The sequence below is a fragment of the Ruegeria jejuensis genome, from assembly GCF_041537905.1.
Taxonomy (GTDB): Bacteria; Pseudomonadota; Alphaproteobacteria; order Rhodobacterales; family Rhodobacteraceae; genus Ruegeria_C.
In genome coordinates this window covers 228,966-286,636 of sequence record NZ_JBGRUO010000005.1, presented here as the reverse complement: position 1 = coordinate 286,636, position 57,671 = coordinate 228,966, and the positions used below count along the sequence as shown (strand labels likewise).

The window sequence follows — 57,671 nt, the reverse complement described above, 5'->3', positions numbered from 1 at the left end:
CGGCCAAGCTGATGACCTATGTGGCCTCGGGCAAGGCGTCCAAGGAACTGGTGATTCACATGTGCCGGGCCGGTGATACCGAGAAGAAAGGCATGGAGCCCTATCTGATCTGGACCCTGCGCCACGCCATCATCGACAGCTATTCGGTGTCGGGCGGCGAAGAACAGATCCCGGAAGAAAGCTGGACGATCGCTTATCGCGGCATCGAGATCAAATACAAGATTGCCGATTTCGACACTGGCGCGCTCAGCGACTGCAACTCGTTCCTGTGGAACCTGGAGACCGGCGACGTCAGCTAATCCTGAACAGCTATCGGCCCTGGCAGTGCGAACTGCCCGGGCCTTTTTCGATTCTGTATTCGGGCCTGAGCGGACGAGGACTATATGACGCCGGAAGAACATCTTAAATCAGGCGACCTGACCGCCGCTCTGACCAGCCTTCAGGACAAGATCCGGGCCAATCCCGCAGACCCCGCTCTGCGGATTTTCCTGTTTCAGCTTCTGTGTGTGCTGGGGGACTGGAAACGTGCCATCACGCAGCTGAAACTCAGCGCGGAAATGGACGAACTGGCCACGATGATGGCCAAGACCTATCGCGAGGCGATCATCTGCGAGGTCTATCGCGAGAAGGTTTTTGCCGGCGAAAAGACCCCGCTGATTTTTGGCGAGCCAGAAGAATGGCTGGCGCATCTGATTGAGTCGCAGAAACTATTTGCAGGTGGCCATACCGCCGAGGCAGCCGAATTGCGCGCCAAGGCGTTCGAGGCCGCTCCGGCCACCTCTGGAACCGTCAATGGCGAGGCATTCGAATGGATCGCTGATGCGGACATGCGGCTGGGCCCGGTGCTGGAAGTCATTGTAAACGGGCGCTATTTCTGGCTACCCTTCTCACAGATCGTGAAGCTGAGCTGCGAGGAACCCAGCGATCTGCGCGATGCGGTCTGGACTGCAGGAACGCTGACCGTTGCCAGTGGCGGTGAGGTCGCGGCATTGATTCCGACTCGTTATCCCGATACTATCGCGCAAGGTGACGATGCGGCGAAACTGGCCCGCGCCACGCAATGGATTGATGGCGGGGCGGAGACCTTTGTGGGCGTCGGCCAGCGACTGCTCGCCACCGATCAGTCGGATGTTGCGCTGCTGGATCTGCGCGAACTTGTGCTGGATGTCAGCCCGGCTGAAGAACAGGTCTCAGATGGCTGAACGGACACTGGCAGAGCGGCTTCAGCCGTCGCTGCTCGACCGGCTGACCGATGATGCGCCAGAAACGCAGAAAGAAGGACGCGACGCGCGGGTCATTGATGTGAGCCGCCTGCGCGAGATCATCCAGCGCGACCTGTCCATGTTACTGAACACCACCGATCATTCCGACCTGATCGATGCCAAGACCTATCCGCACGCAGCCAAGTCGGTGGTGAATTTCGGCATCCGCGAAACTTCGGGTGCGTTTTCGACCATGGAACGCGCGCGGCTGATTCAGCGTTCGATCGCGGATTCGGTCGCGGTGTTCGAGCCGCGCATCGTTGATGGCTCGGTGATGGTCGAACTGCGCTCCGAGGAACGCTCGGGCGAGATGCAGATTGATTTCGACATTCGCGCGGTGATGTGGGCGCAGCCGATGCCGCTGGAACTGTATCTGCGCAGCCGGGTCGACGTGACCACCGGCGAAGTCTCCATCGAGCGGAGCTGAGGATGGACACACGGCTTCTCAAACATTACGAAACCGAACTGGCCTTCCTGCGCGAGATGGGCGCCGAGTTCGCGCAGGCCTATCCCAAGATCGCTGCCCGGCTGGGCATGGAGGGGATCGAGGTCATCGACCCCTATGTCGAACGGCTGCTGGAAGGCAGCGCCTTTCTGGCGGCGCGGGTGCAGCTGGAACTGGACATGCAGTTCCCGGCCTTCACCTCGAACCTGCTGGAGATTGTCTATCCGCATTACCTCGCGCCCACCCCGTCGATGATGATTGCCGAGCTGCAGCCGGACCCGGGCAATTCCGCGCTGGCCGAAGGATTTACAATCCCACGCGGATCGACGCTGCAATCGCGCCTGATGGAGGGCGAACAGACGCCGTGCGAGTTCCGTACCGGTGCCGATGTGACCATGTGGCCGATCGAAATCAGCGAGGCGGAATATATCGACGGGCGCGGCGAACTGGTGGCCGCCGGGCTGGCTCGCGATGTTGATGCCCGTGCCGGTATTCGCCTGCGCCTGAAACGTTCCGATGGCGGACCTCTGGCCGAACTGCCAATGGACCGCCTTGTCCTGCATATGGACACGCAAAGCGGCAAGGCCTGGGACATTCACGAACTGCTCTGCACCCAGTGCCAGGGCCTGACCGGGCGCTCGACTGACCGGCGCGCCGACTGGACGCAGGTGCTGGCGGGCAGTGGAACCGAGGCAAAGGGATTTAGCCGGGACGAGGCGCTACTGCCCACCCCGCCGCAAAGCTTTGATGGCTATCGCCTGCTGCAGGAATATTTTGCCATGCCGCAGCGGTTCCTCTTTGTGGAGCTTTTCGGCCTGAACCCCGCGCTCAAACGCGCCAAGGGCGATGAGGTGGACATATATATCCTTCTGCGCGAGGGCGCAAAGGATGTGGCCCCGGCTGTCACGCCAACGGCTTTCACGCTGAACGCGGTGCCTGCGATCAACCTGTTCCATCGCCGCTGCGACCGGGTGCATGTCACGACCAAGGATACCGAGCACCATATCGTGCCCAGCCGGACCGCCGGGCTGGATTACGAGATATTCTCGATTGAGAAGGTGCGCGGCATCCGCAGCGACGAAGAGGGTGATATCGCGTTCCGCCCGTTTTATTCCGACACCGATCTGACCTCGGCGGGGGACAACCATCAGGCCTATTACACGATCGGGCGCCGGATGCGTCAGCGCAACGAAAAGGAGCGGCTGCGTGGGGTGCGCACCTCTTATCTGGGCTCCGAGTTATTCCTGACGTTGGTGGACCGGGCTCAGGCGCCATACTCGTCCGCGCTCAACCAGTTGGCGGTCGAGGCGCTCTGCTCCAATCGTGACCTGCCGCTGCTGCTATCGACGGGCGGCGACAACGTGTTCTTCCTGGCTGAAAGCGGCCCGGTCAAGGCGATCCGCACCCCGGTCCCGCCGACGCGCCCGCATTCCAAGCTGGCGCAGGGGGATGCGGCGTGGAAACTGATCAGCCATCTCAGCCTGAATTATCTGTCCATTGATGGTGACGGTCACAATGGCGGCTCGGCGGCACTGCGTGAATTGCTGGGCATTTATGCTCCGCTGGGCGACCGGGTGATCGAGAAACAACTAGAAGGCATCACCGCCGTATCCAGCCGCCCCATTGTGCGCCGGATGAGCGACGAGGTGCTCAGCACCGCCGTGCGCGGGCTGGAGATTACCATCGCCTTTGACGAGAGCTTTTATGAGGGCACCAGCGTCTATGTTCTGGGCGCGGTGCTTGAGCGGTTCTTCCGCAAATACACAACAATTAACAGTTTCACCGAAACGGTGCTGACAACCGACAGACGAGGAGAAATAGCCAGATGGAGACCGGCGACCGGCCTCGGCCGGATCATCTGAGCTTGCTGGCAGAGCTTGCGAAACACCCTGAAAAACATCATGTTTTTCAGGCGCTTCGCATATTGGAGGCACATTATCACGATGCGCCGCGCTTGGGCGAGTCGCGCCGTCCACGCGAGGACAAAGTGCGCCTGACCCAGGATGTCAGCCTGGCCTTCCCGCCCTCGACCATCACCGGGTACACGCCTGCGACGGGATCAAAACCCGCCAAGCTCAGCAATCACTGGTTCGGCTTTTTCGGCCCTCAAGGTCCGCTGCCGCTGCATCTGAGCGAGTTTGCCCGCGACCGGCTGCGCAACCATCGCGACCCCACTTTCGTGGCCTTCGCCGACATGCTCACGCACCGGCTGATGGGATTGCTCTATCGCGCCTGGGCCGCGGCCCGACCCGCGCCCAGTTTTGATCGCGGTGACGACCCGTTCGAACAGCGCGTCGCGGCGCTGGCCGGGTTCAAGGGCAAGGGCAATGCAGACCGCGATGCGATGCCCGATATGGCGCGGCGCTTCTTTGCCGGGCATCTGTCATCTGGACCAAAGACCGCCGAGGGTCTGGTGGCGATGCTGTCGCAATTCTTCCATGTCCCGGTCACCCTGCAGGACTTCGTGGGGTCTTGGTTGGAACTGGAACCGGATGACACATGGCAATTGGGCGGTATGGTGGGGTTGGGACAGTCCACCAGCATCGGCAACCGGGTCTGGTCGCGTTCGGCCAAGTTCCGCATCCGCATCGGGCCGCTCTCGCTGGAGGATTACGAACGCCTGCTGCCGGGTGGTGCCTCGCAGGAGCGGCTGGAAAGCCTAGTGCGGACCCATGTGGGCGACGCGCTGGATTGGGAGGTCAACCTGGTGCTGGCCGGAGACGAGGTGCCCCGCGCCTCGCTGGGCGGGACAACGCGTTTAGGGCACACAAGTTGGGTGCGTACACGGGACGAGGGCGATGCAGACAGGCCGGATGCCGAGGATCTGATCCTCTACCCGGCCTATTCCGCTGCCTGAGAGAGACAAGATTTGAGATAGGTTTTGAAAGACAAGCCGACAGGGACGAAAGGATATCAAAATGACTGAGATCAGCCGCGTGGCGCTGTTCGGCAAGCTGAACAAACTGGGTTATCAGGCCATCGAAGGGGCGACCGTCTTCTGCAAGATGCGGGGCAACCCCTATGTGGAGGTTCAGCACTGGCTGCACCAGATCCTGAACGGGCAGGACAGCGACATTCACCGCATCATCCAGCATTACGATCTGGATCCCGGCAAGATCGCCTCCGAATTGACCCGCTCGCTGGACATGTTGCCGCGCGGGGCCTCGACCATCTCGGACCTTTCCGATCATCTGATGGATTCCATGGAACGCGGCTGGGTCTGGGGCTCGCTGCTCTATTCCGACAGCAAGGTGCGGACTGGTTATCTGATTTTGGGGATGCTCAAGACGCCTGCCTTGCGCAACATCCTGCAGACCATGTCGCCCGAGCTGGGCTCCATCGGTGCCGATGATCTGGCCGACAATTTCAACGTGGCCACCGATGGCTCACCCGAGGAAACACTGGGCGCGCAGGATGGCTCTCAGGTCGGCGGCGGGGCCGAACCCGGCGAGGCCAGCGGTTCGATGGCGCCCGGTGCAATGGGCAAGGGCGAGGCGTTGGAGCAGTTTTGCACCGACCTCACCGAACAGGCCCGCAATGGCGAGATCGACCCGATCGTGGGCCGCGACGAAGAAATCCGCCAGATCGTCGACGTGCTGATGCGGCGGCGCCAGAACAACCCGATCCTGACCGGCGAGGCGGGCGTTGGAAAAACGGCGGTGGTCGAAGGCTTTGCCCTGCGCATCGCGCGCGGCGATGTGCCGCCTGCGCTGAAGGATGTGCGTCTGTTGGTGCTGGATGTGGGCCTGTTGCAGGCGGGCGCCAGCATGAAGGGCGAGTTCGAAAACCGGCTGCGGCAGGTGATCGACGAGGTGCAGGCCAGCCCAACCCCCATCGTGATGTTTGTCGATGAAACCCATACGCTTGTGGGGGCAGGCGGTGCGGCAGGCACAGGCGACGCCGCCAACCTGCTGAAACCCGCGCTGGCGCGTGGCACATTGCGCACCATCGGCGCGACCACATGGGCAGAATACAAGAAATACATTGAAAAAGACCCCGCCCTGACCCGCCGTTTCCAGGTTGTGCAGGTGGACGAGCCCGACATTCCGAAAGCGGTGCTGATGATGCGCGGTATTGCGTCCATGCTGGAAGGGCATCACCGGGTGCAGGTGCTGGATGAAGGGATCGAGGCGGCGGTAACGCTCTCGGCCCGTTACATCCCGGCGCGGCAATTGCCGGATAAATCGGTCAGCCTGCTCGACACTGCCTGCGCCCGTGTTGCCGTCAGCCAGCACGCGGTTCCGGCCGAGGTCGATGACAGCCGCCGTCGGATCGAGGCGCTGACCACGGAACTCGAAATCATCGGGCGCGACGAAACCGCAGGCTATGATGTGGCCGACCGGCGGGAGGCGGTGACTGCCGCAAAAGAGGCCGAAGAGGAGCGCCTGACCGGTCTGACCGCACGCTGGGACGCGGAAAAGGCGGTGGTGGAATCCATCCTCGACCTGCGTGCCAAGCTACGCGAGGGCGGCCATGAAGTAGAAGGCACCGGCACCCCCGAAGGCGAGGCCGCCACCGAAGAAGCTGCTGCGGAGAAGGTGCCGGATATTGATGGCGAGTCCCAACAGATCGACCGCGAGGCGCTGATGGCCGAACTCAAGGCCAAGAATGCCGAGTTGGAAGAGGTGCAGGGCGACAACCCGCTGATCCTGCCCATCGTCGACCATCAGGCGGTGGCCAGCGTGGTGGGCGACTGGACCGGCATCCCGGTGGGTCGCATGGTAAAGGACGAGATCGAGACCATCCTGACCCTCGAAGAGCATCTGTCCAAACGCGTGATCGGACAGGATCACGCCATGAAGATGATCGCCAAGCGCATCCAGACCAGCCGCGCCGGGCTGGACAATCCCTCCAAACCCATCGGGGTGTTCATGCTGGCCGGGACATCGGGCGTCGGTAAGACCGAAACCGCGCTGGCGCTGGCCGAGGTGCTTTATGGTGGCGAACAGAACGTCATCACCATCAACATGTCCGAATACCAGGAGGCGCATACCGTCAGCAGCCTGAAAGGTGCGCCTCCGGGCTATGTCGGCTATGGCGAAGGCGGCGTGCTGACCGAAGCGGTGCGGCGCAAGCCCTACTCGGTCGTGCTGCTCGATGAGGTCGAAAAGGCCCACCCGGATGTGCATGAGATCTTCTTCCAGGTCTTCGACAAAGGGGTGATGGAGGATGGCGAGGGCCGCGTGATCGACTTCAAGAACACGCTGATCCTGCTGACCTCGAATGTGGGCACCGAGATGATCATGGACATGTGCGCCGATCCCGACCTTATGCCCGACCCCGAAGGGCTGGCGAAATCCTTACGTGACCCGATGCTCAAGGTCTTCCCGCCAGCGCTTTTGGGCCGTCTGGTGACGATCCCGTACTATCCGCTCAGCCCGCATATGATCGCCGAGATCACCAAGCTGCAGCTGGGCCGGATCAAGAAACGTGTGCAAGAGGCCCATGGCGTGCCGTTCGAATACTCCGATGCGGTGGTCGAGGAAATCGTCAACCGCTGCCAGGAGCTCGACAGCGGCGGGCGCATGATCGACGCCATCGTAACCAACACGATGCTGCCCGATATTTCAGCCGAATTCCTCAAGCGAATGATGGAAGGGCATGATATATCTAAGGTTGTGATCGATGTCACAGACGGGGAGTTCACCTACGGGTTTGACTAGAGCTTGCGCACCCTGTGCAACTTTTCAGCAAATAGGAGGAAATCATGAAAGCGAATATGACGCCGGAACTTGACCAGAAGTGGTGGTCAAAGAACAAACCCAAGTTGATAAAAAAGACCGGTTTGGGTGACGCTTTGAAGGATTTTCAGGTTGCCGAAGACCAGATGGATTGGGACAAATCTCTGAAAGCCATTTCAAACCTGAAGCGTAAGGTGGCGGACGCTGTTAAGATTTGTGGATCATCGCACAAGGACACTGTCACAGTTCTCAAGAAGTATCCCAAGATCATCGACAAGAAAGAAAAAGAGATCGAGGCCAAGCAGAAGGCCGAGAGCGAGCGCGCCAAAAGCGCATCGACCGCTGCCCCGAAACAGAAAGTCGGCAAGGGTGTCGTCATCTGGAAGAAGGATCTGGGCGCCGAGATTACCAAGAAGTACAAACCCGATTGGCTGAAAGAGCTGAAGGGTTACAAATTCCAGCTGAAGCTGAACGAAGACCTGCTGGACGTGCTTGAAAACGAAGGTGACTATGTCACGCCGCAGCAGATGGTCGATGACGCGAATGCGCTGTCAGACAAGCTGGTGGCTAGTCTTGCCAAAGAGCTGATGTCGACCGACGCGGCGATCAAAAAGGAAACCGACCAGAAGAAGGTCGACGGGCTGGTCAAGAACTTCGACGTCAAGCTCAAGACTCTGATGGGCGGCACGAAAAAGCACTTCGAAGCGATCCCGCTGAACCGGTGGAAAGGCTTCGTGAAGCGCAAGCAGCAATACAAGGACTACAAGGTCAAGACGGGCTTTGATATCACTCTGGGTGTTCTTGGCGTTGTCGGCGGTGCCGTAGGCGTAGCCGGGTCGGCCGCGACCGGTGGCGCGTCGCTGGTGCTTGGTATCATATCGCTGGTGCGGGGTGTCGCGTCCCTTGCGGACAAGATCAAGGATACCGCTCGCGAGGCGGAAAAGGTCGAAAGCGTCCTGAAAAGCGATCTGGACACATTGCTCAAGCGCTATCGCGACGCGTCGGGCGAGGCCAAGAAGAAGACCCAGGGCGGGGCCGAAGTTGGTGCGACCGTGCTGAAGGGTATTCTGGGAACGGACGCGCCGTTCCTTGCGACACTTCCGAAATGCGACAAAAACTACGGCCTTTGGCAGAACAAGGTCGCCGGGCTCGAAGTTGGTGGGCGCAAGCTCTCGCAGGCCATCATGAAGGGTCTGCAGGAATGCGATAAGCTTGAAAAGGCAATGAAGAAATCCACCAACAAAGAGGCGCGCAAATATCTCGACAAGCTCAAGAAGGCGCGTGCGGTCCTGAACAAGGCGCTTGAATCCTGCTCGAAGATGATGGGCCGGGTCTCGGCAGCAGACAAAAATGCGCCCAAGCTGAAGACCATGCTGGATGCGTTAAGCGGGTCGAACCCCAAATATGCGGATATCTTCGAAAAGGTCTTTCCCAGTGTTGTGAACCTCACGCTGGCCGGCGCGAATGCCGGTGACGGCTTCAAAGGGGCGTCCGACACACTGGACACACTGAATACCGCGCTGGGACTATTCAACGATATCGCGTCGGAAGGAAAAGATCAGCTTGAGGCCGCCATTGGCTGATCTGCTGTTCTGACTGGTCGGGCATAGTAAGAGCGGCGCAGTCCGCTCTTACGCCCCGAATTCGACCCTTTAGGCTATCAACAACCGACGGCCTGATGACTAAAATATGCGAGGACCGACCACAACAAGAGAAAGGAGGTCCTTGCCACCAAACCGGCGCATCCGTGTTCCAAACACTCAAAGTTCGGATGCACCACACGCACTTTGTTCCATGTAAATGTGACCTTGGTAAATTTCTCGACCATTCTGGAAACAAATTCACAGATGAGGTTCACAACTGTGTGTTTGATACGTTCATCACCGCAGTCGCAATGGGGATAAGGCAATGATCGGACATGTTACAAAAGACGCGAAGAACCTCGTGCTAAGCTCTTCGGCTTGCGCGCGGTTCGCGCGGCCAGTTGTGACTTTCGACGTTTGGAATGGCCTGACCAGCGGTGAAACCCAAGCCGGAATGGATGCGATGCGCCATTGAACGGGCATCTTTCCTGACAACACTCATCGAATAGCGAGGATAACCTCATGGCCAAGACAAACACAGTTAAGCACAAGTTCGGCGTCGTCGATTTGGTTCGCAAGAAACCTAAGCTGCAATTCATCGAACTGCCCAAATACAAGGTCGACGTCGTGTTCGAAGTCACGACGACCGGCAAACTGAAAAAGCCCGATCCCTGTCCGTCAACGGCGCTGAAGCGTCTCGAAGCGGCCGGGATGAAAGAGCTTGAGCGCTATGAAAAGGTCATCACCGAAGAAGCGGTCAAGCTTGACGCCAAGGTCGGCGAAATCCTCAAGAAAACGCCGGGCGCAACAGGCCAGGCCGAAGCCGAAAAGCTGATCCAGGGCACCAACCAGTCGATCAAGAACGCCATGGCCTCGGCCGAAGCTGCGGCACAGGTTGCGATCCAGAAGCGGCTCAAGGAAGAGGCCAACAAGGACAAGCTGCTGGTCGAGGCGCGTGCCAAGACCACGCTCAAGGTGACGATGGGCGTGATCAAGATCGGCACCGCCGTCACCCGGCTGGTGGCCTCTTCGGGGGGCGATGTTCTGGCATACAAGACGATCGCCAAGCAGATGTACAAGCTGGGCAAGGAAATTCAGCAGCAATGCAAGGGCGAAGAAAAGCTGCGCAAGGATCTCGAAAGTGCGATCCAGAAATACATCACCCTGCGCGGCACCACGATCATGCAGGCCGCCAAGCGTCACGGGCTGACCGACACCTCGGGTCTCGACATCAAGAAGCCATTGGATTCCATCAATAAAATGGCCGACAAGATCGTTGATGCCGGGCTGGAAGTGGCCAAGGGCAAGGATGCCAAACAGCTGCGCAAAGAGATTCTGGATTTCACCATCAAGGGCATCAACTCCTACAACAAGGACGCTGACAGCAAGCGCCAGAAATACCGCGAGAACGCCACCAAGGCCCGCCAGGAGGTCGACAAATACGGCGCCAAGGCGGATGAACTGATGAAGGTTGCTCGCGCGCAGTCCGCGCCCAAAGGCAAGGTCAACGCGATGGGCATCAAGCTGGGCGCCGAGGCGATGGCCTCGAAACGGTATGCCAGCTCGTTGGCGGCCGTTCTGGAGGAACGTGAGAAGTTCCTCAAGGAGATGCAGTCGCTGATGGAAGCCAACGGTTTGAAAGTCGATGACACCACGATTTACAATAAACTGAAAGCGCTCGACAAAAAAACCGCCCTAAAGGAAACCGCAGCCATGGTGACAAGCGTTGCGGGCATCTACAAACTGGTGGATGAGATCAGCGATCTTGCCGCCTGACGGCACATGACCCTATCACCGGGCACGGCGTTGAGGCCGTGCCCGGCGCATTCAAGACCTGCAAAGGAACGATCCGATGGACAGCAGCGCAGAAGGTGCCATGACATTGCAGGAGCGCGCGCGCGAGTTCATCGAGCGGCGGGGCGTCCAGAATGCCATTCTTGGCGTCATCATTGTCAACGCGATCACGCTGGGTCTGTCTACTTCTGCGGCGGTGCAGGCCCAGGTTGGCGATCTGCTGGCTGTCTTCGACAGGGTGGTGCTGGGCATCTTCGTGATCGAGCTTCTGATCAAGTTCTATGCCTACCGGTTGCGCTTCTTCACCAACGCCTGGAATGTGTTTGACCTGATCGTTGTCGGCCTTGGCCTGCTGCCGGATCGCGATGGTCTGTCCGCTCTGCGGGGGCTGCGGGTCATCCGGGCAATGCGACTGCTGTCAGTCATCCCGCAGATGCGCGCGGTTGTGCAGGCGCTGCTGGATGCGCTGCCCGGCATGGGCGCGGTGATCATCATGATCTCGATCGTGTTCTACGTCTTTGCCGTTATGGCCACGCTGATGTATGGTCCGGCCTTCGATGTATGGTTCGGCACGCTGGGACGATCGCTTTATTCGCTGTTCCAGATCATGACGCTGGAAAGCTGGTCGATGGGGATCGTCCGCCCGGTGATGGAGGAATATCCAACCGCCTGGGCCTTCTTTGTGCCCTTCATCGTCATCACCGCCTTTTCGGTCCTGAACCTCTTTATCGGTCTGCTGGTCAACACGATGCAATCGGCGGTGGAGGATGAATCCGAGCTTGAGTTCGAAAAACTGCGCGAGCTGGTGCGATCCGAGACCGATGTGGTGGATGAACACGTTCTGGCCCTGCATGAGGAACTGCGTGCCCTGCGCAAGGAAGTGGCTGAGTTGAAAGGCGCGCGCGATGGCTGACAGCTCGCAGAAATTCATCGCCCGCAACCGCGCGCCCCGGGTTCAGATCGAATATGATGTGGAGCTTTACGGCGCCGAGAAGAAGGTGCAATTGCCCTTCGTGATGGGGGTGATGAGCGATCTGGCGGGCAAGTCCGAGGTGGCGCAGCCCTCGATTGAGGATCGCAAATTTCTTGAGATCGACGTCGACAATTTCGACGAGCGGATGAAGGCAATGGCCCCGCGGGTCGAGTTCACCGTGCCTAATACAGTGACAGGCGAGGGGAACCTGCCGGTCGATCTGACCTTCGAAAAGATGAGCGATTTCAACCCTGCCGCCATCGCCGCCAAGATCGAACCGCTGCGCGCCCTGCTTGAGGCGCGCACCCAGCTCGACAATCTGATGGCCTATATGGATGGCAAGACCGGGGCCGAGACGCTAATCGAGAAGATCCTTGCCGATCCGTCCTTGCTGTCGGCCGTGGCCGCCTCCGAGCCCTCGGGTGACACCCAGTCTGCGCTCGAGTCCTTACGCGATGCGGAGATTCCCGAAACGCCCGAGGATGACGGGGGCGACGTTCTGGACGCCCTGCGCGCCGCCGCCCCCGAAGATGCGCCCGAGGATACCTCGGTCACAGACGCGCTCGCCTCGATCCCAGAAACTGAAACGCCGGTTGAGGAAGACACATCTGCAGATGTCCTGTCCGGGCTTGCCGCGAGCGCCCCGGAGGCGGAGGCAGAGGACAACTCGCTCACCGATGCGCTGGCCTCGCTGCCCGAAACCGAACAGGCGGTCGAGGAAGATGCCTCCGACGACGTTCTGAGCGGGCTTGCCGCCACCGCGCCCGAGGAAGCACCAGAAGATACTTCCGTCATCGACGCCCTAGCCTCCATCCCGGAGGCTGAAGCAGCGGCGGAAGCGGATGGGGCTGCTGACGTGCTGAACGATCTGGCTGCGCACCAACCCGATGAGGTCGAAGAAGATACCAGCGTCACGGATGCTCTCGCTTCGCTGCCCGAAGTTGAACAGGCGGTCGAGGAAGACATGTCTGGTGAAGTTCTGAGCGGGCTGGCTGCCGCCGCCCCCGAGGACGCGCCGGAAGACAACGCTGTCGACGACGCGCTGGCGTCGATCCCGGAGGTCGAGGCAGAGGTCGACCCCGATAGCTCTGAGGACGTGCTGAGTGATCTGGCTACGAGTGCGCCGGAGGCGGTCGCCGAGGATACCGGCATCAGTGATGCGCTGGCCTCATTGCCAGAAGCCGAACAAGCGGTTGAGGAGGATACATCCGCTGACGTCCTCAGCGGGCTCGCGGAAAGCGCGCCGGAGGAGGTCGGGGAAGACAGCTCCGTCGCCGATGCGCTCGCCTCGATCCCCGATACAGAACAGGCGGTAGAAGAGGACAGTTCGAGCGATATTCTGGACGGACTCGCCGCCACCGCGCCAGAGGAGGAGGCCGAGGACTCGCAGGTTGCGGATGCGCTCGCGTCGCTCCCCGAGGCAGAGACCGCCCCGGACGAGGATGACAGCGCCGATGTGCTGAGCGAGCTGGCCACGGATGTTCCCGATGAACCAGTGGAGGAGAACGCGGTTTCCGATGCTTTGGCCTCGATCCCCGAAGCCGAAGCGCCTCAGGACACCGACCCAACCCCGGACGTGCTGGGGGAGCTGGCGGCGGCTGCGCCCGGCGATCTGGTCGGGATTGATACGAGCGTTAGCGACGCGCTCGCGTCGGTGCCTGACACCGAGCTTGCAGAGGAAGAGGACACCGCCTCGGACATTCTCGACGAATTGGCCGAGACTGCGCCAACCGACGACACCTCAGAGGATGATCTGGACGATCTGCTTGCCGATCTCTCCGAAGGTGCTCCGGAGGACAAGGAAGATACCGCGCTTGACGATGCGCTCTCATCCTTGCCGGACACACCCGACGAGGAGTCCGATGAGGGTGATGCAGGTGTTCTGGATGATCTGGCGGCCTCCGCCCCCGAGGAGGACCCCGAAAGCGACGATCTGGACGACCTGCTTGCCGATCTCTCCGACGCCACCCCGGAGGACGAGGAAGATACCGCTGTTGATGAAGCGCTCTCATCCCTGCCGGATACGCCCGACGAGGTGGTCGAAGAGGGTGCCGCAGATATTCTGAGCGATCTCGCAGAAACGGCCGCTGTCGAGGATGAAGAAAACGACGACCTCGACGCGCTGCTTGCCGATTTGGTCGATGATGAGCCCGAGGAAGCGGAAGACGACCCGTTGGAGGGAGCCTTGTCCTCCTTGCCCGAGACAGAAGACAGCGACGAAGATGATGGCGCCGATGACGTTCTGAGCGACCTTGCCACGGACACCCCGGAAGAAGCTCCGGAAGAGGATGACCTCGACGCGCTGTTGGCCGACATAGCTGAAGACTTGCCTGACGAGGAAGAAGACACCGGCGTTGAGGACGCGCTGGAGGGATTGTCCGACCTGGAGGTCGCAGAAGAAGATAGCGATGATGGTGATCTGGATGCATTGCTGGCCGATCTTGGCGGGGATGAACCCGAAAGCGAGGGCGAAGCGGAAGACGATCTTGATGCGCTGTTGTCAGATATGTCCGACAAGGCGGACACTGACGCAGCAACAGAGAGTGACGAGGACGACCTCGATGCGCTGTTGTCGGACCTGACCGATGAGGATGATGATCAAGCTGAGGCAGACAGCGATGATCTGGACGCCTCGGATGTCGGGGCGGGTGATGATCTGGACGCGCTGCTTGCCGATCTGGGGGATGATGAAGAGGCCCAGATTCCCGAGGTTGAGGAGGAGACCGGGGATGATGATCTCGATGCGCTGCTGAATGATCTGTCGGATATGGGCGATGCGGTGGCCGAGGCCGGAGAGGAAGAGGACGACACCGATCTGGATGCGCTGTTGGCTGATCTGGACGACGACGAGGGTGACGAACTGGACGCTTTGATGGCCGGTCTGGACGCCGAAGAGGACGAGGATGAGGGGGATGGACTCGACGATCTGGATGCCCTGCTGGCCGATCTTGACGGCGACGACACACCCGCCGAGGCTGAAGAAGCGGATGACGCCGATGATGGCGACCTCGATGCCTTGCTCGCCGATCTTGAAAGTGATGAACCCGCCGATCTGGACGCTTTGTTGAGTGATGATGATGCGGAAGGTGGTGACGATGATCTGGATGCGCTGCTGGCCGGACTTGATGACGACACGGAAAGCGCGGACACCGAAACCCAAACCGAGGCCGAAACTGAGATGAGCGATGATCCCGAACTGGCCTTTGGCACGATCAGCGCCGACCGGCCCGAGCCGCAGAAGCTGGAGCGCAAGCGGTTCCGGATCGCGATGTTCGGCGACTTCTCGGGCCGCTCGGCGCGCGGGCTGGTTGAAACCGGCGATGATCTGGCCAGCCGCAAGGCTACGCTGCTGGATCCCGATACGGTTGAAGAGATCATTGAGGGTTTCGCGACGAAACTTGTCCTGCCCATCGGCAAGGACGGGGCCGGGATCGAGGTGGAACTGAAAGAACTCGACGATCTGCATCCCGATGAGCTTTATGAGAAGGTTGACCTGTTCGAAGGGCTCGCTGGTCTGAAAAGCCAGCTGAGCGCGGGGGCGACGGCCGAAAATGCCGCAAAACAGCTGGTCGGCTGGGGCGAGGAATTTGGTCAGGCGGTGGTGCCTCCACGCCGGACATCCTCGGGCAATACCGTGCGCGCCGATCTGAAGCTGAGCGATTTCCAGAAGCTGATTGGCGATACGGGTGGCGAACTGGCGCAGGCCTCGCCACTGGACGACCTGCTCAAACGTATCGTTGGCCCGCATATCCGCAAGCTGCCCGACGCTGACACTGCCGCCATGCAAAAGGCTGTGGATGAGGCATTGAGCGCGGCGATGCGGATGGTGCTGCACCACCCGGAGTTCCAGTCGATCGAGGCGCAATGGCGCAGTCTGGACCTGATCGCGCGCAGCGTTGAGACCGACGATACGCTGGAAATCATGCTCTATGATGTCAGCGCCGAGGAAATCGCCGCCGATCTGGCCGCCGAAGAGGATCTGGCAAAGACCGGTCTGGTGCGGCTGCTGACCGAAGAGCCGCTGGACGAGGAAAACGGGCGCGGCGGCTATTCCGCTCTGATCGGCATGTACACCTTCGAGGAAACGCCGCCCCATGCCGAGATTCTGGGCCGCATCGCCCGGGTGGCGGCACATGTGGATGCGCCGTTTTTCAGCGCGATCACGCCCTCTTATCTGGATGTAGCCAAAAAGGACCGTCACCCGCTGGTGGCCGAGGCCTGGGACACGCTGCGCGGGATGCCCGAAGCGGGGCATCTGGGGCTGGCCTCGCCGCGCTTCCTGCTAAGGCGGCCGTATGGGGTGAAATCCGAGCCGATCTATGAGTTCGACTTCGAGGAATTCACCATGGCGGAAGGGCTGCGCGGCATGCTCTGGGCCAACCCGGTTGTGCTGGTGACGATCCTGCTGGCGCAATCTTTCCGCAAGAATGGCCGTTCCATGGGACTGGGCAGCGTGATGTCGCTGGGGGGCATGCCGTTTCATTACGTCAATGACCGCTACGGCGACCAGGTGGCCTTGCCCTGCACCGAGCGCAACCTGACCATGGCGCAGCACGAACAGACGGTGCAGCGTGGCTATATGCCGGTCCTGTCGCCCAAGGGCCGTGACGAGATCCGGCTGGGTACGTTCAACGCGCTTGCCGGTAGCGAGGTTCTGGGGCCATGGACAGGCGTTCCGGCGCCTGAGCCGTCGCCACCGCAGCCCGAACCGCCCGCGGCGGACGAGGAAGGCGATGACGGGGACGATCTGGACCTCGATATGGATTTCGGCGGGGATGATGACGACGACAGCGGGGATGACGATCTCGACGCGCTGCTGGCCGGGTTCGGCGATGACAGCGACGACGATGACACTGATGGGGATGATGACGAAATGGATGCGGAACTTGCCGCGCTGCTGGCGGACCTGTGATGGCGCCGGCAGAGGAAAAAGGAATTAACTGATGCCTCCCAAGATGCATGAAAAGCAGGTGCTTTGGCAGACAAACACCTTTGGTCTCAAGCCGGTCACGGTCGAGGGCAAGAGCGTTGATCCGCTGGTTATACGGCGCGCCATCGTCAAGGAGGGGCTGAGCCAGCTCACCGAAATATCGGTCGAGTTCTTGTCGCGCGACGTCAAGGTCAAGCTGGAGGATATGCTGGGCAAGATCATGACGGTCCATATGCAGACCGGTGAGGGCAATGAGAGGCTGTTCACCGGGACCGTGGTCTCGGTCGAACGGCTGGCCTATCGCGATGGCTACCTGCAATTGCTGGCCGAGCTGCGACCATGGTTCTGGATGCTGACCAAGACAACCGATTGCCGCATCTTCCAGGAACTGAAAGCCGACCAGATCATCAAGAAAGTCTTCGACGATCTGGGCTTCTCGGACTATAAATTCGACATTCGCGGAACGTTGTCCAAGCGCGATTACTGCGTGCAATACCGTGAAACCGACTATGATTTCGTCTGCCGCCTGGCCGAAGAAGAAGGAATCTATTTCTACTTCGATCACAGCGATGCCGACAAGAAATACGAAAAGCTCGTCCTGACCGACGACAAGGGCACGCATTCTAGCATCAAAGAGAATTCGGACCTTGAATTCTGGCCTGCTGATGATGGCAAGCAGCGCACCGACGAGCGTGTGACCGAATGGGGCTATGGCGAAGCGGTCGTCTCGGGCAATGTTGTGTTGCGTGATTTCGATTTTCTCAAACCGCAACCCGAGACCTACGAAGTCCGTCAAAAAAGCATTCTGAAACCCAAGCACTCGCACAAGGATTACGAGGTCTTCGATTATCCCGGCCACTACTATTCAGACAAGACCCTCGGCAAGAAGCGCGCGGAGGTTCGGATGGAGATCGAAGAGCTTGAGCATCAGGATTTGCGCGGTCGGGCGACGGTGCGCACGATGGCCACCGGCGAGAAGTTCAAGCTGACCGAACATGACGATGACGCGATGAATATCGAGTATCTGACCACCAGCGCAACGCATTACCTGCAAACCACGTCAGGCTACGAATTCGTCAAGCGCGAGACCGATCTGGACACTGGGGCGCTGGAATTCGAAGAGGACAACAAGGATCTCTACCGGGTCGATTTCACGGTTATCCCGGCCACGGTTCAGTATCGCGCGCCGATGAACACGCCCTGGCCGGAGATCCCGGGACTGCACACGGCGATTGTGACCGGGTCCAGTGGCGAGGAAATTTACACAGACGAACATGGCCGGATCAAAGTGCAGTTCCACTGGGACCGCGAAGGCAAGAAGGATGACAAGACCACCTGCTGGATCAGGGTTGCGACGCCGTGGTCGGGCAGCGGCTGGGGTATGGTCCACATTCCGCGCGTCGGTCAGGAAGTGGTGGTCCAGTTCGAAGAGGGTGACCCGGACAGGCCGATCTGTACCGGAATGCTCTACAACAAAGACACCAAACATCCTTGGACTTTGCCTGACAACAAGACGCAATCGGGGATCAAGACCAACAGCTCGAAAGGTGGCAAGGGCTACAATGAACTGATGTTCGAGGACAAGAAAGACGAGGAGCTGGTCCGTTTCGTCGCCGAGAAGGATTACGAGCAGAATGTCCTGAACAACGCGACGATCAAGGTCGGGGACAAAAAGAAGGACCCCGGCAACATGGCCTTGACCGTCCACAACGATCTGACCGAGACGGTCAGTGAGGGCAATATGGCGACCACCGTCGAAACCGGCAACCAGACCATCGATGTGGACAAGGGCAATCAGACGACTACCGTCAAGATGGGCAACATCCAGGTCGATGCCAAGGCGGGCAAGATCACCATGACCGCCGCTCAATCGATCGAGCTGAAAGTCGCCGGGTCTTCGGTCAAGATCGACCCCAAAGGCGTCACCATCAAGGGGCCGATGATCGCTGTCACGGGCGATGCGAAATGTGACGTAAAAAGCCCACTCACCACCGTCGAGGGCAGCGGTATGCTGACCCTCAAGGGCGGCGTAGTGATGATCAACTGATGGGGGCCGTCATGACAGAACGTTTTGAAAAAATGACGAAAATTCCGGCGCTCCCCACTGCGCGGATGCTGGCCGAGGTCAATACGAAGCTCAGCCTGAAACTGGATGCGCCTGCCAGCGCGCCCACTGATGCTGTGCTGGCCGAGCTGGACGCCAAGGGCAAGCCCATCGACATGCTGCGCGTCTTGTCGATAGCGCTGCCGCCGCGCGAACGGGTTTGGTGGGCCTGTCTGGCGGCGCGAGATTTCGTGGGCCCGGCACCTGACAACAACACGCCCTCGCTTGAGGCTGCCGAGGCATGGGTGTTTCGCCCAAGCCCCGAAAATCGCGAAAAGCTGATGCAGGCGATTGACATGGCCGAGCCGGACGACGAAACCGTCAAATGCGCCCTGAGCGCGATCTATGCCGAAGGCTCGCTGGGGCCGGGCGATCTGGACGAGCACCCGGCGCCGCCCGGTGGCTCGGAAGTGATGGCCTTTGCGGTAAATGTGATTGCATTGGACGCGTATGAAGGCGATTTTGAAGCCTATACTCAGGAACTTGTCGACCGCGCCGTGGATATCGCCCGCGGCGGCAACGGACAGGTCAAGGCCGAAGCCGAAGAGGAGGGCTGAACATGCCGGGAATGCCACAGGCCAGAGTGACCGACATGCATCAGTGCAACGTGCCTGCGCCGACGGTGCCTCCGGTGCCTGCCCCGATGCCGATCATCCCGCCCTGCTGTCCGACGGTACTGGTGGCAAAGATGCCAGCGGCGCGGGTGACCGACATGCATGCGGCGGCGCCCTCGCCGCACCCGATCGTGAAAGGGTCGATGACGGTTCTGATCCAGAAACTGCCGGCCGCCCGGATCGGCGATCTCGGCGCTTGCGGCGGCGCGATCATCAAGGGCGAGGTTACGGTTCTGACCGGAGGATGAAGAAAGACACATGGGCGTAACGCTCAAATTCCAAACCACCGGGATGGTGCCCGGTGATGGCCGCCCCGTCTCAATGCAGGGCGGCTCTTTGACCGTTGGGCGTGGCCCGGCGAATGACCTGGTGCTACCCGATCCTGACAAGACCCTGTCGAAAAGCCACTTCGCGATCGAGGATCACGCAGGCAGCGTGGTGGTGGTCGACCTGTCGACCAACGGCACGTTCCTGAACTACTCCAAGATCCCGCTGGGCCGCACGCCGACGCCGCTCAGCAATGGCGATGTTCTGATCGCGGGCGGCTATGAGATGGTAGTAGAGATCGGTGCCGATCTGCCCAGTTTCGAACAGATGATCCCGGCCCCAGCGGCGCAGGGCGGTGTCAGCCATGGCGTGGCCGGCAACGCGCCCGATCCGCTGGCGCTGCTGGATGATGCCCCGCCGGGCGGCGATTTCCTGGATGACCTGCTGGGTGATGAGACGCCGAAGGGACCGGGACAGATCGACATCCCCGATCCGATCGACGATCTGCTACCGCCGATGGAGGATGACGACCCCTTCTTCCAGAAACCCAGCGACGGGATGGAAGGCGAAGGTGCCAGCGATGCCATGCACAACCCGTCCCCAACAGATGCCTTCGCAGCCCCGTCCTCGGGCGGGGGATCGTTCATACCTGATGACTGGGATGATGACCTGCTCAGCCCGTCTGAGCCCGAACCGCCCAAGCCCGCACCTGTTGCCAAGCCGACACCGGGCGCGCAACAGCCGCCAGCGCCGCTGCCGCCCTCGGAAGAACAGACTGTTCTGCCACCTTCACCACCCGCGCAACCCGAGCGTACGCCGCCCGTAGTGCCACCGGACGCAAAACCCGCTCCGGCAGCACCACCTGCAGCTGCTGGTGACAACTCTGCTGCGCGGGCCTTCCTTGAGGCGCTGGAACTGGATGACGTCCAGATCGACGATGCCGATCTGCCCGCCACGATGGGTCGGATGGGTCGGGTGCTGCGGGCGATGATCTCGGGTCTGCGTGAAATCCTGATGACGCGCACCTCAATCAAGTCCGAGTTCCGTATCGACCAGACCATGATCGGGGCAGGGGGCAACAACCCGCTTAAATTTTCGATCAGTCCGGAACAGGCCATCGAAGCGATGGTGAAACCACGCGTGCGCGGGTATCTGGGGTCCGAGGAAGCCACCAAAGAGGCGCTGGATGACATCAAGGCGCATCAGGTGGCGATGATCACCGGTATGGAGGCGGCGCTGAAAGGCGTGCTGTCCCGACTGGACCCTGAACAGGTGGCGGGCAAGATCGAGACCTCGGGTGCGCTTGGCTCGCTCTTTCGGGGCAAGAAGGCGCGCTATTGGGAAGTCTATGAAAAGATGTATGCCGAGATTTCGGATCAGGCGGAAAACGAATTCCACGACCTCTTCAGCCGCGAATTTGCGCGCGCCTACAAGGAACAGCTGGAAAAACTGAAATAACGCCGCAACCAAGCGGCGCGTGAATAAGGGAGGGCAGGGCATGTCCTGGGACAGCAAGGTGCTATGGACGGAAGGGTTGTTCCTGCAACCGCATCACTTCCAGCAGGCCGACCGTTACGGCGAAGCGCTGGTTTCAGGGCTGGCGCGCCGCGTGACGCCCTATGCCTGGGGCGTGAGCGCGCTTGAGATCGATGACGAGGTTCTGAAGGTCGGGCAGTTCGCGCTGAAATCCTGCGCCGGGCTGACTCATGACGGCACCGTGTTCCGGGTGCCGCAATCGGATGACCACCCGCCCGCGCTGGAAGTGCCCGAAACGATCAAGGATTGCGTGGTCTATCTGACCGTGCCGCAACGCCGCCAGGGTGCGGCAGAGGTCGACCTGACCGGCGCGGAACAATCGCTGAGCCGGTTGCGCCCGGCCGAACTGGAGATCACAGATGTGATGAGCCAGCAGAAAAAGCCGGTGACTTTGGGTGTCGGCAAGTTGCGGCTGCAATTTGCACTGGAGGTGGATGATCTGGCTGACCGACTGGCCATCCCCATCGCCAAGATCATCGAGGTGCGCCCTGACAAGGAAATCGTGCTGGATCGCGGATTTATCCCCTCGGCGCTGGACGTGCGCGCGGCGCCGCCGCTGTCTGGCTTCCTGAACGAGCTTGAAGGTATGCTGTCGCATCGGATGCAGGCGCTTGCCGGGCGATTGTCCGAAGGGGGGCCGGCCAAGGGGGCGGCGGAGATTTCCGATTTCCTGCTGCTGATGGTGATCAACCGCAACCTGCCTCTGGTGCGCCATTTCGCACATATCGAGAATGTGCATCCCGAACATGCCTACCGGGTCTGCGCTGGACTTGCAGGAGAGTTGGCAACCTTCATGAGCGCCGACAAGGCCGCGCCGCAATTCCCGGCCTATGAGCATGACAACCTGACCGACAGCTTTGCGCCGGTGATCCGGGTGCTGCGTCAATATCTGAGCTCGGTGCTGGAACAGACCGCCGTGTCGATCCCGCTGGAGGCGCGCAAATACGGCATCAGCGTCGGTGTCATCGCCGACCGCAAGCTGGTGGGCAATGCGGGCTTTGTGCTGGCGGTCAATGCCGATATCCCCGCCGAGGATATCCGCCGCCATTTCGCCGGTCAGGCCAAGACCGGCCCGGTCGAGGAAATCCGCCAACTGGTCAACTCGGCCCTGCCGGGCATCACCCTGCGCCCGCTGCCGGTCGCCCCGCGCCAGATCCCCTATCACGCGGGTGTCGTCTATTTCGAGCTGGACGCGGCCAGCCCCTATTGGAACAAGATGACCACCTCGGGCGGCATCGCTGTGCATGTCTCTGGCCAGTATCCGGGGCTGAAGATGGAGCTCTGGGCGATCCGCAATCAGTGATTCTGCACGTCAAAACCGCAAGGATCGACCACAGCTTCGAAAGGCAGCTTCGGGCCCTTAATACCGAATGCTCCGCCGTGTTTGGTTGACTGAAACTTGCGCAATGCAACCGTTCAGTAAGAATTCGTTTTCTGAAGCGACGGTTTCACTCCTGCAAATGGCGAAGCCAAATCGATTGGTCACATCCGAAGTAACGTGACCGGTAGGCCAATGACGACAGCGCAGACGAGTGGACATTGGATTTGCTATCCAAATTGATCGGTTCTGGACGCAGGCCGAATACTGTATGCACGCGCTCCCGGCCCGCCAGCCAGAGCAGGACATGCACGCGTCATCGCCTTCAAGAACGAGTCGGCGCGGGACAGCCATTGGAACTACTACGCAGGAATGTTGGCCGAGGATTTGCACTGGATAACCGCATGCACAATGTACGCTTTCATAAATCGCATGATCGACATTCCCCAGGCGGCCCGCAGATTGGCGGAAGGATCGCTCGATGACGCCAGAGGGTCAAATTCTTCGTTCTGAAAAGAACGCGTGCGGTCAGTGCTCCCCTCAAGCGAGAGCAGGTCGGGCCGCATGGCTTCACGGGGCATTCCTTGACAGACACTGCTTGTAAATTCTACGATGCTCATTTAGCCTGGGAAGGTCGAACCTATGTTACCGGCTACTGTGATTCCTGCCTTGCTGCCGACAATCATTGCTTTGCCTTGGACGAAACGTCTTGAAGCAGCCTGCAAAGAGGCATCAAAAAAAATTGAGAAGCGCGCGAAGTCGCTACCGCGCGCGAAGTTCACCGAAAAAATTGTTGAGGAGACGATCTGCGCCGAGATTGGAAAGCTCGGCAAGGATCTCACCAAGAACCTTCAAACCGTCGTAAAGAAAAGTGTAGAAAAGGAGAAGAAGAAGGCCGAGGCAGTGATCAAGAAGGATCCCGCCAAAGCCCAAAAGCTGAAATTAGACGGTTTCCGAGATGATTTGGAGAAAGCGAAAAAGGACACGGTCGTTAAACCGGAAAAGCCGCTGAAATTACCGAAGCCCAAGGGGGCCGCACTGTACAAAGAAGTCAAGGTCAAGGTCTTGACCAAGGACAAGGTGGAACTGAACATCCCGATATTCATAGGCGTCGACCCTTGGAAAAGCATCGAGAAGGGCAAGTTACAGTTTTTCTTTGGTCTTGGCATAGGCGGCAAATTCTAGGGGTTTTCGGCTTGGCCTCAAACCGCAAGCCAATTGGGGAAGGTCGGTTCTGAATGTGCCGTGCTATGTTTGCGTGGCGCCTAAGGGCGTTCATGGCACCGCTGATGGAACCCCACCTTTCCTCCAACAGGCAGACCGAAAGCCGACAGGATACTCCACTCTTCATCGGCCGGTTCGGAATACTCAACACAGTCCTTCAGACTTGCTGCAGGCAGCTTGGATGTCATCACACATGAAATAAGTATCATGGGATGTCGAATTCTCTTGCGGACGAAACGCTATCAATCAATTAACACATGCCGAGCATGTCGCGAGCGGCTGAATCCAGTTCTCGATACCGATGTGGCGAAAGTCCGCATATCGGATTTGCACCTATTCAACCTGACCCAAAAAGATCCTGTTTCTTCTCACACTTGACTGGGCAGCCACAGCACAATGGCCGGGAAGGACACCAGCAAGGCGATAGTGATCGCATCAGCGATGAAGAAGGGGGTCACGCCCTTGAAAACATCCTGCACGCTCAGGTCGTCGCGCACGCCGGCCACCACGAAACAGTTGAGGCCAATGGGCGGGGTGATCAGGCAGAACTCGGCCATTTTCACCACCAATATCCCGAACCAGATCGCACACATCGGCCCGCTCATGCCAAAAGTGCTTTCGGCCGCCGACACCGCCTCGCCGCCGTTCAGAGCCATCACCGCCGGGTAGACTACGGGCAGGGTCAACAGCAGCATGCCGATCGCGTCCATGAACATGCCCAACACCGCATAAGCCAGCAGGATGCAGACCAGGATCAGCATTGGCGACATGGTCAGCGAGGTAATCCAGTCGGCAAAAGCACCCGGCAGATCGGCAAAGCCCAGGAAGCGCACATAGATCAGCACGCCCCAGATGATGGTGAAGATCATCACGCTAAGCTTGGCGGTTTCCAGCAGGGCGTCCTTCAGTTCGGCCCATCGCATGCCGCGATAGAGCGCCATCAGGAAGACCACAAAGGCCCCGATCGCGCCGCCCTCGGTGGGCGTGCCCCAGGCATCACCGCCAAAGGGGTTGTAGACGAAGAAGATGATGGTCACGACGACGAACAGAATGGGCAAAGCCGGGGGTAGCGACACGAACCGCTCACGCCAGGTAAAGCCCGAGACAGGCGGGCCAAAACCTTTGATTGTCAGCGCCATACCGATGATCAGCAGCCCGTAGATCAGCGCAGAAAACGCGCCGGGGATGAAGCCCGCCAACAAGAGCTTGCCCACATCCTGTTCCACGATAATCGCATAGATCACCAGAATGGCCGAAGGCGGAATCAGCGAGGCCAGCGTGCCGCCCGCCGCCACGACACCCGCCGCGAAGCGCTTGTCATAGCCGATCTTGAGCATCTCGGGGATGGCGATGCGGGCAAAGACCGCAGAGGTGGCAACCGAGGCACCGGACACCGCCGCAAAGCCCGCAGTGGCAAAGACTGTGGACACGGCCAGACCGCCCGGCACCCAGGCCAGCCAGCGTTTGGCAGCCTCGAACAGCGCCTTGGTCAGGCCTGCGTAATAGGCAAGGTAGCCAATCAGGATGAAGGTGGGGATCAGCGACAGCGCCTGTGACGAGATCTTGGAATGCGGCACTTGCCCCGCGGTCTTGACCGCCACAGTGACGGCCTTGCCAAACCGTCCGGGGTCATAACCGAACTTGGCCCAGAAGATCCAGATCAGCCCGACCAGCCCTGCGAGACCCGCGGCAAAGGCCACCCGCATTCCCAGCACGACCAGCACCAGCATGCCGCCCGATACGATCAGGCCAATTTCAATCGGTTCCATGCTCAGCTACCTATTTGTCATGGGCCGAGACATGCTCGGCCTCCATCGCGGCTTGCGTCGCGGCATCAGCGATGAGTGGCACCGCCACTGGTTTGGGATCGTTGTTGCGGAAGGCCCGGCCATAGGCGATCAGCTGCAGCACCAGCCGCAAGCAAAGCACCCCGAACGCCACGGGTGCCAGCAGCTTGGCGGGCCAGATCGGCAGAGCGATATCCATCGAGCTGTCGCGACTCCACAAGGGCGCACCGAAATCAAAGCTGCGCGAGAAATGCGCCCAGCTGCCCCAGACCAGCAGCGCCATCAGGATCAGGATCGCCAACGTGGTGACGAACTCGACCAGATAATGCATACGCCCCCGCAGCTTGCCGACGATCATATCCATTCGGATATGACCGCCATCGCGCTGGGTGTAAGAAATCCCCATGAAGGCGATCAGTGGCATCGCCTGTTCGATCCAGTCCACATAGCCGGGCAGTGGCTGGTTGAACAGGTTGCGCCCGCCCACCGACACCACCGCAAGCAGCATCAGCGAGAACACGGCAAGACCGCTCAGCAGCGCCAGCACCTTCTCCAGACGATAGAGGCGCTGGTCGATGCGGCTGAGCAGGCTGTGATCGGAAAGCACAAGAGACGAACCGGCCATGACGGGCGTTCCTTCCGGTGGTGTGAGTGGCGGCTTGGAGTAGCCCCGCGCCATATCCGGGCGCGGGGCAAATGCCTTAGCTGTTGCCCTCGGCGATCATGCCGGTCACGAGGTCATAAAGCTCCTGCGCTGGCAGACCGCGGGCACTGTTCTCTTCGATCCAGGCAGCGGCAGCCGGGGCAGCGGCGGCTTCTTTGAAGGCGGCGATCTCGTCATCCGAGAACGTCACCTGCGTGATGCCGCGCTCTTCCATGGCGGGACCCCAGGCGCTCATTGTGTTGTTGTTGTAGTTGTCCACGTAATGAGTCAGCGATTCCTCGACCGAGCCCAGCAGCGCTTCGCGATGCTCATCGGACAGGTCGTTCAGCGCGTCGGTGTTCACCACGACCGGGCAGTTCACCGTGCCGGGGTTGAGATTGGTGGTCCACCACGTGCCGTTTTCGATGGTACCAAAGGACATATGCGCGTGAGGGGCGAAGGCCACAGCCTTGACCACGCCGCTATCCATCGCCTGACGCACTTCGGTGGCTGACATCGAGGTCGGCACCGCGCCCACGGTCTCCATCGCGGCACCGATACCACCGGTGGCGCGCACGTTCAGCCCTTCGAAGTCCGATACTGAGCTGGGCGCGTCACCCACGCCGACCAGATTGTATTGCGGCAGCGGCGAGGGCATCAGCAGTGTGGCGTTCCAACGCGCCAGATCCTCGACCGTGGCGGGGTGCTGATAGACCGCCATCGACAGATCGATCTCTTGCTCCAGCGAGTTCACGCCCAGAAACGGCAGTTCCAGTACCGTGATCGACGGGTTCTTGTCGCGGTGGTAGCCGGCGCAGAACTGCGCCATCTCGAAGGCGCCGATCTCGATCCCGTCCAGGTTCTCGCGGTTCTTCGAAAGCCCGCCATAGCTGATATTCAGGGTGAACTCTCCGCCGGTCTTTTCATTGACCAGCTCGGCCAGCTTCTCGACATGTTCGGTAAAGGCCCGTCGTTTGCCCCATAGCGAGACATTCCACTCGGTGGCCAGAGCTTCGCCTGCAAAGGCAAGGGTCAGGGCGGCAACAGCCGTCCCGGTCAGATAATTGCGCATGATGGTTCCTCCCAGAAGCGCTCGAATGCGATGAAGGGCAGCATCGAGATTGCCGCGCCTCTTTGCAAGGAAGGAATCCGCGCACGCCCTGGGCGGTTGCCTGCGGAAATCCGCAGGGCAAATTTAGCCGGGAGTTGGCCTTGGGCGGGCCATTGACGGCAAGTGACCGGTCGGTATTGTCGGCATCAACACAAGGAAATCGGAATGCTCCGCAGCAGCTTGACCGTTTTTTTGGCGGCGATGTTCTTCTTGCCGTTTGCAGGGGCGGCCCCCCGGCTGCAGGCTCAGACCGAGACGCAGGACGTCGCGCGGGGCGCTGGGGCTGGCGTTCCGCAGATCATACTCAACGATGCCGCGCTGGCCCGTCTGGAAGAGTTACGGCAGCGCCATCCGGCAATCGCGCGCGACCATGATGTTCTGATCGCTGCGGCACGGTCTTATCTGGACGAGCCGACGATCGCGGAGGAATTCCACACCACCTACAAGGACGACCCCGCCGCGCTGCACGGGATGAGCGAGAAGGCGGTCGAACGCCTGACGGCGATTGCGATGGCCTGGCGCCTCACCGGTGAGGACCGCTATGCCGCGCGCGGCCGGGACGAATTGCTGGGGCTGGCGCAATTGAACAGCTGGTACCCGGCGCATTTCCTGGGCCTGAGCCGGATCACCCTGGCGGTGGCGCTGGGATATAGCTGGCTGGGTGACGCGCTCACGGACCAGGAGCAACAGGTGATACAGGCCGCTCTTGTCAACTATGCGCTAAAGCCTGGTATGGCGATCTATGACAAGGACCAACAATATTTCGATACCGGCTGGACCCGGCCGCAGGATTGGGTGCCCCCTGTCGCGGTGCCCGCCACTTTGCCTGACGGGACGGCAACGTCAGATATCACCTGGCCGGTGGCCTCGTTCAACTGGAACATCGTGTGCAATACCGGGCTGATCGTTGCGGCCCTGGCCGTGTCCGAAGCGGTGCCCGAGCTGGCCGCGCAGGTGATCGAGCGTGCGCAGATCTCGCTGCGAAACGGTCTGGCGCTGTTCGCGCCTGATGGCGCATGGCCCGAAGGGCCGATGTATGGCGCTTTGTCCGCCCGTGATACCGCGATCCTCGTGACTGCGCTGGACAGCGTTTTGGACCATGATTTCGACCTGTCCGAGGCGGCCGGCCTGCCGGGGTTCGGCGACTACCTACTGCATATGACCGGACCCACCGGATTGCTGTTCAACTATGGCGACAGCGACACGGTGACCGATCCAGTGGCCCTGTCCTGGCTCGCGCACCGGTTCGGGCGGCCCGACTATGACTGGCACGGCTCAGACGCACCGGAATCGTCCCATCCCGCGTTCAATCTGCTCTGGCGCTATGGCACCGGTATCAGCCCGCAGGTGCGCGAGCCGAAAGCGCTGTGGTTCGGAGGCAGGGGGCTGGTGGCCATACGCTCGGCCTGGAACGATCCCGATGCGACATTTGTGGGGTTCAAGGCCGGCCCGCTGCAAAGCCATCACAACAACCTCGATGCAGGCACATTTGTGATTGATGCCAAAGGGGTGCGGTGGGCAATCGATCTGGGGCTGGGGAATTACCAGTTGCCGGGGTATTTCACGTCGAACCGGTTCGACTATTACCGGACTGCGACCATCGGTCAGAATACCTTGACCTTTGAGAGGGCCAACCAGCAGGTGACGTCGCGCGCCTTTGTTGAGGATTTCTCACAGGTCCCCGGGTTCACCTTCGCCATTGCCGATCTGTCCGACGCTTACGGTGCGGCACCCGGCGCGATCCGGCGCGGCGTGGCTCTGATAAACGACAGGGCGGTGCTGATACAGGATGAGCTCACCAGCGCGGTTGTCGAGCAGGTGGCATGGACCATGCATACCAAAGCAGAGGTCAGTCTGGACGGCGCGCAGGCGGTTTTGAAGCAGGGGGGCAAGGAGATGACGGCGCTTATTCTGTCGCCGGCCGATGCACGGTTCGAGCTGCGATCGGCCAATCCCTGCGACACGGATTACAACGCCGAATGTGGCGCGCAGAACCCCAATGCAGGCATCCAGCGGCTGATGGTCTCGGTGGAGGCACAGCAATCCCCGCGCCGGATCGCCGTGCTGATCCTGAGCGACCCGGCCCAGGTAGACTTGTATGTTCCACGGGTGGCGCGGCTTGACGACTGGAGGCTGGCGGCGACACTCACCAATCCCGCCCCGAGAGGCGGCGACTGAGCGAATCGGATGCCGAGGAGACCTGCAAGAGGTTGGCAAAGCGATGAATGTCCTGGCTGGCGCCCGGTCCGACCCGGCTAGCCCAGCACCCGGTCACGCTGATCCGCGCGGCCCATCGACAGAAGCAGAGGTGGTTCTGACATTTGTACGCTGGCTTTGCCGGTCCAGCCACGCCAAGCCGACAGGATCAGGCTTTGTGCTGTGGCACCGCCAAGGGTCGTGCCGGGACCTAGGATGATGAAAACGTCCGGCATGAACTCACGCGCTGCGGTGCGGATGGCGGCGGTGAAATCATAGGTCTCGGTCACCTGATGGCCCAACGTGTAGTCACGCAACGCAGTCAGCTCGTTGGATTTGGGCTGCCAGATCGCGCCCCGCCCGTCGATCAGGGGAAGCTGGGGTTGGTCGAACAGGCTCTGGCCCAGCTTGCTTTGGCCAAGAGCGGCCACCGGGGCCTGAAGCGCGGTGTGAAACCCCGCATGGTTGGGCAGGCGCATTGGGAAACGGTCCTGCAGCCGGGGCATCTCGGCCTCGAATGCGGTCAGCCCTGCGGAATTTCCGGCCAGTACGAGCATGCCGCCCAGATCAATCGACAGGTCCAGAACGTGATCGGCACGGGCGTCGATCTCAGCGACTTTCGCGAGGGTGTTCGCGCGCGCACCGGGGATCACCTGCCAATTGGCATCCATAAAGGGATAGATCAGCTGCCCGCCGATCATCTGCTCCTGCATCAGCGTGCCCATGGTGTTGACCACTCGCAACCCGTTCATTGGGCTGAGCGCACCTGCGCAGGTCAAGGCGATATACCAACCCATGGAATTGCCGGTGACACCGATAATCTCGAACCGGTCGCGGTCGATGGACAGGAAATCGCTATAGGCGCAGGCATGGATCAGAGCCGAGGCATTGTCGCCGCGCGTATGCACCGCGCCCGAAAACCGCGCGGCGCTGTCGAGGTCACTGATGGGCGTCTGGCCCTGCGCGCGGCGATAGGCATCGTAATCTTCGATCAATGATGTCTTGTCGCCATGGTGGCGCGCGAGATAGCCGAGTTCCTCGCGATTATAGGCGCCGCGCCCCGGTGCAACGACGATGGCGGTCTGTTTCATGATCCGCTCCACAGGCTGCGCGCGGCCTCGGCGATGCTCGCGCGCGAGGGCATGGTGGCGGCATAGGCCGGGCCGGTGGCAATGAAGCTGTCCTCGGCGGCGAGGCGGGCATGGGGCAGGGTGGTCTGTTCCTGCAGCAGCGCCATCAGCGCCTCCGACAGGCTGCCGGTTTGTCGGCATTCATCGACGATCAGCACTTTCTGCGCGCCTTCTAGCGCGGCCAGGATGCCCGCAACCGGCAGCGGCGCGATCCAGCGCAGGTCGATCACGCGGGTTTCGATGCCCTGCGCCGCGAGGTCATGGGCGGCCTGAGTGCTCAGATAGCGGCCATTGCCGTAGGTGAGGATCGCCAGTGGGCCCTCGCCCGTCACGCCCACCTCGCCCAATCCGATACGGCGGTCGGGAGCAGGGTAGGGGGTCATCCAACCACCGTCTTTCTCCTCCATCAGGTCGCGCATGGGATAAAGCGCGATGGGTTCGACCATCACCACCACGCGCTGTTCTTCCCGTGCCAGCCGGACGCATTCGCGCATCATCATCGCCGCGTCATCCCCGCGCGAGGGGCAGGCGATGATCAGTCCCGGAATGTCGCGCAGCACGGCCAGCGAGTTGTCATTGTGGAAATGGCCGCCGAACCCCTTTTGATAACCGAGGCCCGCGATGCGGATCAGCATCGGGTTGGTGAATTGGCCTTGGCTGAAGAAGGGCAGGGTCGCGGCTTCGCCGCGCAGCTGATCCTCGGCGTTGTGCAGATAGGCGAGGAACTGAATCTCGGGGATCGGGACGAAACCGTTATGGGCCATGCCGATGGCCAGCCCGAGGATGGATTGTTCGTCCAGCAACGTGTCGATCATCCGGTCTGGGCCGAACCGGTCGATCAGTTTTTGCGTGACGCCATAGACGCCGCCCTTGGTGCCCACATCCTCGCCCATCATCACGATCTCATCATGTTTCAGCATCAGATCGGTGAGCGCCCAGTTGATGAGCTTGTTCATAGTCTGTGGCGTGCCCAGCTGTTTGTGGTCCGAGCCGAAGGCCGCTTGCCGCGCCTCGTCTGATGGCCCGTTTCTGGGCGCGCATATGCGCAGTGGCGGGATCAACGAGACCATCACCTGCTCAGCCGTTTGCAGGCGGGGGCGGGTGACGACTTCAGCGGCGATGCGGGTACATTGGTCCTCCGTCTGCTGGTAGATCGCCAGCACCTCATCAGCACTCAGGATGTCGTGCTGGATCAGCAGGCGGGCAGAATGCAGCAAAGGATCGTCGCCCTCCCAGCCTTCAAACACCTGTTTGGGCAGATAGGCCTGTTGCAGATCCGATCCGGCATGGCCGTAAAGCCGCACGAGGCTCAGATGCAGGAAGGCGGGTTTGCGCAGGCGGCGGGTATACTCGGCGGCCTCAAGGGCGACGCGGTAGGTATCGTAGAGGTCGAGCCCGTCGGCATGGAAATACTTTAACCCCGGTCGGTTGTGGAAATTCGCCGCCACCCAGCCGCGTGGCGTACGGGTCGAGATGCCGATGCCGTTATCCTCGCAGACAAACAGCAGCGGCAGCGGGGTCGACTGATAGGCGGTCCAGGCGGCGGTGTTGAGGGCACCTTGCGCGGTGGAGTGATTGGCCGAAGCATCGCCGAAGGAACACATCACCAGGCTATCCTCGGCCAGTATCCGGTGTTCGGGCGGGTGGCGCTTGGCAAGGCCGACGGAATAGGCCGCACCAACCGCCTTGGGCAGGTGGCTGGCGATGGTCGAGGTCTGCGGCGGGATCAGCAAAGGGTGTGAGCCCAGCACCTTGTGCCGCCCGCCGCTGATCGGATCGTCCATCGCGGTGGCAAAGCTGAGCAGAATGTCCCATGTGGGCGTGACCCCAGGCACCTGCTGGCTGCGCATGCATTGGAACGCGCCGTCGCGGTAATGCAGAAACGCCATGTCGTCGGGGCGCAGCGCGGCGGCGACGGCGGCCATGCCCTCATGCCCGGATGAGCCGATCGTGTAGTACCCTTGCCCCTCGGCCTGCATCTTGCGCGAGCGGCGGTCGAGATTGCGGCTGAGGCACTGGGCGCGAAAGATCGCCACCGCCTGCGTGTCCGAGAGTGGCCCTTGCGCAGGTTGGCCCGGTGGCAGATCACCGGAGGCCAGCCTCTGGCGAAAGGCCTGATCGACGATGTCGGCGCGGTCCATCTGGTGTCCTTGTGCATCCCGCTTCGCGGGTCAACATAAGAAGCCACGCGGTGGATCGAAACCGATCTTGTGGAATGCACCTATGAGGAAATGGAATAGAAGGCCCGTTTGGGACCATTAATCGCCGCTTTGACTTTCCACCGCCCTTTGAATGGCGGGTCCGATCTGGCGCTTGCGCGAAATCACGCCATCCGCCTGCAGCATGTCATCCGCCACCTCCCCGCCAAAGGCTGCGATGGCGACATTCATGTCCGCATCATCACCCCAGAGCAGATAGGATCTTTGATCACGGGTATCGACGATCGCAAAGATCAGGTGATCGAGACCGCTGTCTTTCTTCTGTGCTTCGATTGCGGTCTTGAGCTGATAGCGCCGGTCGATCAACTGTTGGGCCGTCAGGGTTTCGGCCACGCCGATGCCGACTTTTTTGCCACCGAACTCGAAATCCTTGTAATCGAGCAGAACGATGTCTGCCGCCGACAGCCCGCTCAGATCGGATTTTGCGAGCAGCATGCTTTCTGCGAAGGCGTTGATGTCGTCGATGCCCGCACGCGCCGCGAGGGCCTTCACATAGGCTCTGTCGTAGTCGGTCGTGGTCGGTGAGGTCAGGTTGACCGTATCCGAAAGGATAGCAGCCATCCCAACGCAGGCCAGCGGAACTGGCAGTTCGATATCAAGCATCTGGGCGTGATCCGCCAGGATCGTTGCAGTCGACCCCCAGGGCCTGATCTCGATGCTGATGACATCCGGGATGTTGATTGGTGAGCCGCCGATCGCGTGGTGATCGATAATCGCTGCGATCATGTCCGGATCGATACCGGGAGGCAGTTGGGTGCTCTGATTGAAATCAACCAGCCCGACGGCCACCCCTGAAAAATCCTTGATGACCGTTGGCTCATCGGCGTCGCATTGATCGATCACAAAGCGGGATTCCGGATTGAGCGGACTCGGAAGCCCGGGCTGGCCGCCGTGAATATAGGCTGCAAGCATGCTGCCAGCCAGCGTGTCGGTATCGGGGTTTGTATGCCCGGTCCAGATCAGGCCGTCGCGGCTTGCTAACTGGGACTTGAGATAATTCAGCGCAGGCTGTGGAACGGGATCCTGTTCCGAGGCTTTGGCCTGGACGGTGCCGAATAGGGCAAGTAAGCCTAGACCTAGCGCCAGTTTCGCAGCAAAAACACTCATTGAAACCCTCCATCCTGTATTGCCAAGCGGTTGACCCGATCTTTGTGGGAAAGAGAACGGGTTGCAATCGAAACCGTTCTTTTGCCCGGACGGCTAAACTCAAAGCTGTGCTGGATCGGTATCAGGCCGCAGACGCGCCTTTGCCTCATCTGCGCAGGGCGCTATGGATTGAGGATGGATCAACTCGACCGCAAGATCATCGCCGCACTGCGCCACAATGCGCGGCAATCGACCACCGCGATAGCGGGTCAGCTTGGCGTGGCGCGCACCACCGTACATGAACGTATCACCAAGATGGAGGCGCGCGGTGTGATCGCCGGATACTCGGTCGTGCTGCGCGACCCAGAAGAGGGTGGCAAGGTGCAGGTCATCGTGATGCTGGAAGTGCAGCAGCAGGAAACCACTCGTATCATCAAACGGTTGGAGGCCTATCCGGAGGTCAAGCTGTGCCTGTCGATCAATGGGGATTTCGATCTGCTTTTGTCGGCCGAGGCACCGCGGATCGAAGATCTGGATGTGCTGGTCGACGAACTGGCGCGCATTCCCGGCGTGCAGCGGACCAACACATCGGTGGTGTTTGGTCGCAAGATAGATCGCTCCTGACGAAACGACGATAATTCCGCCGATATGACGGCACGATGAGTCATTCCGACACTCTGCGCCCTACACTCCGAACAGGTTTTTCCCCAGACTCTTGAGGAAAGAGATCGGAGGCAGGCCATGCGTTGGAATATCTGTATCGTTGGGGCGGGCAAAATCGGGCGGATGATCGCCACTCTACTGAACGGATCGCGCAATTATGCGGTTACGGTGGCCGATCGCGATCTGGCCGCTTTGGGCACGCTGAACCGGGCTGGGCTGCCCACAATGCAGATTGATGCCGATGACCCGAAGGCGTTGGCCGAGGCGCTGAACGGCTTCGATGCGGTGATCTCGGCGGCACCGTTCTTTCTGACGCCGGTGATTGCCAGGGCGGCGCAGCAGGCGGGCGCGCATTATTTCGACCTGACCGAAGATGTCGCGGCCACACAGGCCGTGCGCGATCTGGCGCGGGACAGTCACACGGCGTTCATGCCGCAATGCGGTCTGGCGCCCGGGTTTGTCGGCATCGCAGGTGCGGCGCTGGCGGCGGGGTTCGATGAACTGGACAGCCTGCATATGCGGGTCGGCGCGCTACCGCTCTTCCCGACCAACGCGCTAAAATACAACCTGACCTGGTCCACCGACGGGTTGATCAATGAATATTGCAATCCCTGCGATGCCATTGTGAATGGCGCGCGGGTCAAGACTGCGCCGCTGGAAGATTACGAATTGCTGGGCCATGACGGCGTGGAATATGAGTGTTTCAACACCTCCGGCGGGCTGGGCACTTTGCCGGAAACGCTGGAGGGACAGGCGCGTGCAGTCTCTTACCGCTCGATCCGCTATCCGGGGCACCGCGATATCCTGAAGCTGCTGCTCAATGATCTCGGGCTGGAGCGGCGGCGCGATCTGCTGAAAGAGATTTTCGAGGCCGCCCTGCCGCGCACCGATCAGGATGTGGTGCTGGTATATTGCACTGCCAAGGGGCTGAAGGACGGGCAGTTGCTTGAGCAGAGCTATATCAACAAGTCTTTCGCCCGTGAAATCGATGGCCGGGTCTGGAGCGCCATCCAGGTGACCACCGCCGCCGGGGTGCTGGGCGTGGTTGACCTGATGCGCACCGGTCAATTGCCGCAATCAGGCTTCGTCCGGCAGGAACAGGTGCCGCTGCAGGCGTACCTGCAGACCGAGTTCGGGCAGCTTTATCGGGTCGGCGACGTGACACGGCAGAACGCTGCGGCGTAATGGCGACCTGATTTTTCGCGCCTCTTGGGGGTGAAGTTCACTCTTTTTGTCAGCAATGGGCCGCTTTGTCCTGTAATAAACAAGTTGATTAATTAACCATCTGGTTTATACACTGCCCACATGAGTGACTCTCAAAAACTTGATGCTGTCTTTGCGGCTTTGGCCAATCCAACCCGACGCGCAATTCTTGCGCGGCTCGCGCAGGGAGAGGCGACGGTGAACATGCTCGCCCAGCCATTTGAGATGAGTTTGCCTGCCATCTCCAAACACATACGGGTTCTGGAAAAAGCCGAGCTCATCACACGTGGGAAAGATGCTCAGTTTCGGCCTTGCACGTTGAATGCAAGGCCTCTGGAGGACGTCGCGAATTGGGCCGATCGATACCGTCCCATCTGGGAAGCCCGGTTCGACGCGATGGACAGGGTGATAGAAGCAATGAGGGATAGCAAAGATGACTGATCAGCAAGCTTGGGTAAAGATCGAGCGGGAATTCGATGCCCCCATCGACCTTGTCTGGCAGATGTGGACCGATCCGGATCTGTTCAAGACGTGGTACGGGCCGATGGGGATGAGTGTGCCGACCGCAAAAATGCATGTCGTGGTGGGGGGCGTAAGGAAAATCTGCATGGAAATGACCTCGCCAGAGCGCTCAATGAGCATGTGGTTCACCGGCGTTTATAAAGAGATCACGCCCCCTTCGCGGCTTGTCTACACTGAAAGCATGTGTGACGCGGATGGGGTCATCATCTCGCCCCAGAGCATGGGCATGCCGCAAGGTCATCCAGATATCACCGAGGTCATCGTTGAACTTAACGAGGTCGACGGAAAGACCATTATGACGATGGTTCACATTGGCGTGCCGGAAGGGTCCGCCGGAGCGGGCGGTTGGGGTCAGGCCATCGACAAGCTCGAAAGCCTACTGACAAAGAGAGTATGACGCGCGCCGTGGAGCCATGCGAACTTGCCACGCCGGGTTGCGGCGCTGGCAAGAGGCGGCACGGGCTGACCGCCCGTGCCAGGTAACGGGCTATCGAATGCGGGCGCCGCTTTCTGAGTCGAAGATCATTGCGCGCTCTGGCCGCAGGGTCAGGCTGACGCGGCTGCCTTCGGCACTGCGTTCATCGTCACGTTCCTCGACGATCAGCTTGTCACCGTTGGCTGCAGTCAGGTAGCTGTAAGAGACACCGCCAAGCGCCTCGGTCAGGTCCACCGACAGCGCATCGCCGCTGCGGTCCAAGCCGATATGTTCGGGGCGCAGGCCCAGCGTGATCTTGCTGGCCCCGGCCGGGATCGGCGCAGGCGGATCCAGCGGTGCGGACAGCGCCGGGTGGGTCAGCTTGCCGTCGACCACGTCACAATCAAGGAAGTTCATCGAGGGCGAGCCGATGAAACCCGCGACAAAGCGGTTATCGGGATTGCGGTAGAGCTCAAGCGGCGCGCCAACCTGTTCGATACGCCCGTCGCGCAGCACCACGATCTTGTCGGCCATGGTCATCGCCTCGACCTGGTCGTGGGTCACATAGATCATCGTGGCGCCGATTTCCTTGTGCAGGCGGGCGATTTCAACCCGCATCTCGACCCGCAATTCCGCATCCAGGTTCGACAGCGGTTCGTCAAACAGGAACACGTCGGGTCCGCGCACGATGGCGCGGCCGATGGCGACCCGCTGGCGCTGGCCGCCCGACATGGCCTTGGGCTTGCGTTTCAAATAGGGGCCGAGTTTCAGGATGTCCGAGGCCTCCTGCACCTTCTTGTCGATCTCGGCCTTGGCGACGCCGTTCATTTTGAGGCCGAAGCCCATGTTTTCGGCCACCGTCATATGCGGATAAAGCGCGTAGGTCTGGAACACCATCGCCACGCCGCGCTTGGCCGGGTCCAGATGGGTCACGTCGCGTTGCCCGATGCTGATCTTGCCATCCGAGGTTTCCTCAAGCCCCGCGATCATCCGCAGCAAGGTGGATTTGCCGCAGCCCGAGGGGCCGACAAAGACACAGAACTCGCCATCCTCGATTTGCAGATCGACCCCATGGATCACCTGGGTTTGTCCATAGCGCTTGATTGCGCCTTCCAGCGTCACACCTGTCATGTCGCCATCGCCTCTTTGTGAAGTGTTTCCGGAAAGCGCCAGGCTTGTGCCTCGCGCCCAATGTCATCAGCGGCCTGTCGCACGCGCGGGGCCCAGTCTTCGAGTGTTTTCAGGTCGGTCCGGCTGGTGGGGCCGGTGATCGACATCGCGCCCAGCATGCGCCCGCCTGGAGTCAGAATCGGGGCGGCGATGCAGATAATGCCGGGTTCATGCTCTTCGCGGTCGAAGGCATAACCACGGTCGCGAATCGCTGCGAGTTCGGTGCGCAGCGCTGATTCCGAGGCCAGCGTATGGGGGGTAAACCGGTGAAAGCTCTGCTGCTGGATCGCCCGGTTCAGCGCCTCGTCGGGCAGGAAGGCAAGCATCGCCTTGCCGACGCCGGTGCAATAGGCCGGGCCGACTTTACCGGCCTGCGAGTACATCTCGACCGGGTCGTCCGCGTTGCGTTTGTCGACATAAAGCACCTGGCTGGCATCAAGCTGCGCCAGATGCACGGTTTCGCCCAGATCGCGACTGAGCGCATCCAGATGCGGCCGCGCGATAGGTGCCAGCGAGCTATGGGTCCAGGCAGCATGGGCCAGCCGCACCAGCCTGATTCCCAGCGCATAAGATTGCCGATCGGGATCGTAGCTGAGCATGCCCTGATTCGTGAGGGTCTGCAGAAAGCGGTAGAGCGTGGCCTTGGGGAACGGGCTGTGATCGAGCAATTCGCCAAAGCGCACAGGGCGATTGAACCTTGCTACAAGGTCCAGCACATCACATGCTTTGCCAACTGTACCGTCCCCTGACATGCGGTGACGTCTCCTCCCTTGCTCCTGCCCTCCCGCAGGATTGGTGTTGACAACACTAGCCGGAATGATGTGTAGTTTTCAACATGTAAAACACGGTTTCAAATAATGGAACCAAATGGAAGCTACAGGGAGGAAACCATGCATTCCATGACGAAGCGGACTTTGGCCGCTCTTGCCGCCTGCACGGCATTGTCGGCGCCGGCCTCGGCGCAAGTCAGCGGCGATCTGTCGATCTTTCTCGACACGTCGAACCCCGCGCCGCGCGCAACAATGGAAGCGATGATCGCGCGTTTTGGCGAGAAGAACCCTGATCTCAACATCGAAATCACGGTGATCGACCGCGAAGCGTACAAGACCCAGATCCGCAACTTCCTGACGGCCAACGCACCGGATGTGGCAACCTGGTATGCCGCCAACCGGATGAAGCCTTATGTCGATGCGGGTCTGTTCGAGGATGTGTCAGATCTGTGGGCAGAGCCGATGTTCGCCGACGATCTGAAGTCGACCAAAGGCGCGATGACCATCGATGGCAAGCAGTGGGGCGTGCCCTATACCTACTACCAGTGGGGCGTGTATTATCGCAAAGACATCTTTGACGAGCTGGGCCTGAGCGAGCCGACCACCTGGGAAGAGGAAAAGGCCAATTGCGAAAAGATCGTCGCATCGGGCCGCGCCTGCTATACAATCGGCACCAAGTTCCTGTGGACCGCCGGTGGCTGGTTCGACTACCTGAACATGCGCACCAATGGCTATGACTTCCACAACCAGCTGGCCAATGGCGAAATCAGCTGGGAAGACGACCGGGTCAAGCAGACGTTCATGAACTGGAAAGAGCTCATCGACATGGGCGCGTTCATCGACAACCACCAGACCTACAGCTGGCAGGAAGCGCTGCCCTTCATGGTCAATGGTGAAGCGACCGCCTACCTGATGGGGAACTTCGCCGTGGCACCGCTGCGCGATGCGGGTCTGACCGATGATCAGCTTGACTTCTACCAGTTTGTCGAGATCACTCCGGGCGTGGAAAAGGCGGAAGACGCGCCGACCGATACGTTCCACATCCCGTCCGCTGCCAAAAACAAGGATGCGGCTCGCGAATTCCTGCGCTTTGTCGCCTCGCCTGAGGAGCAGACCATCATCAACAACGGCAAGAACCTCGGCCAGCTGCCCGTGAACTCGAAATCCACCGTGGATGACGACAAGTTCTTGCAGAAGGGCTTTGTCATGCTGAGCGAAAACAGCCCCGGTGGCGTGGCCCAGTTCTGGGATCGCGATGCACCGGCGGAAATGGCCAAAGTGTCGATGGAAGGCTTCCAGGAATTCATGGTCAAGCCCGACAGCCTCGACAAGGTCCTCTCCAAGCTCGAACGCGCACGCGGTCGTATCTACAAGTAAGCGAGATGGGGTGAAAACCCCATCCTGTTCCTGACAACGCGGCCGGGCGGGGCACCCGCCGGTCGCACCCCACACGTTTCAGAGGGATGGCCGACATGACCGCCTCGACCGATATCCTAGACGATAAACCCGAAAGCTGGTTCCATCGCAACCAACAGGCCATTGCGCCCTGGCTGTTTCTGGCGCCGGGTATCCTGTTCTTTGTTGTCTATGTGATTGCCCCGGTATTCCAGTCCTTCAACCTGTCGCTTTATCAATGGGATGGGCTGGGGCAGGCGGAATATATCGGCCTGCGCAACTACGAGGACCTGTACTATGAATGGGTCGATCGCGATGCGTTTTATGTCTCGCTCAAGAACAACCTGATCTGGCTGGTGCTTTATCTGCTGGCGATCCCTGCCGGTCTGTTCATTGCGCTCTTGCTGAACCAGACCGTGTTTGGCATCCGGCTGTACAAGTCGCTGTTCTTCTTCCCCTTTGTGATCAGCCAGGTTGTCGTGGGCCTCGTGTTCACGTGGTTCTATGATCCCACCTTCGGGTTGCTGAACCAGATGATCGGCGTGTTCGGCCTGGGGCCGATCAACGTACTCGGCAATGAACATCTGGTAACCTATGGCATCATTGCCGCAGGGCTCTGGCCGCAGACCGCTTATTGTATGATCCTCTATCTTACCGGCCTGAACGCGGTCGATCCCGAACAGATCGAGGCCGGGCGTCTGGATGGCGCAAAAGGCGCCAAGATGCTGTGGTATATCGTGCTGCCGCAATTGCGGCCCGCCACCTTCATCGCGTTCGTGGTGACAATCATCGGCGCGCTCAGGTCCTTTGACCTGATCTCGGTCATGACCCAGGGCGGACCCTTCGGGTCGTCCCGCGTGCTGGCCTATTACATGTTCGAAGTGGCGCTGTCGGAATACGGGTTCCGCATGGGCTATGGCGCTGCTATCGCCGTGGTGCTGTTCATGATCATGATGTGCTTCATCGTCTACTTCCTGTGGTCGATGTATCGCGAAGAGAAGGGACACTAAGCCATGTTTCCCACACCAATCGAAAAACAGTCGCAAGCCGCCCAGATCACCTACAAGGCGCTGTTGCCTGTTGCCCTGTTGCTCTGGCTGGGGCCGCTACTGGCGGTGGCGCTCTTCTCGGTCAAACCGGATGCGGATTTCGTCAACGCCAACTACTGGGGTCTGCCGTCCTCCTTCGAGTTCATGCACAATTACGGACAGGTCTTTTTCAACAGCGATATGCCGCGCTACATGCTGAACTCGATCCTGATCACCGTGCCCACGGTGATCGGGGCGGTGGCGCTGAGTTCGATGACCGGCTTTGCCCTTGGCATCTACAAGTTCAAGTCGAACCTGTGGATCTTCTTCATGTTTGTGGCGGGCAACTTCGTGCCGTTCCAGATTCTGATGGTGCCGGTGCGCGACCTGACCCTGGAACTGGGGCTTTATAACACCAAGACGGGCCTCGTGCTGTTCCATATCGCGTTCCAGACCGGCTTCTGCACGTTGTTCATGCGCAACTTCATCAAGGCGCTGCCCTTTGCTCTGATCGAAGCGGCGCGTGTTGAAGGCATCAGCGAGATCAAGATCTTCTGGTATGTGGTCCTGCCGCTGATGAAACCGGCGCTGGCCGCGCTCAGCGTGCTGATGTTCACCTTCATCTGGAACGACTATTTCTGGGCGGTGGTGCTGACGCAAGGCGCCGAGAGCCAGCCGGTCACGGCGGGCATCACCAGCTTCAACGCGCAGTTCCGAGCCGCGTATCACCTGATGAGTGCAGGCAGCATCGTAGCGGCGCTGCCGCCGGTGGCGATGTTCTTCCTGATGCAGAAACACTTTATCGCGGGTCTCACCCTCGGAGCCGTCAAGTAATGATAAGAACATGGTCGCTGCATGATGAGCGGCAATCTCTGGTGCTCGCGGCCCATCGCGAGCACCTTCCCGAAGTTGTGTATTTCGGGCCGCGTCTGCCGGATGGCGAAAGCGCGGAAACGCTGTTCATGGCTTACGGGCTGGATCTGACCGGGGGGATGCTGGATGCAAACCCCGAATTGTCGATTTGTCCCGAGGCCACGCGCAGTTTCCCCGGTCAGCCCGGACTGATCGTCCGTGACGGCGACGGCACGCCGCTGTTACCCAAGTTCTGCTATGAAAGCGAAGAGGTCGATGAGCGTCATCTGGTCCTGACGTATCGGGACGAAGCGCACCGGCTGACCTATCAGGCTCGGTTCTCGATCGATCCCAAGACCCATATCATCGAGGCGCAGGCCTCGCTTGAGGCCGATCGCCCGGTGCTGCTGCACTGGCTCAGCGCGCCGGTTTTCCCCGGCCCGCAGCTATCGGACGAGATGCTGGATTTCGCCGGGCGCTGGTGTGGTGAGTTCCAGATGAACCGCACCGCATGGTCGCCCGGAATCCGCTATCGCGAAAACCGCACGGGGCGCACCGGGCATGAGCATTTCCCCGGCCTGATCGTGCCGGTGCGCGGTGCGACCAATGCGCAGGGGCAGGCCTATGGGTTCCATTACGGTTGGTCCGGCGGGCACCGGATGGTGGCCGAGGAACTGCCCGATGGCCGTCGCCAGATCCAGTTCGGGCAGGCCGCACGGATGGAGCGCGACGCGCTCACCCGGTTCGAGACCGCGCCGCTTTATGCGGTGTTCTCCAATGACGGGATCAATGGTTGCGCCGTCGCCTTCCAGCGCCATCTGCGCGACCGGATCGTGGCCTTTCCCAAGCCCGACCGCGCCCGGCCCGTACACTACAATTGCTGGGAAGCGGTCTATTTCAACCACAACCTGCCGGAGTTGAAGGACATCGCGGAACGCGCCGCCGATCTGGGCGCGGAACGCTTCGTGCTGGATGATGGCTGGTTCGGGCAGCGCGATGACGACACCTCATCGCTTTCCGATTGGGAGGTCGATCCGCGCAAGTATCCCGATGGTCTCGACCCCCTGATCAAACATGTTCATTCGCTGGGTATGACCTTCGGCATCTGGTTCGAGCCCGAGATGATCAACCCCGACAGTTCGATCCACCGGGCGCATCCGGAATGGGCGCTGGGGGGCGAGGACCAGATCCTGGGCCGTCAGCAGAAGGCGCTGAACATGGCGCTGCCAGAGGTGCGGGAGTTCCTGTACGAGCGAATGGCGGCGATCCTGTCGGGCCACGACATCGACTATATCAAATGGGACCATAACCGCGTTCTGCCCATGCCCGACGCGGCGCAGACGCGGGGCTCTTATGCGCTGATCGACCGGCTGCGCGCCGATTTCCCACATGTGGAGATCGAAAGCTGCGCCTCCGGAGGCGGTCGGATCGATTTCGGCATTCTCAAACGCACCCAGCGGGTCTGGCTGAGCGACAGTAACGACGCGCTGGAGCGGTTGCGCATCCAGCATAACGCGTCGATCTTCCTGCCCATGGCCGTGACGGGCAGTCATGTCGGCCCGCGGGTCTGCCACACTTCGGGCCGCGTGCTGGACATCCGCTTTCGCGCCTGGGTGGCCGCCCAGCGGCATATGGGGTTCGAAATGGACCCGCGTGAACTGACCGAAGACGAGGCGGCGGTGCTGAAGGGCGTGACCGCGTGGTGGAAGGCCAATCGCGACTGGCTCTATTACGCCGATATCCTGCGGCTCGACAGCCCCGATCCGTCGGTGATTGCCGAACAGCAGCAAACCACCGATGGCTCGCGCTTCGTGGTCTTTGCAGGCAAGGCCGACACCTCGGCCCAGATCGCGCCACGCCCGCTGCGGCTGACGCGGCTGGAAGCGGACGCGCTCTATCAGGTCGAACTGCGCCGCACCGCCGAGGCGCCGCCGACACTGTCGCGCGGCAATCCGGTTCTGAAACAACAACCCGTGACGCTGAGCGGGCAATATCTGATGAGCTACGGGCTGACCCTGCCCTGGAGCTTCCCACAGAGCATGTGGGTGATCGAAGGCAAGAAACTATGAGCGAGCGACGCAACCGCGGCTGGTATGGCATGCTGGACAAGGATGGTTTTGTCCGCCGGTCCTGGATGAAGAACCAGGGTTTTCCCGACCATGCCTTTGACGGGCGACCCGTCATCGGCATCTGCAACACATGGTCGGAACTTACGCCCTGCAACTCGGGCCTGCGCGAACTGGCCGAAGGGGTGAAGCGCGGTGTGTGGGAGGCGGGCGGTTTCCCGGTGGAATTCCCGGTGATGTCGCTGGGCGAGACCCAGATGAAGCCCACGGCGATGCTCTTCCGCAACCTGCTGTCGATGGATGTGGAGGAGAGCATTCGTGCCTATGGCATGGACGGCGTGGTGCTGTTGGGCGGCTGCGACAAGACCACGCCGGGGCAGCTGATGGGCGCGGCCTCGGTCGATCTGCCGACCATCGTGGTCAGTTCCGGCCCGATGCTGAACGGCAAGTGGAAGGGGCGCGATCTGGGCTCGGGCACCGATGTGCGCAAATTCGCAATGGACGTGAAGGCGGGCGACATGACGCTCAAGGATTTCATGGCAACTGAATCTGGCATGAGCCGGTCCAAGGGCGTTTGCATGACCATGGGCACCGCCTCGACCATGTCCTCGCTGACCGAGGCGATGGGCCTGGCGCTGCCGATGAACGGCTCGCTACCGGCGGTTGATGCGCGGCGCATGGCACTGGCGCATATGACCGGCAAGCGCATCGTCGAGATGGTCGAGGAAGAGCTGAAACTTTCGGATGTGCTGACCAAGGCGAGCTTTGAAAACGCCATTCTGGCCAATGCTGCGCTTGGCGGTTCAACCAATGCGGTGGTGCATCTTCTGGCACTGGCGGGTCGGGTCGGCGTGGACCTGACCATGGAGGATTTCGAGATCGGTGGTGAGATCCCGCTGCTCGTGAACTGCATGCCGTCGGGCAACTACCTGATGGAGGATTTCTGCTATGCGGGCGGCGTGCCTGTGGTGCTGAAAGAGCTCAGCCACAAGCTGCGCGCAGCCAATACGGTGATGGGCAAGGACATCTCGCATTATTACGGCGAGGCCGAATGCTATAACCGCGACGTCATCTATCCCTTTGATGCCCCACGCAAACCTGCCGCCGGGTTGCGGGTGCTGCGCGGCAATCTGGCCCCCAAGGGCGCGATCGTGAAACCCTCAGCGGCCAGCGATCATCTGCTGGAGCATGAGGGCGAGGCCTATGTTTTCGAGACCATCGAAGAGCTGAAGGCCAATATCGACCGCGACGACCTGCCGGTGGATGAGAACACCATCCTCGTGCTGAAGCATTGCGGGCCCAAAGGCTATCCCGGTATGCCAGAGGTTGGCGATATGCCGGTCCCCGCCAAACTGGTGAAGAAAGGCGTTCGCGACATCGTGCGAGTCAGCGATGCGCGCATGTCTGGCACGGCCTTTGGCACGGTGATCCTGCATGTCAGCCCTGAGGCGACCGCAGGCGGACCGCTGGCGCTGGTGCGCACGGGCGACCGGATCAAGGTGTCAGCTGCGAACGGGGTGCTGGAACTGCTGGTATCCGACGAGGTGCTGGCGGAGCGCCGCGCCGAATGGGCCGCACCTGCGCCGCATTACACGCGCGGCTATGCAAAGATGTATGTCGATCATGTGTTGCAGGCCGATCAGGGGGCCGATCTGGATTTTCTGGTCGGCAAGGATACGCGCCCGGTCACGCGGGAGAGCCACTGATGCCAACCGCAAACAAGATTTTTCAAAAAATCTTGGGAAGAGAATTCGAGTTTTCTTCCCGCTCAGTTGAGAGGTAAGCGAATGACACAAGTTATACACCCGGACCTGAAGGGCGCGTCGGTCTATATCACCGGCGGCGGCTCGGGCCTTGGCGCGTCGCTGACCGACGGGTTCATGGGGCAAGGGGCCAATGTCGCCTTTATCGGACGTTCGGATGCCAGTGAATTCGTGGCCGAAATGCAAGAAAAGCATGGCCGCGCGCCGCTTTTCATGCAGGGCGACATCACCGATACCGACCGGCTGCTGGAAACCATGCGGCAGGCGGGGGATGCCCATGGACCGATTCGGGTGTTGGTCAACAACGCCGCCAATGACAAGCGGCACTCGCTGGAAGAGGCGACGCCGGATTTTTGGGACTGGATGCAGGCGATCAACCTCAAAGCCTATTACTTTGCCTGCAAGGAGGCCGCTCGGCAGATGCAGGAGGGCGGCTCAATCATCAATTTCAGCTCGATCAGTTACATGATGGGCAATGCAGGCTACACCGCCTATACCACCGCCAATGCGGGCATCACCGGCATGACGCGGTCATTGGCGCGCGAGCTCGGGCCGCAGAAAATCCGCGTTAACGCGCTTGCACCCGGTTGGGTTCTGACTCAGAAGCAGCTTGATCAATGGGCCACCCCCGAAGGGCTGGAGGCGCATCTGGAGCGGCAATGCCTGAAAGAGCATCTGACGCCGGATGACATGATCGGGCCGGTGCTGTATCTGGCCTCTGATGCCAGCCGGATGATGACAAGCCAATGTATGGTCGTGGATGGCGGCGTTGTGGTGACGGGATAGGATATGAGCGTCGAAGCCGAATGGATCGCGGTCGACTGGGGCACCTCGCACTTGCGGGTCTGGGCCATGCAGGGCACGCGCGCCGTGGGCGAAGCCCGTTCGGACAAAGGCATGGGCCGACTGGCACGGTCCGAGTTTCAGGGTGCGTTGCTGGAACTAGCGGCGGACTGGTTGGATGACACCCCGGTTGACGTGATCGCCTGTGGCATGGTTGGTGCGCGGCAGGGCTGGGTCGAGGCACCTTATGCCACGGTCCCGGTTGCGCCGCTCTCGGGTGCGCCGATACGGGTGCCGGGGACTGACCCGCGCCTTCGGGCCTATGTGGTGCCCGGCCTGAAACAAGCCAAACCGGCGGATGTGATGCGCGGCGAGGAAACCCAGATCGCCGGATTCTTGGCACTCAACAAGGATTGGGACGGGGTGATCTGCCTGCCCGGCACCCATTCCAAATGGGTGCATGTGAGCGCGGGCGAAGTGGTCAGTTTCCAGACCTTCATGACCGGCGAGATGTTCGATCTGCTGTCGAAATCTTCGGTCCTGCGCCATTCTGTGGGCGAGGGCTGGGATGACGAGATCTTTCGCGAGGCGGTCGAGACGACATTGTCGAAACCCGAAAGCATGGCGGCGCGGCTTTTTGGCATCCGCGCCAGCGATCTGCTGGAGGCGACCGACGGTGCGGTGTCCCGCGCCCGCCTCTCTGGTCTGCTGATCGGGGCGGAACTGGCCGCTGCACGACCCTATTGGCTGGGTCAACAGATCGCCCTGATAGGCGCATCACAGATGTCCGCAATATACGCCAAGGCACTGGAGTTACAGGGTGTCCCGGCGACGATCGCGGATGGCCAACAAATGACACTTGCCGGGTTGAATGCAGCTCGGAAACTGCTGGAGCACTGAAATGGAACGAGCTATTATCGCGATCCTGCGCGGTCTTGACCCGCAGGATGCTATCCCCATGAGCGAAGCGCTGATCTCTGCCGGGATCACCCGGATCGAGGTGCCGCTAAACTCGCCAAACCCGTTGCAAAGCATTGCTGACATGGCGCGCGCCTGCGGCGACCGGGCGCTGATCGGCGCCGGAACCGTGCTGACGGTGGACCAGGTCGAACAGGTGGCCGATGCGGGCGGCAAGCTCATCGTCTCGCCCAATTGCGATACCGAGGTGATCGCGCGCAGCCGGGCGCTGGGGCTGGAAAGCTGGCCGGGTATCTTCACCCCGACAGAGGCCTTTGCCGCGCTCAAGGCCGGGGCCAGCGGTTTGAAACTGTTCCCCGGCAATATGGCGGGACCCGGCGGATTGAAGGCGATGCGCGCCATCCTGCCCGCCGGTACGCAGGTCTATGCCGTGGGCGGCGCGGGACCGGAGAATTTCGGAGAATGGGTCGCGGCGAGCGCCGACGGGTTCGGCATCGGTTCGGCCCTGTTCAAGCCCGGCATGTCGGTGACTGATGTCAGCGCCCGCGCGGCCGATATCGTGGCGGCGTATGACGAGGCCATCTGATGAGCCGGGTTTTCGACGACCGCCCCTGCGCGTTGGGCGAAGGGCCGCTCTGGCATCCGAAGCGCCAACAACTCTTCTGGTTCGACGTCCTCGGCAAGCGGCTAATGACGCGCGACGGGGATGGCGCGCGGGATTGGCAGTTTGACGAGTATGTCTCGGCCGCAGGCTGGGTGGACCGCGAGACGCTGCTGATCGCGTCTGAAACCGGCCTCTGGCGGTTCGACCTGCAGAGCGGTACGCGCGATCTGGTGGTGGCGCTTGAGGCCGAGAATCAAGTGACGCGCTCGAATGACGGGCGGGCGGATCCGTGGGGCGGATTCTGGATCGGGACGATGGGCAAGCAGGCCGAGCAGGGCGCTGGCGCGATCTATCGCTTCTATCGCGGTGAGCTGCGGCAGCTGGTCCCGGATGTCACGATCTCGAACGCGATCTGCTTCGCGCCGGACCGTCGCTGCGCTTACTACACAGATACCGCAACAAGTCAGGTGATGCGCCAACCTTTGGAGGCGGAGAGCGGCTGGCCCGAAGGCGAGCCACATGTGTTTCTGGACCTGCGCGTGGATGGTCTGAACCCTGACGGTGCGGTGGTGGATGAGGATGGCAATGTCTGGATTGCCCAATGGGGCGCGAACCGTGTGGCGGCCTATTCGCCCTTGGGCACTTTCCTAAAGGCGGTGCGCTTTGGCGGGCGGCATACGTCCTGCCCCGGCTTTGGCGGGCCGGAGTTTCGCGATCTCTACTGCACCACCGCGCGGCACGGGATTGACGCGAAGAGGCTGCGAACCGAGCCGGAAAACGGCATGACTTTTGTGGCGGAAGACGTGGGCCGGGGCCGCGCCGAGTATCAGGTGATCTTATGAGACCGGAACTGGGCGTCTGTTACTATCCTGAACACTGGCCGAAAGAGCGTTGGGCCGAGGATGCCGCGCGCATGGTTGAAATGGGCCTGACATGGGTGCGCATCGGTGAGTTCGCCTGGAGTCGGATCGAGCCCGTGCCAGGGCAGTTGCAGCTCGATTGGCTGGATCGCGCCATTGAGGTGCTGGGTGCGGCAGGGCTCAAGGTGGTGCTGGGTACGCCTACTGCGACGCCGCCGCGCTGGATGATCGACCGACACCCGGACATGCTGACCGTGGATGCGGATGGCAAGCCGCGCAAGTTCGGGTCGCGGCGGCATTATTGCTTCAGCCATGCCGGGTATCTGGACGAATGCGTGCGGATCACCGAGATCCTCGCTCGGCGCTATGCGAATAACCCTCATGTCGCGGCGTGGCAGATCGATAATGAATATGGCTGCCATGACACGACGCTAAGCTATAGCGAGGCCGCGCGCCGCGGGTTCCGCAACTGGCTGACCGCGCGTTATGGTGATGTTGCGGCGTTGAACCGCGCTTGGGGCAATGTGTTCTGGTCGATGGAATATGGCACCTTTGACGAGGTTGATCTGCCCAACCTCACAGTGACTGATCCGAACCCGTCGCATGTGCTGGCCTTCCGGCGCTACAGTTCGGATCAAGTGGTGCGCTTCAACCGGGCGCAGGCCGAAGTGCTGAAGGCCCATACCAACGCGCCGTTGATCCATAATTACATGGGCCGGGTGCTGGAATTCGATCATTTCGAGGTCGGCGATGATCTGGATATCGCCAGTTGGGACAGCTATCCGATCGGGTTCCTGTCCGACCGGCTGGACGAGGACGCGGCGCACAAGCTGGCCTTTCTGCAGCAGGGCGATCCCGACATGCAGGCGATGCACCACGATCTCTACCGCGCCGTGGGGCGCGGGCGCTGGTGGGTGATGGAGCAGCAGCCCGGCCCGGTGAACTGGGCACCTTATAATCCCGCGCCACTGCCGGGAATGGTCCGGCTCTGGTCGCTGGAGGCAGTGGCGCACGGGGCCGAGGTGGTCAGCTATTTCCGCTGGCGGCAGGCCCCGTTTGCGCAGGAGCAATATCACGCCGGCCTCTTGCAGCCTGATGGCCGCGACGCGGTCGGAGCGGATGAAGCCGCGCAGGTGGCTGGTGATCTGGCAAAGCTGGGCGATCTGACACAGACGCAGGTGCAGGTGGCGATCCTGTTCGACTATCCGTCGGACTGGGCCTGGGCAGCGCAGCCGCAGGGGGCGGGGTTTAACTATTTCAACCTGATCCTGTCGGCCTATAAGGCGCTGCGCCGCGCGGGGCTTTCGGTTGATTTCCTGCCCTCGCGGCAGCGCGATTTCGACGGCTATGACCTGATCCTTGCGCCGGGACTGGCGGTTCTGCCGCCTGATCTTAGCGCGGCGCTCAGCGCGTCGGGCGCGCAGGTGGTGCTGGGACCGCGCAGCGGGGCGATCACCGAGGAATACCAAGTGCCTGAAACGGGCCGCCCCGGCGTGGCGGGATTGGACGTGCATATCGATCTGGTCGAGTCGCTACCCCCAGATCATACCCGCGCAGTGTCTGGCGGCGGGCAGGTGATCCACTGGCAGGAGCAGTTGAGCGGCACCGCCAAGGTGCTGCTAAGGTCTGACGCGGGCGCGCCCGTGCTGATGAGCAGCGGAGGGCTCAGCTATCTCGGGGCCTTCCCGGATGAGGCGCTTTGGGACCGGATCGTCGAACAGGCGGCTGGTCGCGCGGGGCTAGCCGTCATGCGTTTGCCCGAGGGTCTGCGCTTGCGTGACATGGGCGCGCATCGCTTTGCGGTGAACTACAATGCCCATGCGGTGGAGTGGAACGGCGCGCAGCTTGAACCCTGCGGCGTGGCGGTCTGGAAGGATGGCGCAAGGGTTCTCTGACGGGTCTTGGTGACGGGTGATATTGACCGGTGGGCGATGATCGCCCATCCTCGCAGGCATTGTTCTCTTTGCGCGTCCCATGGACCGTGACCATTTCCAAAGGCTGACTCCATGACAGATGCGTCGACCAAGCGTTATCGCCTCGATACCCATCGGCTGCGCGATCCGTCGCAGACGCTGGCTCTGGTGCAGCCGCATTTAAAACGCATGGGCATCACACGGGTGGCCAACCTGACCGGGCTGGACCGGATCGGGCTGCCCACGGTGATGGTATGCCGGCCCAACTCGCGCTCTGTCGCGGTGTCGCTCGGCAAGGGGCTGTCGCTGGAGGCGGCTCAAGCGTCGGGCGTGATGGAGGCGATCGAAAGCTGGCATGCCGAGCGGATCACGCGACCGCTGCGCCGGGCGTCTTTTGTGGACTTACGGGCTGAGGTGAACGTGGCCGATATCGACAGGCTGCCAAAGGTCACCGGCGGGCGCTTCGACCCGCATCGCCGTCTGCTCTGGATCGAAGGTCATGACCTGGGCGCAGACATGCCCTGTTGGGTGCCCTATGAGATGGTAGATACCGACTATACCGAGCCGCCCAATGGCGGCCATTGCGCCTTTCCGCGCTCGACCAACGGGCTGGCCTCTGGCAATGACCTGAATGAGGCGACCTGTCACGCGATCTGCGAAGTGATCGAGCGGGACGCAACCACGCTCTGGCATCAGGGGCCGCGCGACCAGCGCGTCGATCCGGCGACAATCGACGATCCGCGTTGCCGCGAGGCGTTGGAGCGGTTCGCCGATGCCGGGATTGATGTGGGGGTGTGGAACACCACCTCGGATGTGGGCGTCGCCTGTTTTCATTGCGCGATCTGCGAGGCGGGGGCGCAGCCGGGACATATCGGGCTGGGCGATGGCTGCCACCCGGACCGGGCGATTGCGCTGCTGCGTGCCCTGACCGAGGCGGCACAGACGCGGCTCACCTATATCTCGGGTGCGCGCGACGATCTGGAGGCCGAGGACTTTACCGACAGTGCTCTGCATGCGCGAGGTCGCTACGTGCGCGAGTTGATCGACGGGGCAGCGCCGACTGCTGATTTCCTCGACTGCCCCAGCAACGCGACCGAGTCCTTTGCGGGCGATCTCGATTGGCTGGTGACGCGGCTGGCTTCGGTTGGGATCAGGCAGGTGATCTCTGTCGATCTGTCACAACAGGGGCTCGACATTGCCGTGGTGCGCGCTGTTATACCGGGGCTGGAGGCGCCGCATGACGACCCCGATTTCGTGCCGGGTGCGCGGGCGATGGGGGTACGCGCATGAGCGTGGTGGTTTTTGTCGGCCCGACGCTGGGGCAGCGGGCCGTAGGTGAGATTTTGCAAGCCGAGATTCTGCCGCCGGTGCGGCAGGGCGATGTCTATCGTGTCGCGCGCGAGAGCCCGCGCGCCATCGGTATCATAGACGGGTATTTCGAAGGCGTCCCCTCGGTCTGGCACAAGGAAATCCTCTGGGCGATGGAGCAGGGCATACCGGTCTTCGGCAGCGCCAGCATGGGCGCGCTGCGCGCCGCTGAACTGGCCGATTTCGGGATGATTGGCGTGGGCCGGATATTCGAGGATTACTACGCGCGCGTGCTGGAAGATGATGACGAGGTGGCGGTGCTGCACAGCCTGGCAGAGCTGGGATTTCAGCCGCTGAGCGAGCCGATGGTGTCGATCCGTGCCACCGTGGCGCGGGCTTTGGAGACCGGGGTACTGTCGCCGGGCCCGGCAGAAGCGATCCTGAAGGCGGGCAAGGCGCTGCAGTATCGGGAACGGGATTGGCCACGTATCCTGACCGTGCTTGCACAGGAGTATGATCTGAACGCGTTCAGCGACTGGCTGCCCGAGGGTAAAGTTGATGCAAAGCGCGAGGATGCCTGCGAGATGCTGCGGCAAATGGCGGCGTATCTGGAGAGCGGGACAGAGGCTCCGGAGGCTCCGGTTCGGGTCGAACGGACATTGGCCTGGCAGGGCTTGACCCGGCGCATTGATGGCGACACCACGCGAGATCGCTCGGGCGCCCAAGACCTGCTGGATGAGTTGCGACTTGATCCGGCCCGCTTTGCGGAGCTGCGCGAGCGGGCGATGCTGGGCGTGCTGGCGCAGGAAGACGCCGCGCGACGCGGATTGCATGCGGATCGCGAGGCGCTGATGGCGCAGATGGACCGCCACCGCGCTCAGGCCGGGTTGACGCAGCGGCGCGATATCTTGCATTGGCTGGAGGCCAATGATCTGGATGAATCCGGGTACGAGGACTTTCTGGGCAGCGCCGCGCTCACCGACGAGATACGCGCGCTGCGTGCTGACCGGCTGGAGCCACATATGCTTTCGGCGCTGCGGTGGGCGGGGGGTTATACCGACCTCAAAGCCCGGGCCGAGGCCAAGGAGGCGGCCTTGCAGGGCGCTGAAAACGGTGCCTTTTCCGGGCAGGACCGGCTGCGACTTCTGATCTGGTACTTTGAGGAACGCTTGGGTCAACCGGTCCCGGAGGACCTCGATGAGCATGCCCAAACCCTTGGGCTCGCGGATCGCGAAGAATTCTGTACACTGATCGCGCGCGAGTTCCTGTATTCTCAGGGTGTCGGCGATACTGCCGGGGCGTCAGACGCATAGTTGAACGATTGGAGGGACGCATGTACGAACCTGACCTGCCGGAGGACGAAGCGCCGGGCACGCGGTTCCTGCTCTTTCCGCAATCGCCGTTTTTCGAAAGCAACCCGAGGCCGGAACTGGTCGAGGTCTCGGCCCCGCCCGGTTCGCTGGCTGCCGGGCCGTCCGGGCCGCGCATGTACACGGTCAACCCGGCGGGCAAGACCACGCCTTTTGGCGCAATCGTTGAGGGGCCAAACGGGCCGGGCATGTATCTGCCGCCCTGGGACGGGCCGGTTAACCCACCCGCAGAGCCCGATGAGGACGGCAACTTCACCCATCTCGATCCCTCGGATCCGGCCTTTGAAGCCGCGCACCTCTTCGGGTCCGCACACTTCACCATGGATGTCTGGGAGGGCTATTTCGGCCGCCCGATCCCGTGGCATTTCGAACGCGATTTCGACCGGCTGGAACTGTCGCTGCTGCCCAGTCTCGACAACGCGCATATCGGCTGGGGGTTTCTGGAAACCGGCGGCACCTGGGAACATGGCGACGAATACCGCGCCTATAGCCTGAATTTCGACGTGGTCGCGCATGAGATCGGCCATGCCATCATCTACAGCGTGATCGGCATGCCCGCGCCCGAGGATACGCCCGGCGAGTATTATGGCTTTCACGAATCTGCGGCCGACATGGTGGCGCTGGTGGCGGCGCTGCATTTCGGCTCGGTGGTTGAGGAGTTGCTGGAGAACACGCGCGGCAATCTCTATTCCTTCAACCGGCTCAGCCGCTTTGCGGAATTGTCGGAAAACGCCCAGATTCGCATGGCGGCCAATGATAAGACCCTGTCGCAATTCGAATGCGGCTGGAGCAGTGAACATGCGCTGTCTGAACCGTTGACCGGGGCGATGTTCGACATTTTCGTCGATATCTACCACGAGCGATTGCTGGTCCATGATCTGATCTCGCCAGAGATGGAGGATCTGTCGGACCAGTTAGAGGATTCGCCCGAATATGGCGAGGTCATGCAGGAGATGTTCGACGAGCGCTACGCTGAGAACCCCGACGGGTTCCGCATCGCGCTGCTGGAGGCGCGAGATTTCCTGGGCTCTTACCTGGCCGATGCCTGGAGTCGGCTGGATGCCGAGATGCTGAGTTATATGGGCGTCGAGCAAGCGCTGCTGCAGGTGGATCAGGACATCACCGACGGCGCGTTTCAGCAGATCATCGAGGGCAATTTCCGCATGCGCGAAGTGGGTGTCGTAGAAGTGGGGCCAAGATTGACCGAGCCGGATGAGCACAGCCACGCAGTGTCGACGCGCACCCGTGTGCCGGAGTGAACCATGCGTAAATTTCTTTGTGATTGGAGAATTTTATGGCACGGTGGCTGAAGGAGTTATTCTTATCTTTATTTGGGTCCCGGCCTGGCGGGACCACCACATCGGGATTGGGGGCGGACTGCCCGGATGAAATCCCTCAGACACAAGGAGTGGGTGAAGTGGGCGAGTCTTTACTCAATTTTTCGGAAGTGCTGCTATTTGGACGCGTAATCACGGAACTGGAATACAAGAACGGCAGAGGTGATGGCTGTGGCCGGAACAGGTTCCTGGAAGAGCAGGTCGCGCCTGGTCCCGAGGACGACGGTGTAAGGTATCCCCGATTTGCGCGGATTTACGGGTTTTCCTATGACGGCGCATATTATGAACTGCCTTCACCTTCGCTGTTTCTGGTGCAATGCAAGGGAAGAAGCGTCAACGAATTTGGGGGAAAACCAGACGCCCCTGGGAACCTTGCATCGCGCGCACCTAATGAGCCGGGACTAACCGGGATTGCGGCGGCAGATTTCCAGTTTGCTGACGATATCTGCGTCTGGGATGTGCAGCAATCCGATTACACGATCCGCATGGAAGTTGTGAATGGCCGCTATGAGCAGGTCTTGCTGGATATGTTCTTTGGCACCGAAATGCCAGGCGTGACCGGTGCCAAAGTGAGCGGCGCGAAAGTCAGCGGGGCCAAAGTGTCCGGCGCGAAAGTCAGTGGAGCCAAGGTCTCCGGTGCCAAAGTCAGCGGTGCAAAGGCTCGCGGCGGCGACTGAGTTTTTTCAAGATTGATTGGAGAGGGGCGTGCATCAGGCGCGCCCTTTTTGGTTTTGGGCCAGATGAGGCCCGGCTCAGAAACCGGCCTTCTTCAACCCTTCGACGAAATGCTGGGTGTCATCCTCCAGCTTGTCGGGCTGGATCTTCGCCCAGTGATCGAGCGAGAAGTTGGGATGGGCCGCGCGATGCTTGTCCGCGATTTCGCGGGCGATATCCATCTTGCCCAGTTGCGCATAGCTGGCGGCCAGCATTCGCTGTCCCTCGGTGGGGTTGTTCATCTTGTTCACGGTCTCGATGACATCGTCATATTGCTTGAGATTGTAATAGGCCCCGCCCAGATGCCACAGATACTGATCCGGGAAATACGGGTTCAGCCGCATCGCCTGTTTTAGATGGTGGATGGCGGTTTCATTGTCACCCGAATGGGCCATTGCATCGGCATAGTCGGAATGCAGATCAGCGTCGTTGGGGTTGAGTGCCAGCGCGCGCCGATACGAGCCGAGCGCCGCGTCGTGATCTTTGCGGTAGAGATGCACGAAGCCCAGTTCTCCGAACCCGCGCGCATCGGTCGGGTCCAGGTTGACGGCCCGTTGGGCAAACCCCAGTGCGGTGTCCAGCGCCTGATCGGAATCATTGGTCCAGGAATACCGCCAGTCGATATTCAGTGTCCGCGACAGCGCGGCGGAGGCGCGGGCATAGCCTTCGTCGCGTTCCAACGCCTGTTCATAAAGCGAATGCGCCTCGTGATTGTCCTGCCGCGTGTATTTATACAGGTATTGCTGGCCGCGCAGCACATAGCCATATGCGGCAAGATCATTAGGCACCGCCTGCGCCAGCCGCTGGCGTTCCTGCGACTCGATCAGTACCGCAGTTGAGGCGACGATGGATTCGGTCACCTCGTCCTGGATGGCAAAGATGTCGTCAATCACCCGGTCATACCGTTCGCCCCAGATGGTGCGTTCGGAATCCGCATCGATCAGTTCGACGCTAATCCGGATTCTGTTGCCCGCCCGGCGCACGCTGCCGCGTGTGATATACCGTACACCCAACTTGGCCGCCGCGTCCTGTGGCGACATGAACTGCGCCTTGAAGAAAAACGTCGAATTGCGCGCAATGACAAAGAGGTTCCTGAATTTCGACAGGTTGAGGATGATGTCATCGGTCAGCCCGTCGGCCACCCAGCCATCAGACGGGTCGCCACCCATGCTGACGAATGGCAACACTGCGACCGAGGGTGTGTCCGGCCGCATTGGTTCCTCGACGGCGGTCGGATTGGGCCGCAGCGTCGCGGCCATGGTCACACCTTCGACCTCGCTGCGCACGCAATAGGTGGGGACCGGGTTGGCAATGTTCTTGAGCGTCTGCGGGCCCAGGAACTCATAGCCATAACGGAGCCGGTTGCGTATCTGTTCATAGACCGTGGCGCTGACGCAGACGCGGCCGGGTTCGGCAATCTCCTGCAGGCGCGCTGCGATGTTGACGATGTCGCCATGAACGCCGCGCTCATCGGTCATGATCTCGCCAAGATGAACGCCGGCCCGGAAATGGATGCGCTGATCTTCTTCGCGGGATTCGTTGTTCTCGTCAGCGATGCGGTGCAGTTCCACCGCAAAGCGCACCGCGCTTGAGGCGGTGTCAAAAAGCGCCAAAACCCCGTCGCCACGGATCTCGGCCACATGCCCGTCGAACTTGCGGCAGGCATCCTCGAGCCGAACCAGCAGGGATTTCAGCGCGCTATAGGTGTCGACCTCATTCTGGCCCATCAGCCGGGAATACCCGACCACATCGGCAAACAGCACCGCCCCAAGCCGGTGCTTGATCTCAGAACTTGGGCTGTCTGCGCTCACGTTCCGTGCTCCACCTCTGTTCTACACCCGGGTCTGGCCATGGGCCATAACCCCATTCCCTCCGTCGAAATTGACAAATCTAGATGAACTTAAATTGCATCTGGGTCAATGAGCGGCCAAGTCCACCCCGAGGATCCTACCTCGCCCATCCCTACGCTGGTCTCGGCGCTAAGCTCGCTGGACAAGGGCTGGCGGCGCGCATCCCATTCATCCTTTAAGAGACCTACGACTAACATGTCAAAGAATCTTCCCTGCGCAAACCATGCTTTGCGCATGCGTCCCTCTATTTGAAATCCAAGCTGT

46 protein-coding genes and 1 pseudogene (2 of these 47 cut by a window edge) are annotated in these 57,671 nt (G+C 60.9%); 36 read left to right on the top strand and 11 right to left on the bottom strand.

Translation table 11 applies throughout. From position 1 onward, the window contains the following. From AB1E34_RS08740 to tssK, 16 genes and pseudogenes are all read left to right on the top strand, one after another. Positions 1 to 299: the 3' portion of an Hcp family type VI secretion system effector gene (locus AB1E34_RS08740; RefSeq protein ID WP_306196178.1), read on the top strand. It extends 199 nt beyond the left edge of the window; the window shows 299 of its 498 coding nt (coding positions 200-498); its start codon lies off the left edge, out of view; its stop codon occupies positions 297 to 299. 84 nt (positions 300 to 383) lie between these two features. After that, positions 384 to 1,202, top strand: a complete 819-nt coding sequence (locus tag AB1E34_RS08735; protein WP_372571948.1) for a type VI secretion system accessory protein TagJ — start codon at positions 384 to 386, stop codon at positions 1,200 to 1,202. Continuing rightward, positions 1,195 to 1,689 carry a type VI secretion system baseplate subunit TssE gene (tssE, locus tag AB1E34_RS08730; protein ID WP_372571947.1) on the top strand — a complete coding sequence of 165 codons (495 nt, stop codon included), beginning with the start codon at positions 1,195 to 1,197 and terminating at the stop codon, positions 1,687 to 1,689. Before AB1E34_RS08735 ends, tssE begins: the two co-directional genes overlap by 8 nt. 2 nt (positions 1,690 to 1,691) lie before the next feature. Beyond that, the gene (gene tssF / locus AB1E34_RS08725; RefSeq protein WP_372571946.1) at positions 1,692 to 3,569 is read left to right on the top strand and encodes a type VI secretion system baseplate subunit TssF; all 1,878 of its coding nucleotides are present in this window, start codon (positions 1,692 to 1,694) and stop codon (positions 3,567 to 3,569) included. Continuing rightward, positions 3,533 to 4,564 (top strand): type VI secretion system baseplate subunit TssG, encoded by a 1,032-nt coding sequence (tssG, locus tag AB1E34_RS08720; RefSeq protein ID WP_372571945.1) that lies wholly within the window; start codon positions 3,533 to 3,535, stop codon positions 4,562 to 4,564. The genes tssF and tssG overlap by 37 nt, the downstream gene beginning before the upstream one ends. Before the next feature lie 61 nt (positions 4,565 to 4,625). After that, positions 4,626 to 7,370 (top strand): type VI secretion system ATPase TssH, encoded by a 2,745-nt coding sequence (gene tssH, locus AB1E34_RS08715; RefSeq protein ID WP_372571944.1) that lies wholly within the window; start codon positions 4,626 to 4,628, stop codon positions 7,368 to 7,370. Positions 7,371 to 7,414: 44 nt separating this feature from the next. Then, on the top strand, positions 7,415 to 8,971 hold the full coding sequence (locus AB1E34_RS08710) for a hypothetical protein (RefSeq protein WP_372571943.1): 1,557 nt from the start codon (positions 7,415 to 7,417) through the stop codon (positions 8,969 to 8,971). Between the two features lie 522 nt (positions 8,972 to 9,493). After that, a complete protein-coding gene (locus tag AB1E34_RS08705) occupies positions 9,494 to 10,747 on the top strand; it encodes a hypothetical protein (protein WP_372571942.1) in 1,254 nt (417 codons plus the stop codon). A gap of 76 nt (positions 10,748 to 10,823) precedes the next feature. Then, complete coding sequence (locus tag AB1E34_RS08700) at positions 10,824 to 11,678, top strand: ion transporter (RefSeq protein WP_372571941.1); 855 nt, start codon at positions 10,824 to 10,826, stop codon at positions 11,676 to 11,678. Then, positions 11,671 to 12,174 (top strand): annotated as a pseudogene (gene tssB, locus AB1E34_RS08695) (type VI secretion system contractile sheath small subunit); the annotation flags it as partial. The gene AB1E34_RS08700 and the pseudogene tssB, both read left to right, overlap by 8 nt. A 528-nt stretch (positions 12,175 to 12,702) precedes the next feature. Then, positions 12,703 to 16,650 carry a type VI secretion system contractile sheath domain-containing protein gene (locus tag AB1E34_RS08690; protein ID WP_372571966.1) on the top strand — a complete coding sequence of 1,316 codons (3,948 nt, stop codon included), beginning with the start codon at positions 12,703 to 12,705 and terminating at the stop codon, positions 16,648 to 16,650. Positions 16,651 to 16,681: 31 nt separating this feature from the next. Next, on the top strand, positions 16,682 to 18,715 hold the full coding sequence (locus tag AB1E34_RS08685) for a type VI secretion system Vgr family protein (RefSeq protein ID WP_372571940.1): 2,034 nt from the start codon (positions 16,682 to 16,684) through the stop codon (positions 18,713 to 18,715). Positions 18,716 to 18,747: 32 nt separating this feature from the next. Beyond that, entirely contained in the window at positions 18,748 to 19,329 is a 582-nt protein-coding gene (locus AB1E34_RS08680) for a DUF6931 family protein (RefSeq protein WP_372571939.1), read from the top strand. Positions 19,330 to 19,331: 2 nt separating this feature from the next. After that, positions 19,332 to 19,634: a PAAR domain-containing contractile injection system baseplate protein gene (locus tag AB1E34_RS08675; protein ID WP_306196155.1), complete on the top strand. Its 303-nt coding sequence runs from the start codon at positions 19,332 to 19,334 to the stop codon at positions 19,632 to 19,634. A gap of 10 nt (positions 19,635 to 19,644) precedes the next feature. Continuing rightward, complete coding sequence (gene tagH, locus AB1E34_RS08670) at positions 19,645 to 21,111, top strand: type VI secretion system-associated FHA domain protein TagH (RefSeq protein ID WP_372571938.1); 1,467 nt, start codon at positions 19,645 to 19,647, stop codon at positions 21,109 to 21,111. A 40-nt stretch (positions 21,112 to 21,151) separates the two neighbouring features. Then, a complete protein-coding gene (tssK, locus tag AB1E34_RS08665; protein ID WP_372571937.1) occupies positions 21,152 to 22,492 on the top strand; it encodes a type VI secretion system baseplate subunit TssK in 1,341 nt (446 codons plus the stop codon). Between the two features lie 377 nt (positions 22,493 to 22,869). Here tssK and AB1E34_RS08660 read toward each other — a convergent pair whose 3' ends face one another. Continuing rightward, positions 22,870 to 23,127: a hypothetical protein gene (locus AB1E34_RS08660; protein WP_372571936.1), complete on the bottom strand. Its 258-nt coding sequence runs from the start codon at positions 23,125 to 23,127 to the stop codon at positions 22,870 to 22,872. 22 nt (positions 23,128 to 23,149) lie between these two features. Between AB1E34_RS08660 and AB1E34_RS08655 the strand changes: the two genes are divergently transcribed. Further along, a complete protein-coding gene (locus AB1E34_RS08655) occupies positions 23,150 to 23,692 on the top strand; it encodes a hypothetical protein (RefSeq protein WP_372571935.1) in 543 nt (180 codons plus the stop codon). Positions 23,693 to 24,099: 407 nt separating this feature from the next. Here the strand turns inward: AB1E34_RS08655 and AB1E34_RS08650 are convergent, their stop codons facing one another. The 3 genes from AB1E34_RS08650 to AB1E34_RS08640 all read right to left on the bottom strand — a co-directional run bounded on the left by AB1E34_RS08650 (position 24,100) and on the right by AB1E34_RS08640 (position 27,233). Continuing rightward, complete coding sequence (locus tag AB1E34_RS08650; protein ID WP_372571934.1) at positions 24,100 to 25,500, bottom strand: TRAP transporter large permease; 1,401 nt, start codon at positions 25,498 to 25,500, stop codon at positions 24,100 to 24,102. A 10-nt stretch (positions 25,501 to 25,510) separates the two neighbouring features. After that, positions 25,511 to 26,143 carry a TRAP transporter small permease subunit gene (locus AB1E34_RS08645; protein WP_372571965.1) on the bottom strand — a complete coding sequence of 211 codons (633 nt, stop codon included), beginning with the start codon at positions 26,141 to 26,143 and terminating at the stop codon, positions 25,511 to 25,513. Between the two features lie 76 nt (positions 26,144 to 26,219). After that, positions 26,220 to 27,233 (bottom strand): C4-dicarboxylate TRAP transporter substrate-binding protein, encoded by a 1,014-nt coding sequence (locus AB1E34_RS08640; protein ID WP_372571933.1) that lies wholly within the window; start codon positions 27,231 to 27,233, stop codon positions 26,220 to 26,222. A 204-nt stretch (positions 27,234 to 27,437) separates the two neighbouring features. Between AB1E34_RS08640 and AB1E34_RS08635 the strand changes: the two genes are divergently transcribed. Continuing rightward, positions 27,438 to 29,450, top strand: coding sequence for a heparinase II/III domain-containing protein (locus tag AB1E34_RS08635; protein ID WP_372571932.1), 2,013 nt, complete (start codon positions 27,438 to 27,440; stop codon positions 29,448 to 29,450). Between the two features lie 77 nt (positions 29,451 to 29,527). Here AB1E34_RS08635 and AB1E34_RS08630 read toward each other — a convergent pair whose 3' ends face one another. The 3 genes from AB1E34_RS08630 to AB1E34_RS08620 all read right to left on the bottom strand — a co-directional run bounded on the left by AB1E34_RS08630 (position 29,528) and on the right by AB1E34_RS08620 (position 33,924). After that, the gene (locus tag AB1E34_RS08630; protein ID WP_372571931.1) at positions 29,528 to 30,559 is read right to left on the bottom strand and encodes an ACP S-malonyltransferase; all 1,032 of its coding nucleotides are present in this window, start codon (positions 30,557 to 30,559) and stop codon (positions 29,528 to 29,530) included. Further along, a complete protein-coding gene (locus AB1E34_RS08625) occupies positions 30,556 to 32,739 on the bottom strand; it encodes a thiamine pyrophosphate-dependent enzyme (protein WP_372571930.1) in 2,184 nt (727 codons plus the stop codon). The genes AB1E34_RS08630 and AB1E34_RS08625 overlap by 4 nt, the downstream gene beginning before the upstream one ends. Positions 32,740 to 32,856: 117 nt before the next feature. Further along, entirely contained in the window at positions 32,857 to 33,924 is a 1,068-nt protein-coding gene (locus tag AB1E34_RS08620; protein ID WP_372571929.1) for a manganese-dependent inorganic pyrophosphatase, read from the bottom strand. 174 nt (positions 33,925 to 34,098) lie between these two features. On the opposite strand from AB1E34_RS08620, the gene AB1E34_RS08615 reads away from it, so the two are divergent. From AB1E34_RS08615 to AB1E34_RS08600, 4 genes are all read left to right on the top strand, one after another. Then, positions 34,099 to 34,527: an Lrp/AsnC family transcriptional regulator gene (locus tag AB1E34_RS08615; protein WP_372571928.1), complete on the top strand. Its 429-nt coding sequence runs from the start codon at positions 34,099 to 34,101 to the stop codon at positions 34,525 to 34,527. A gap of 117 nt (positions 34,528 to 34,644) precedes the next feature. Next, the gene (locus AB1E34_RS08610; RefSeq protein ID WP_372571927.1) at positions 34,645 to 35,751 is read left to right on the top strand and encodes a saccharopine dehydrogenase family protein; all 1,107 of its coding nucleotides are present in this window, start codon (positions 34,645 to 34,647) and stop codon (positions 35,749 to 35,751) included. A gap of 120 nt (positions 35,752 to 35,871) precedes the next feature. Continuing rightward, positions 35,872 to 36,210, top strand: a complete 339-nt coding sequence (locus AB1E34_RS08605; RefSeq protein WP_372571926.1) for an ArsR/SmtB family transcription factor — start codon at positions 35,872 to 35,874, stop codon at positions 36,208 to 36,210. Continuing rightward, on the top strand, positions 36,203 to 36,688 hold the full coding sequence (locus AB1E34_RS08600) for an SRPBCC family protein (protein ID WP_372571925.1): 486 nt from the start codon (positions 36,203 to 36,205) through the stop codon (positions 36,686 to 36,688). The genes AB1E34_RS08605 and AB1E34_RS08600 overlap by 8 nt, the downstream gene beginning before the upstream one ends. Positions 36,689 to 36,778: 90 nt before the next feature. Here the strand turns inward: AB1E34_RS08600 and AB1E34_RS08595 are convergent, their stop codons facing one another. Together AB1E34_RS08595 and AB1E34_RS08590 are read right to left on the bottom strand one after the other, a co-directional pair. Further along, entirely contained in the window at positions 36,779 to 37,837 is a 1,059-nt protein-coding gene (locus tag AB1E34_RS08595; protein ID WP_372571924.1) for an ABC transporter ATP-binding protein, read from the bottom strand. Continuing rightward, positions 37,834 to 38,628, bottom strand: coding sequence for an IclR family transcriptional regulator (locus AB1E34_RS08590; RefSeq protein WP_372571923.1), 795 nt, complete (start codon positions 38,626 to 38,628; stop codon positions 37,834 to 37,836). Before AB1E34_RS08590 ends, AB1E34_RS08595 begins: the two co-directional genes overlap by 4 nt. Positions 38,629 to 38,766: 138 nt before the next feature. Here AB1E34_RS08590 and AB1E34_RS08585 point away from each other — a divergent pair, with 138 nt between their 5' ends. From AB1E34_RS08585 to AB1E34_RS08520, 14 genes are all read left to right on the top strand, one after another. Further along, positions 38,767 to 40,023 (top strand): ABC transporter substrate-binding protein, encoded by a 1,257-nt coding sequence (locus AB1E34_RS08585; RefSeq protein WP_372571922.1) that lies wholly within the window; start codon positions 38,767 to 38,769, stop codon positions 40,021 to 40,023. Positions 40,024 to 40,118: 95 nt separating this feature from the next. Beyond that, complete coding sequence (locus tag AB1E34_RS08580) at positions 40,119 to 41,051, top strand: carbohydrate ABC transporter permease (protein ID WP_372571921.1); 933 nt, start codon at positions 40,119 to 40,121, stop codon at positions 41,049 to 41,051. Positions 41,052 to 41,054: 3 nt separating this feature from the next. Beyond that, positions 41,055 to 41,903 (top strand): carbohydrate ABC transporter permease, encoded by an 849-nt coding sequence (locus AB1E34_RS08575; RefSeq protein ID WP_372571920.1) that lies wholly within the window; start codon positions 41,055 to 41,057, stop codon positions 41,901 to 41,903. Further along, positions 41,903 to 43,990 (top strand): alpha-galactosidase, encoded by a 2,088-nt coding sequence (locus AB1E34_RS08570; protein WP_372571919.1) that lies wholly within the window; start codon positions 41,903 to 41,905, stop codon positions 43,988 to 43,990. Before AB1E34_RS08575 ends, AB1E34_RS08570 begins: the two co-directional genes overlap by 1 nt. Then, positions 43,987 to 45,693 carry an IlvD/Edd family dehydratase gene (locus tag AB1E34_RS08565; RefSeq protein ID WP_372571918.1) on the top strand — a complete coding sequence of 569 codons (1,707 nt, stop codon included), beginning with the start codon at positions 43,987 to 43,989 and terminating at the stop codon, positions 45,691 to 45,693. Before AB1E34_RS08570 ends, AB1E34_RS08565 begins: the two co-directional genes overlap by 4 nt. 81 nt (positions 45,694 to 45,774) lie before the next feature. Continuing rightward, positions 45,775 to 46,536, top strand: a complete 762-nt coding sequence (locus AB1E34_RS08560; protein ID WP_372571917.1) for an SDR family NAD(P)-dependent oxidoreductase — start codon at positions 45,775 to 45,777, stop codon at positions 46,534 to 46,536. Between the two features lie 3 nt (positions 46,537 to 46,539). Continuing rightward, entirely contained in the window at positions 46,540 to 47,433 is an 894-nt protein-coding gene (locus AB1E34_RS08555) for a 2-dehydro-3-deoxygalactonokinase (RefSeq protein WP_372571916.1), read from the top strand. 1 nt (position 47,434) lies between these two features. After that, positions 47,435 to 48,037 carry a 2-dehydro-3-deoxy-6-phosphogalactonate aldolase gene (locus AB1E34_RS08550; protein ID WP_372571915.1) on the top strand — a complete coding sequence of 201 codons (603 nt, stop codon included), beginning with the start codon at positions 47,435 to 47,437 and terminating at the stop codon, positions 48,035 to 48,037. Beyond that, a complete protein-coding gene (locus AB1E34_RS08545; protein ID WP_372571914.1) occupies positions 48,037 to 48,897 on the top strand; it encodes an SMP-30/gluconolactonase/LRE family protein in 861 nt (286 codons plus the stop codon). The genes AB1E34_RS08550 and AB1E34_RS08545 overlap by 1 nt, the downstream gene beginning before the upstream one ends. Continuing rightward, positions 48,894 to 50,810 (top strand): beta-galactosidase, encoded by a 1,917-nt coding sequence (locus AB1E34_RS08540; RefSeq protein ID WP_372571913.1) that lies wholly within the window; start codon positions 48,894 to 48,896, stop codon positions 50,808 to 50,810. Before AB1E34_RS08545 ends, AB1E34_RS08540 begins: the two co-directional genes overlap by 4 nt. Before the next feature lie 111 nt (positions 50,811 to 50,921). Beyond that, positions 50,922 to 52,118, top strand: coding sequence for a YcaO-like family protein (locus AB1E34_RS08535; RefSeq protein ID WP_372571912.1), 1,197 nt, complete (start codon positions 50,922 to 50,924; stop codon positions 52,116 to 52,118). Next, positions 52,115 to 53,449, top strand: a complete 1,335-nt coding sequence (locus AB1E34_RS08530) for a TfuA-like protein (protein ID WP_372571911.1) — start codon at positions 52,115 to 52,117, stop codon at positions 53,447 to 53,449. Before AB1E34_RS08535 ends, AB1E34_RS08530 begins: the two co-directional genes overlap by 4 nt. 20 nt (positions 53,450 to 53,469) lie before the next feature. After that, on the top strand, positions 53,470 to 54,765 hold the full coding sequence (locus tag AB1E34_RS08525; RefSeq protein WP_372571910.1) for a gluzincin family metallopeptidase: 1,296 nt from the start codon (positions 53,470 to 53,472) through the stop codon (positions 54,763 to 54,765). Between the two features lie 35 nt (positions 54,766 to 54,800). Further along, on the top strand, positions 54,801 to 55,520 hold the full coding sequence (locus AB1E34_RS08520; protein ID WP_372571909.1) for a hypothetical protein: 720 nt from the start codon (positions 54,801 to 54,803) through the stop codon (positions 55,518 to 55,520). A gap of 75 nt (positions 55,521 to 55,595) precedes the next feature. Here the strand turns inward: AB1E34_RS08520 and AB1E34_RS08515 are convergent, their stop codons facing one another. Together AB1E34_RS08515 and AB1E34_RS08510 are read right to left on the bottom strand one after the other, a co-directional pair. Next, positions 55,596 to 57,368: a tetratricopeptide repeat protein gene (locus AB1E34_RS08515; protein ID WP_372571908.1), complete on the bottom strand. Its 1,773-nt coding sequence runs from the start codon at positions 57,366 to 57,368 to the stop codon at positions 55,596 to 55,598. An 89-nt stretch (positions 57,369 to 57,457) separates the two neighbouring features. Beyond that, positions 57,458 to 57,671, bottom strand: the 3' end of a protein-coding gene (locus tag AB1E34_RS08510; protein ID WP_372571907.1) for a GNAT family N-acetyltransferase. The gene runs 431 nt beyond the window's last position; only the last 214 of its 645 coding nucleotides appear in the window; its start codon lies off the right edge, out of view; it ends in the stop codon at positions 57,458 to 57,460.

Excerpts from the sequence above, each read along its gene's own strand:
- AB1E34_RS08735 (WP_372571948.1), top strand. The coding sequence starts at position 384 with ATGACGCCGGAAGAACATCTTAAATCAGGCGACCTGACCGCCGCTCTG.
- tssE (WP_372571947.1), top strand. The coding sequence starts at position 1,195 with ATGGCTGAACGGACACTGGCAGAGCGGCTTCAGCCGTCGCTGCTCGAC.
- tssF (WP_372571946.1), top strand. The coding sequence starts at position 1,692 with ATGGACACACGGCTTCTCAAACATTACGAAACCGAACTGGCCTTCCTG.
- tssG (WP_372571945.1), top strand. The coding sequence starts at position 3,533 with ATGGAGACCGGCGACCGGCCTCGGCCGGATCATCTGAGCTTGCTGGCA.
- tssH (WP_372571944.1), top strand. The coding sequence starts at position 4,626 with ATGACTGAGATCAGCCGCGTGGCGCTGTTCGGCAAGCTGAACAAACTG.
- AB1E34_RS08710 (WP_372571943.1), top strand. The coding sequence starts at position 7,415 with ATGAAAGCGAATATGACGCCGGAACTTGACCAGAAGTGGTGGTCAAAG.
- AB1E34_RS08705 (WP_372571942.1), top strand. The coding sequence starts at position 9,494 with ATGGCCAAGACAAACACAGTTAAGCACAAGTTCGGCGTCGTCGATTTG.
- AB1E34_RS08700 (WP_372571941.1), top strand. The coding sequence starts at position 10,824 with ATGGACAGCAGCGCAGAAGGTGCCATGACATTGCAGGAGCGCGCGCGC.
- AB1E34_RS08690 (WP_372571966.1), top strand. The coding sequence starts at position 12,703 with ATGTCTGGTGAAGTTCTGAGCGGGCTGGCTGCCGCCGCCCCCGAGGAC.
- AB1E34_RS08685 (WP_372571940.1), top strand. The coding sequence starts at position 16,682 with ATGCCTCCCAAGATGCATGAAAAGCAGGTGCTTTGGCAGACAAACACC.
- AB1E34_RS08680 (WP_372571939.1), top strand. The coding sequence starts at position 18,748 with ATGACGAAAATTCCGGCGCTCCCCACTGCGCGGATGCTGGCCGAGGTC.
- AB1E34_RS08675 (WP_306196155.1), top strand. The coding sequence starts at position 19,332 with ATGCCGGGAATGCCACAGGCCAGAGTGACCGACATGCATCAGTGCAAC.
- tagH (WP_372571938.1), top strand. The coding sequence starts at position 19,645 with ATGGGCGTAACGCTCAAATTCCAAACCACCGGGATGGTGCCCGGTGAT.
- tssK (WP_372571937.1), top strand. The coding sequence starts at position 21,152 with ATGTCCTGGGACAGCAAGGTGCTATGGACGGAAGGGTTGTTCCTGCAA.
- AB1E34_RS08660 (WP_372571936.1), bottom strand. The coding sequence starts at position 23,127 with ATGAGCATCGTAGAATTTACAAGCAGTGTCTGTCAAGGAATGCCCCGT.
- AB1E34_RS08655 (WP_372571935.1), top strand. The coding sequence starts at position 23,150 with ATGTTACCGGCTACTGTGATTCCTGCCTTGCTGCCGACAATCATTGCT.
- AB1E34_RS08650 (WP_372571934.1), bottom strand. The coding sequence starts at position 25,500 with ATGGAACCGATTGAAATTGGCCTGATCGTATCGGGCGGCATGCTGGTG.
- AB1E34_RS08645 (WP_372571965.1), bottom strand. The coding sequence starts at position 26,143 with ATGGCCGGTTCGTCTCTTGTGCTTTCCGATCACAGCCTGCTCAGCCGC.
- AB1E34_RS08640 (WP_372571933.1), bottom strand. The coding sequence starts at position 27,233 with ATGCGCAATTATCTGACCGGGACGGCTGTTGCCGCCCTGACCCTTGCC.
- AB1E34_RS08635 (WP_372571932.1), top strand. The coding sequence starts at position 27,438 with ATGCTCCGCAGCAGCTTGACCGTTTTTTTGGCGGCGATGTTCTTCTTG.
- AB1E34_RS08630 (WP_372571931.1), bottom strand. The coding sequence starts at position 30,559 with ATGAAACAGACCGCCATCGTCGTTGCACCGGGGCGCGGCGCCTATAAT.
- AB1E34_RS08625 (WP_372571930.1), bottom strand. The coding sequence starts at position 32,739 with ATGGACCGCGCCGACATCGTCGATCAGGCCTTTCGCCAGAGGCTGGCC.
- AB1E34_RS08620 (WP_372571929.1), bottom strand. The coding sequence starts at position 33,924 with ATGAGTGTTTTTGCTGCGAAACTGGCGCTAGGTCTAGGCTTACTTGCC.
- AB1E34_RS08615 (WP_372571928.1), top strand. The coding sequence starts at position 34,099 with ATGGATCAACTCGACCGCAAGATCATCGCCGCACTGCGCCACAATGCG.
- AB1E34_RS08610 (WP_372571927.1), top strand. The coding sequence starts at position 34,645 with ATGCGTTGGAATATCTGTATCGTTGGGGCGGGCAAAATCGGGCGGATG.
- AB1E34_RS08605 (WP_372571926.1), top strand. The coding sequence starts at position 35,872 with ATGAGTGACTCTCAAAAACTTGATGCTGTCTTTGCGGCTTTGGCCAAT.
- AB1E34_RS08600 (WP_372571925.1), top strand. The coding sequence starts at position 36,203 with ATGACTGATCAGCAAGCTTGGGTAAAGATCGAGCGGGAATTCGATGCC.
- AB1E34_RS08595 (WP_372571924.1), bottom strand. The coding sequence starts at position 37,837 with ATGACAGGTGTGACGCTGGAAGGCGCAATCAAGCGCTATGGACAAACC.
- AB1E34_RS08590 (WP_372571923.1), bottom strand. The coding sequence starts at position 38,628 with ATGTCAGGGGACGGTACAGTTGGCAAAGCATGTGATGTGCTGGACCTT.
- AB1E34_RS08585 (WP_372571922.1), top strand. The coding sequence starts at position 38,767 with ATGCATTCCATGACGAAGCGGACTTTGGCCGCTCTTGCCGCCTGCACG.
- AB1E34_RS08580 (WP_372571921.1), top strand. The coding sequence starts at position 40,119 with ATGACCGCCTCGACCGATATCCTAGACGATAAACCCGAAAGCTGGTTC.
- AB1E34_RS08575 (WP_372571920.1), top strand. The coding sequence starts at position 41,055 with ATGTTTCCCACACCAATCGAAAAACAGTCGCAAGCCGCCCAGATCACC.
- AB1E34_RS08570 (WP_372571919.1), top strand. The coding sequence starts at position 41,903 with ATGATAAGAACATGGTCGCTGCATGATGAGCGGCAATCTCTGGTGCTC.
- AB1E34_RS08565 (WP_372571918.1), top strand. The coding sequence starts at position 43,987 with ATGAGCGAGCGACGCAACCGCGGCTGGTATGGCATGCTGGACAAGGAT.
- AB1E34_RS08560 (WP_372571917.1), top strand. The coding sequence starts at position 45,775 with ATGACACAAGTTATACACCCGGACCTGAAGGGCGCGTCGGTCTATATC.
- AB1E34_RS08555 (WP_372571916.1), top strand. The coding sequence starts at position 46,540 with ATGAGCGTCGAAGCCGAATGGATCGCGGTCGACTGGGGCACCTCGCAC.
- AB1E34_RS08550 (WP_372571915.1), top strand. The coding sequence starts at position 47,435 with ATGGAACGAGCTATTATCGCGATCCTGCGCGGTCTTGACCCGCAGGAT.
- AB1E34_RS08545 (WP_372571914.1), top strand. The coding sequence starts at position 48,037 with ATGAGCCGGGTTTTCGACGACCGCCCCTGCGCGTTGGGCGAAGGGCCG.
- AB1E34_RS08540 (WP_372571913.1), top strand. The coding sequence starts at position 48,894 with ATGAGACCGGAACTGGGCGTCTGTTACTATCCTGAACACTGGCCGAAA.
- AB1E34_RS08535 (WP_372571912.1), top strand. The coding sequence starts at position 50,922 with ATGACAGATGCGTCGACCAAGCGTTATCGCCTCGATACCCATCGGCTG.
- AB1E34_RS08530 (WP_372571911.1), top strand. The coding sequence starts at position 52,115 with ATGAGCGTGGTGGTTTTTGTCGGCCCGACGCTGGGGCAGCGGGCCGTA.
- AB1E34_RS08525 (WP_372571910.1), top strand. The coding sequence starts at position 53,470 with ATGTACGAACCTGACCTGCCGGAGGACGAAGCGCCGGGCACGCGGTTC.
- AB1E34_RS08520 (WP_372571909.1), top strand. The coding sequence starts at position 54,801 with ATGGCACGGTGGCTGAAGGAGTTATTCTTATCTTTATTTGGGTCCCGG.